The organism is uncultured Fibrobacter sp. (assembly GCF_900316465.1).
Lineage (GTDB): Bacteria > Fibrobacterota > Fibrobacteria > Fibrobacterales > Fibrobacteraceae > Fibrobacter.
Map to the genome: position 1 here is coordinate 57,672 of NZ_ONDD01000005.1, position 57,671 is coordinate 115,342.

Sequence of the window (57,671 nt, forward strand, 5' to 3'; positions counted from 1 at the left end):
ACAGTCGCTACAGGCATGGCGGAACACAACGCCTATGCCATTGACTTTATCCGCGCCGTCCGCTGGATTATGGACAACCTGCCTGGCGTCCGCATTTCGGGCGGTCTTTCGAACCTTTCCTTCGCTTTCCGTGGCAACAACTATCTGCGCGAAGCGATGCACACCACGTTCCTGCATTACGCGATTCCGAACGGCATGGGCATGGCCATCATGAACCCGAGCGCAATCATCGAATACAAGACGATTCCGCTGGAACTCCGCATGGCCATTACCGAAGTCATCTACAATACGGAACCGGATGCCAGCGAAGCGCTCATCGAAATTGCAAGCCGCATGACCGCAGCCGCTGCTGCCGCCAAAGAAGCGGGCACCAAGTACGACCCGAAGGCAATTTTCGCCATGAGCACAGGTGCCAGCAGCTCATCTGACGACGGCGCCAACGCCGCCGCAGACGCAAAGCCCACGACGCCCGAAGAACGCCTGCAAGAAGCTCTCCTTAAAGGAACTTCTACAACGCTTCAGCCCGACCTGATGGAACTCATCAACCGCGGCGATAGCCCGGTGGGAATTATTTCTGGCCCGCTAATGGACGGCATGAACGAAGTCGGTCGTCGCTTCGGTGAAGGCAAAATGTTCTTGCCGCAGGTGGTCAAAACCGCACGTACCATGAAGAAGGCCGTGGAAATTTTGCAGCCCTATATTGAAGCGGGCAAAGACGCCAACGCATCGAGCCGCGGCAAGATCGTGATCGCCACCGTGAAGGGCGACGTGCACGATATCGGCAAGAACATCGTCTCCGTGATTATGGCCTGTAACGGCTATGAAATGGTGGACCTCGGCGTGATGGTTCCCGAAGATGTCATCGTGAAGGCGGTCATCGAAAACAAGGCCGACATCTTGAGCCTCTCTGGACTGATTACGCCCTCGCTCGAAGAAATGTGCACGGTGGCAAAGGCCATGCAGGACGCTGGCCAGCGCATTCCGATTATCGTGGGTGGTGCTACAACCTCGCCCACGCACACCGCCGTAAAGATCGCCCCGTGCTACGACGGCCCCGTATTCCATGTGCGCGATGCCGCCAGCAACCCAGGCCTTGTGCAAAAGCTTTTGGATCCAGCGACTAGCGAACAAACCATTCAGGAAAACCGGGTCGAACAGCAGAGAATCCGCGACAAGCAAAACGGCATACAGACCGAAGCCGCAAGCGCCATGGCCGCAGCCGAAAAGACTCCCGAAGAACGCCGCTATCAATGCGACTGGAGCAAGTACCAGCCTGTGGAACCGCCGTTCATGGGCGAAAGCAAGCTCCCGCCGATTCCGCTCGAAAAAGTCATTCCGCTTATCAGCTGGGAATACTTCTTCTTCACTTGGAAAATCAAGCCCGAAGAGGAAGAAGCAAAAAAACTCAAGGCCGATGCCGAAGCACTCATCAAGTCGCTCACAAAGCCCGAGTATGCACTGCGTGCCGTGCAGGCGTTCTACCCTGCAGCCGGTACGGAAAAGTCGGTTATCTTTAACACGGGCCGTACCGGCACCGACTCCGACCTTGTCGAAGTCGCCACGGCACGCCAGCAAAATCCCGAAGGCACTTGCCTCGCGCTCTGTGACTACGTTGCTCCTGCGAATGCGAACACCGCAAGCGTCTTCGCCGCTCCCGCCGGTAAAGATGTATTCCGCGACATCGTGGGTGCCTTCGCCGTCACCGTAAGCGACGCCTTCGTCAAGCGCCTCGAAAAGCTGAAAGCCGAACAGGGCGGCAGCGACTACGACGTTCTTTTGATGCAGACTGTCGCCGACCGCCTGGCCGAAGCCGGCGCCGAATACTTGAGCAAGGAACTCGAACGCACCAACAACTGGAAGGGCATCCGCCCGGCCGTCGGCTACCCCGTGCTCCCGAACATCAAGGAAATCTTCAATGTCGCAAAACTCATCGACTTCAACAGTGTGGGCATCAGCCTCACCGAAAACGGTGCCATGTACCCGCAAGCATCCGTGAGCGGCCTTTACATCAGCCACCCTGAAATCGACTACTTCCACGTGAAGGTGTAAGAAAAATACGCATTTTACCTTATCCAATCCGCACTCGTTGCAGATTTCTCAAAATAAATGAGCTCAAACACCCCCGGCGACACAGCCGTTTTTTCTAAAAAGAGATTATTTTAAAAACAGGTTGTTTTTAAAAGGGTGTTTTATGAAAAGTATTCTGACCGCGTTCTCCACGAAGGCAAGTCTCGCCACCGTGCTCATCGCAAGTGCAGCGACATTGTCCTCCGCAGCAATCAACATTTCCGTCGACACGCAAAAAGGTATCAAGAAAATTTCACAGTACCTGTACGGGCGCAACATTGATAAAATCAGCGATGGCGACCCCGAAGTGAATGAAGAAGAAACCGCTTTCATCAACCAGATGCTCGAAGCGGGCGTGCATATGCTGCGTGCAAACAACGGCAACAACGCCACGCGCTACAACTGGCGTCACAAAATGACCGTTCACCCCGACTGGTACAACAACGTTTACTCTCACGACTGGGCGATTACCGCACAAAAAGTCCTTGACAAAATGCCGGGTATCGACGCCATGTACGCCTTCCAGCTCACCGGTTTCGCCGCAAGCTCCACCGACTACAACTTTGGCGACTGGAACTGGAAACAAGAGCACGGATTCTACGCGACCTCGACACTCGACCTTGCAGGTGGCGGCGAAGTAGATGAAGACGGCAAGACACTCGTAAAGGCTGGCGACTACAAACTCTACAATATGGAATGGCCCGCCGACTCCACCGTCGCCATCATCCCGTACTGGCGTGACGAACTCAAGTTCGACATGAGCCGCTTTAAATACTGGAGCATGGACAACGAAATGGAAATCTGGCGCGGCACGCATTCCGACCTCGATCTACCTGTCACCGGAGATTTTCTTGTAGAACACTATATCGATGTCGCCAAGAAAGCTCGCACGCAATGGAAAGATATCAAGCTCACCGGCCCCGTTGCCGCAAACGAATGGCAATGGTGTTCCGTCGCCTCGTATAACGAACAGGACCGTCCCAAAGGCCCCGATCGCAATTACTGCTGGCTCGAATACTTTATCATGAAGGTCGCCGAAGAGCAAAAGAAATCGAGCGTGCGTCTGCTCGATGTTCTAGATATTCACTGGTACCCGAGCGAAAAGGATTACGAATCGCGCATGAACTGGCACCGCGTACTGTTCGACACCACCTACAACTACTCCGGCGCAAACGGAATCAAGATGGTAAACGGCGGCTGGGACAACGACAACCAAAAGGAATACATCTTCAAGCGTATTAACGACTGGCTCGACAAATACTTCGGCAAGGATCACGGCATCACGCTCGGCATTACCGAAACAAGCCTCATCGACGAAGACGACCCCATGGTCACAGCCCTCACCTACGCCTCGTTCATCGGCACCATGCAGGACAACGGTGTCGAGATTTTCACCCCGTGGACATGGGGCGACGGCATGTACGAAACGGTGCACCTGTTCAGCCGCTACGGCCATCCGAACCGCGTGCAGTCCACCTCCAGCAATGACTCGCTGGTGTCCGCCTACAGTTCCATCAGCAACAAGGGCGATTCGCTCACAGTCATCTTCGTGAACCGCGCCGAAAAGGACGCACAAGAAATCAACCTCGATCTTGCGGACTTCGCCTCCGACGGAACAGTCAAAACACTCACCTTGCAGAACCTCCAGGGCGAAACATTCATTTCACACACAAGCAACGCGTTGAAAGAAAACGTGGTAGATGCAAATCCGCAGGGCGGAACCACCTCTGCGACTGGCTACAGCATTAACAGTTTCAAGATGACGCTCCCCGCAAAGTCAATCACCGCAGTGCTACTCACTTCCAACAGCCCGACCGTCGTTGACGCCATCAAGCCCAAGGCGAAGGCTCGCCCCACAACGCATTACGGGGCAACAAGCCGCTTCGATACAAAAGGACGTAACGTAACCCACACCCGCACAAACCCCGGCTACTACATTCTGCGATAATTTTTATATATCCCCTTTAAGTGCATACAACTTAAAGGGTTTTATATGGAAAACAAAGAAGAGATTCAGGTCGAAGAAAACCAAGCAGAAGTTTTCGCTCTTGGGTTATCGCGTCGCCACCGTGTGGGAATGTTCCATCAAGAGCGACTTTGACCGCACCATAGAAAGACTCGCCGCCTTTATTCAAAGCGACGAGGAATCTATAGAAATCTAAAGAGAGAATTACTTTTCAACAACAATCAATTCAGGCTCGCCACGATCCGGAAGCGGCTTGAAAATTTTCACGTTCGTCTGAACCGCGGGACCGCCAAAGGCCTTCATTTCGCAAACGAAAAGGTAATTCATGCCGGCCACCACCTGCGTCGATACGCTGAGTGGCTTGAGCCCGAGATAAGCATAATCCTTGGTCGCTGCGGTAAACACAGCAGAATCTTCAGCATTGAGCGGGCGCTGTTCCGAGAAACCACCCATCAGCATTTCTTCGGTCTTGCCGGCTTCCAAGTTGCCAAAGAAGGCTTCGACTTCGCTAGCAGCAACTTCGGCACCATTTTCAGCGGCAATACGCTTATTCGAAATTCCATAGGCAAGCGTCACGTTCGCATTCGGTTCAAGCGTCTTGAGTTCTTCGGCAGATGCCTTGCGGCCACCGCTGCCATATGTGCAGAACGGCACCACCACCTTGCCGCCCAAGTCGTTAGAATCGAGGAAGGTGTAAATGGGCGGAGCAAAAGTTCCAAACATAATCGGGTAGCCCAGGTAAACCGTGTCGTACTTGTCCAATTCCACCTTCGCATTTTCAAGGGCGGGCCACTGTTTGCTATCACGCTGCGCCTTCACCGCGGCAATGGTGCTGTCGTAAGTCGAAGGATAAGCAGTCACCAGCTTTAATTCCACGGCATCGGCGTTCTTTGCCTTCGTGAAGATTTCGGCAAGCTTTTTAGTCGCACCATTCTGCGAAAAGTACACCACCACCGACTTGGTAGCGGGCGCCACCACTTCGACAGGTTCCGCCTTGGGCTCCGGTTTGGATTCCTTCTCGTTGCAGGCAGTAAACACCATCGAGGCCGCCAATACAGACATGGCAGCAACAGTCAATTTGAAATGATGGAACATTGTGTTCTCCTATTTAGCTTTTAGCCTGTTCCGGCGCAACGCCGTTTGTGCCTTCTGCAGCCGTTTTCGTTGCAGCAGCATCCGCATTAGAGCTTTCTTCTGGCGGCGGTGCCAGCTTAGTTCTTGCGCCGTAAAGTCTTTCAGAAATATGCGTGAAGGTTTCCACGATATCCGGGTCAAAATGTTTACCCGCACCTTCCACAATAATCTGCATGGCCTTTTCATAAGTGAACGGTTTCTTGTACACGCGTTCAGCCACAAGAGCATCGAACACGTCGGCCACAGCCATGATTCTTGCTGACAGCGGAATATCTTCGCCCTTGATGCGCGTCGGGTAACCCGAGCCATCCCACTTTTCATGGTGGTAATGCGCCATATCGATCGATTCGTTCAAGTAATCCGCATCAATGGTATCGCCTGCATCTTCGACCATCTTCACCAAGATTTTCCAACCTTCGGTGGTATGGCTCTTCATGATGGTGAATTCTTCGTCAGTGAGCTTACCCGGCTTATTCAGAATCAAGTCAGACACGGCAATCTTACCGATGTCATGCAACGGAGCGGCACGCTTGAGTTTTTCGATGTAGGCATCCGTGAGCACATCGACAAACTTGCCTTCAGCCTTGAGCTGACGTGCAATCGCTTCCACGTATTCAGCCGTCTTCTTAATATGGTTACCCGTGCTCTTGTCGCGCGCTTCAACCACTTCAGCGAATTCCATAATAATGACTTCCTGCATGCGCTGAATTCGTTCGTTCTGCGCTTGCACTCGCTGGATAAAGTTGTAAGTGTCGCTCGCCATCGTGTAGATGGATTCGTACAGGTGCTCAATTTCGTCTCTCGTGCGTACCCCGATTTTTCCGAGGCGTTCCACGCTGTCGCGAATGCTTTCGAGGTCCACCTTTTCGGTTTCAAGCATGCTGGCACGAGTCGTGTTGGCAGCAATCTTCATGGCTGCCAAGGACATCTGGTTCATGGGAATCACTACGCCACGCTTCACGAGTTCAAGCACGATACTCATGATGATAATTGAAAGTCCGAAGAACAGCGAAAGCATCTTGATAAAGAAGATCGCTTCGTCGCGAATGATATTTTCCATCGAGATATCAGCCGCAATATAGGCAACCGTCTTATTCGACGAATTGCGGATCGGTCGATATACGGTCAACAACCATCCGTACTTGTCATCCGAGATAATCGGTTCAATCTCGCCGCCGGCCAAAAGAGTCGACAAATACGGTTCAAAACTCGGATCGAATTCCACAACATCGCCCGGAGAACCTCCCGGTTCGCCATCGGTATCCAAGTCAAACACGACATGGCACCCGTCCTGACGAATCTGGTACACGTACAGGTACTTGGTCTGCGGGAAGCTTTCGCGAATAGAACCAAGAACCGTCCGCACAAAACCGTAGTCATCCACTTCGTAGCCACGGTTGATGTAATCCTCGACCTTTTCAGGATTAATCACGGTCGACGCCGCCTTGGTCACACCTTGTGCAATACTGATAAAGCTATTGACGGAGTTTTCGCGGTACAAGAAAAAGCCAATCGTACAGGCGAGGCCGCCCAAAAGAACTTCAGCCGCAATCACCATGTAAACCACCTTGCGCAGCAAGGAAGTGCGGACCATCTTTTTCATGACATCGTTGCTGTTGACGCGCAGGAACACCCTATTCAAGTGGTTCTTGATAAAGCGGGGAATAAAGCGGAAAAGGAACACCGCAAAAACAACGACAACACCCTTGTCAAAGAAGTCGATAACGATGTCTGCCCAAAGCTGCGAAGTAAATTTGCTCCAGCCAAGGACTTCGTGGAATGCAATCGAGAACGGAGCCGAAATGCCTTCGCCAAAATTGAATCCGTACAGGAAATAGGTAAATACAGATCCGATTCCGCCGCCGATCAAGGCAAACGAAAGGATCACGACAAACAGGCGCGGAATGTTCTTGAAAAAGCGCTGGTGGTAAAAGAATGTTGCAAGGGCTGCAATAAAAATACTGATCACCCCGTAGAACATGGTCACGGGGTCCGAAATACCGTTAATCGCATTCGAGGTAAAACCGACTATAACCGCAGGAAGGTTGCCGCCTAGCATCGCGGTTAAAATTGTTCCCAAGCAATCCAAGAAAAGCGGCAAGTGCAAAGCAATCGCTATTTTCGCAGGAATGATATTCAGCAACAGGCCTGCTGCAATAAGCATCAAGACGCTTTTTAAGCTAGAGCCGTTTTCGAAATCAAAAAACTTTTTGAGAGCCGTTTTCATTTGACCCAATACATCCTTCTTAATACTCTTAAAATAAATAAAAAAAGGACTCTCACGAGTCCTACTTTATAATTTCCACTATTTTTTTGTTGTTTGTGGCCCCTGAAACCACCGAAACATCGCGTTTATGCACATGAAAATGTTCGGCTAGGAGTTCGCAGATGGCTTCGTTCGCCGCTCCATCTACCGGAGGAGCCTTGACTTCGACCTTGTAGCTTCCGTCCGGGAGCTCGGTCACGCTTTCGCGTTTGCTCCGGGCATGTACCTTGATGTTTATTCGCATAAAGTACTAAGCAAGCACGTTTCCCGGGGCAGCCGGGCGAGCCTTCAGCTCTTCCTGCATGCGCTGGTCATTTTCCATGGCCGTCAAAAGTTCTTCCTGGCCTCTGATCAAGGCGCGGCAGCGGATGAAATAGTTTGTACGTAACTGCTTGAGCTGTTCGATTTCCATGCGGAGCTCTTCGGCCTCTTTCTTGGTGGACTCCACCTCGCGGACCGCTCTTGCCTTTGCTTCGGCAACGATAATTTCGGCTTCCTTTTCGGCGGTGGCCTTAACTTCGTCAACCGTCTTCTGCATGGTGACTACGGCATCTTGAATCGTCTTTTCAATCTGGCGGTAGTAATTCACGCGCTCTTCGGCAACCTTCAGACGTTCCGTAAGGTCAGTCTTGTCTCTGGACATCTGTTCGAAAGCGTTGGCAGCTGTTTCCAAAAATGCCTTGACTTCTTCAGGATCGATTCCATTGAAATTCTTCTTGTGGAAGCTCTGATTTCGGATATCCAGTGGTGTAAGTTCCATACTAAAACCTGCAAAAAAATGAGTATTTGCCGTTTTGGGCGTCAACTGAAATATAATAACTTGCCGCCTGAGGTGGCAAAGACATTAAAAAATAAGCTATAAAATGCCGTTTTACGTATACTAATTTACACATAATGGAGTATATTTGAATTATAGCGTTTATGATCAAGTTTCTAAAGGACTTTTGGGGAGCGCAAGATACACTGGAACGAAAAATGTTCTGGTCGATCTTGGTGGTTGTTACCGTAGTGGCAACCTGCTCTGCCATCTTTACCATTTACGAGGGACTGAACTTCTCGGCGTCCCTCGCCAGTCTCGGCTGTGCCGTGCTTTGTTTCGTGATAGCCTTTGTCGCCGTAAAGACAGCGCTCTATAACCAGTGTTACCTGGTCATGTGCTGCGCGCTCAGCTGTTTTTTAATGCCCATGCTGTTCTTGTTCTGCGGCGGTATCACAAGCGGCATGCCGCTTTACTGCATTACCTCGCTTGCACTGATTGCCTTTGCGACTCGCGGAGCCGCCAAAAGAATCTCCTTTTTTATTTCACTGATAGTCCAAGCAGCAACCATCTATATATCGTGGAAAAACCCAAACGTCGTATTTGTAGAACTGGACCGCGACGGAGCCTACCTCGACATTCTGGTAACGCACATTCTCACGGGCATTACACTCTTTGCAGTCGGTTCGTTCTCACTGATATCGTATGTGCAGGAACGCGAGAAAAGAGAAAAGCTTGTCGCCCAGCTGGACTACCTGTCGGTCAGGGATTCCCTTACCGGCCTTTACAACCGCAGGTACTTGCTCAAGTTCCTCGAAGAAACTGTCTGGAAACACCGCAACGAATACTTTATCGCCATGTTCGACTTGGATAATTTCAAACAAGTTAACAGTAAGTACGGACACACCTTTGGTGACACCGCCATTTGCACCATAGGCAAGCTCATTCAAAAGAGCGAAGACGAAACATCCGGCGAAATCGTCACCCGTTTCGGCTGCGAAAAGTTTATCTACCTCATCAACGCCGGTTCCGAAGTCGAAGCCTATGCCAAGGTAGAATCCATACGCAAGGCCGTTCGTCAGGTTCGCTTCGAAGAACATCCGGAACTGCAGCTTACAATTAGCGGCGGACTCCTCCCCTGCAATTCAAAATCGGCATCCGATGTCAAGCAGTTGCTATTCCGGGTAGACGAGCTTGTCGTTTCGGCAAAGAATCAGGGCAAAAACCAGATTCGCAACATGGTGGAAAACTAGAGATTTTCTATCTTTACCTCTGAAAAAAATTTAAGAGGTCCATTATGACATTTGAAGAGATGTTCGCACTGGCTTGCCAGCGCAAAAAGGATATGCCCGAAGGTAAGGGCACTACGGAACTGTTCAAGAAAGGCCCGCACGGCATCGGCAAGAAACTTGTTGAAGAAGCCGCCGAAAGCTGGATGGCAGCACGCTTCGAAAGCCGCGACGCCCAGTGCCTCGAACTTTCCCAGGTGCTTTACTATGTGGCCGTAATGATGGCCGAAAAAGGTCTCACCCTCGAAGAAGTGTACGCTAAACTATGATTAAGGTAGCTCTCCCGAATAAGGGCATGCTCTTTGAGCCTACCCAGGAACTTTTGAAGGCTTGCGGTTACAAGGCCACCAAGCCCTACAAGACTTTGACCCAGCTCGACACCAAGAACGGAATCGAATTCTTCTTCTTGCGCCCGAGCGACATCCCGATGTACGTGGGCCGCGGCATTATCGACGCCGGCATCACGGGTATCGACTTTAACGCCGAAGCCAAGAGCCCGGCAGTCAAGGTTCTCGACCTGCCCTATGGCGCCTCCAAGATGTGCGCCGCAGTCCCGAACGAAAGCCCGGTGCAGTCTCTTGACGAACTCAAGAACGCAACGATCGCCACCAGCTTCCCGCACATTGTCGAAGGCTACTACAAGAAGGACATGAACTTCGTGGTGCTCGAAGGCGCCGTCGAAATCTCGGTGAGCCTCGGCGTGGCAGATGCCATTGTCGACGTGGTCGAAACCGGTACAACGCTCAAGCAGGCTGGACTTCGCATTGTGGGCGAACCGCTCTTCCGTAGCAACGCCGCCCTCTTCTGCAACCCGCAGAAGACCGAACTCGAAGAAGTCAACACGCTGATCCGCCGCATCCAGGGCAAGCTTGTCGCTCAGACATACATGATGATCGAGTACGACTGCCCGGCTGAAATCCTCCAGAAGGCATGCGAACTCACTCCGGGCCTCGACGCCCCGACGGTGACCAAGCTGCACGGCCGCGAATGGTATGCCGTGAAGGCCATGGTCCCGCAAGAAGAAGCAAACGCCATCATGGACAAGCTTTGGGACGTCGGTGCACGCAGCATCCTGCTATTCGGTATCAAGAGCGCCCGTATTTAAGACATGCAAACACTTGCTTACTTAGCACGCCAGCCTATCCTCGACCGCGAGGGTAAGATTTACGCGTATGAGCTCTTGTTTCGCGACTCGCCCGAAAGCGACATCGCAATCATTGCAAGCGACGTACTTGCCACCGCGCAAGTGCTTGAAAACGTGCTGAACAATATCGGCATCGAACGCCTGATCGGAAACAACAAGGCGTTCGTGAACTGCAGCCGCAACATGCTGCTCGACAACCTGTTCGGGCTTTTGAACCCCAAGTACTTCGTACTCGAGGTTCTCGAAGACGTCGAAGTCGACGAGGCGATCGTCAAGGCCGTCCAGCGCTACAGGGCACTGGGATTCGAACTGGCGCTCGACGATTTCATCTTTAACGACGAATTCATCACGCGCTTCAAGCCGCTATTCCCTTACGTCAGCTACGTCAAGATGGACGTGGTCGACAACTCGCAAGAGTCCATGAACGCAGCCGCCATCTTCTTCAAGACCATGGGCATCAAGCTCCTGGCCGAAAAGGTGGAAGACGAAGCCACGTTCAAGCGCTGCGAAGAAGTGGGCTACGACTACTTCCAAGGGTTCTTCTTTGCAAAACCCGAACTGGTGACCGGCCGTAAAATCGACGCGACCTCGGCAACGCTTCTGCAGCTGTTGCTCCGCATCAAGTCGAGACCCAGCCTCGAAGACATGGTTGAAAGCATTTCCAAGCACGAAGACATCGCCCAGAACCTGCTCCGGTTCGTGAACTCCGACTCGGAGACCAGGCACAGCCGTATCGACTCCGTCAAAGACGCTATCGTGTGGGTCGGCATGCGCCGCATTCAGGAATGGCTGATGCTCATGCTTTACGCCCGCCCGGAACTCGGCATGAGCCCGCAGGCATCGCCCTTGTTCCAGAACGCAAGCCACCGCGCGAAGTTCATGGAAAGCCTCGCCCGCTGTATCGACGAAAACAACGACGACTTCTGCGCAAAGGCATTCATGGTGGGCCTCATCAGCCGTATGGACGCTTTGGTGCGCGCCCCGCTCGAAACCATCTTGCCGGACGCCCCTGCCGACGACGAAATGCAGGACGCCCTCCTCAACCGTACGGGCCGCCTCGGTACACTACTCCGCCTGGCCGACGCCGTGGAACTCGACGACCGCGAATCCATTCAGGCATGCCTCAAGGAAGAAGGCCTCCATTTCGCACAACTGAAACTCTGCATCAACGAATCCTATAGTTTTGCCAATGAACATTGAACCGCAAAGTCTTGAAGCGTTAATCGGGGAATTTTCATCGCTCCCCGGAATCGGACAGAAAACTGCCCGTAGACTTGCGTATCATATTCTTTCTAAAAACGAAGGTGATGTAGAACGTTTCTCGGCAAACTTGCTGAACGCCAAAAAGAACGTTCACCCCTGCCCGCGCTGCTACGCCTTTACCGACGAGGACCTTTGCCCCGTTTGCAAGGCAAGGCCCGACTCCAAGTGCATTTGCGTGGTCGAAAAGAGCTCCGACATTGTTCCCTTTGAACGTTCGGGCATTTACAAGGGCACTTATTTTGTCCTTGGCGGCGTGATTTCACCCTTGGACGGCATTGGTCCCGAACACCTGCACCTGCCCGAACTGGTAAAGCGCATTAAGGACGAAGGCATCGAAGAACTTATATTTGCATTAGGTTCTAGCCCCGAAGCCGACAGTACAGCCCTCATGCTCGACCACATGCTGGCAGGCGTAAACGTCAAGCGCACGCGACTGGCTCGCGGAATCCCCATGGGTTCGGACCTTGAATTTGTTGACGAAGTCACCATGCTCCGCGCATTCGAAGGGAGAGTCAGCTTATGATCGAAAAAACACCGAAAGGGACAAAGGCGAATTTACCGCCTAAAACGGTTCACCATGGCCCTGTCATGGTGGGCGACTACAAGATTGTCTCTGCAGAATTTGTCAAAGGGTCAACAAGCATCAAGCACCTTCCCGAAGAACGCTTGCCGCAAATTGCCTTCCTCGGACGCTCCAATGTGGGCAAATCTTCGCTCATGAATGCCCTGATGGGCAGAAAAGACTTGGTAAAAGTGGGCAGAACCCCCGGAAAAACCCGCGAATTGAATTTTTTCAAAGTCAACGGACGATTTTTTCTAGTAGATTTACCAGGTGTAGGCTTTGCAAAAGTCAGCAACGCCAAACGCGACCAAATGGCAGACTTTATCCGCGATTATGTGGAAAAGTGTAAAGACCTGAAAGGTCTCGTATACTTGGTAGACGTGCGTCACGGAGGCCACGCCATCGATATCGAGACGGTCGAAGCCATTCGAGCCAGCGGTTGCCCCGTGCTGATTGTCGCAAGCAAACGCGACAAGGCGAACCAGTCGGAACTTGCAAAAGGACTCCGCAGCATCAAGGAAAAATTCGGGCTCGACCAGAATCCCTTGAGCGTGAGTTCCTTAAAGAAATTCGGACTCGGCGACTTGTGGCACCAAATTTTGGAAGCGATCGAGCAGAAAAATGAGAGTACGGAGCCCTAGAAACTGGCAACGATTCACACTCCCCGCAAAGGTATTTCATTTGCTGGGTCTGTTCTTGTTGCGCCGTCCTTTCGGACAACAGATTGCCTTGTTCTGCAGAGCCGTCTCTAGTATCTTCTCTAAAAACCGCAGTTTAAAAGCCGACTCCCGTAACATCATCATGCAGACGTTTTTTACGGCAGTCGAAATTTTCCCGATTCTTTTTGTCGTGGCAACCTTATTTGGTGCCGTTACCATTATCGAAGTGCTTTCGATGATGAGCAAGATGGGCTTTGCCGACTTTGTAGGAAACATGATTGTGGTGGTCGTCATCCGCGAACTCGGCCCTATTCTCACGGCATTCTTGATTGCAGGTCGAAGCGGCTCTTCGCTAACCGCCTACATCGGGAGTATGGTCATCAACTACGAAGTCGACGCGCTTGCCACCATGGGCGTCAACCCGATTCGTTTCTTGGTCATGCCGAGTTTGATCGGCGGCTGCATCGCCATGCTTATCATGAATGTCTTCTTTAGCGCAAGCGCCATTTGCGGCGGATTCATTCTTACCAAGTGCGCGATATTCATGAGCGGTATGAGCGGCGTCATGCAAAGCGAAATGTCCAACATTCAGCTGACCTGGTCTTACCTGAGTGACGAAATCCTGAAAGCCATTACGCTCGAAGACTTTATCTTCCTTATTCTGAAGCCCCTTGTCTTTGGCGCCATTATTACCACCAACGCCTGCTACCAAGCCTTGAACATTCCCCGCGATGTACGCCAGGTCCCCAAGGCTGTTTCGCGTTCCGTGATCAAATCTTTCCTGTACATTGTCGTTGCTGATGTGATTATTTCGATATTCTACTTAGTGGACTACATGAACAACCTTAACCAGCTGATCTAATGTTTGACGAAGCCTTAAGTCTAGATGATATCCATCTCGCCTATAGAGACCTTGCAGGAGCAATGTTCTCTAAGCCGAGAATTTTAGGGTATTTCAGAGGCATCGAAATGGACCCGCAAAAGGAACTGTTCTCGAACGTGTACCTTAAGGTTAAGCGCGGTGAAACCATTTGCATTGGAGGACCTTCAGGTCAGGGAAAGAGCGCACTTCTTAGAGTCATTGCCGGACTTACACGCCCTACCCGCGGAAACATCTACTATTTCGGCGAATACCTTCCGCCCGAAAAGTTGACCGCCCTGGAAGTCGCGAAGCGCCAAGTAGGCATGGTGTTCCAGAACGGAGCCTTGATTTCAAATTTGCGCGTACGCGACAACATTGCCATGCCGCTCCGCTACCACAAAATGGGCACCCCAGCAGAAATTGAAGAAAAGGTCAACATGGCCATGGACTTGATGCGTGTACGCGAAGAAGCCGACTTGTTCCCGCACATGCTCAGTATGGGCATGCAAAAGCGTGTGGCCATCGCGCGCAGCTGGGCTATGGACCCGAAGCTTTTGCTGATGGACGAACCCACAGCAGGTCTTGACAACTACAACCGCCGTAATTTGCTGCCGCTGATTGACAACATGCGTACCTTGTTCAAAACGACAATCATTATCGTGACGCATGACCTTATGATTTCGAAGGAACTGGACTGCAACATTTGTTTCTTGCACCGCAAGACACTCACGGAGCCCAAGCCCTTTGATTACTGGCTCAACACCGATAGCGAAATTTCTAGAGAGCTGTTCCGCGACCTGAGAAATAGCGGCTAGCAAAAAGATGTGAGATGTGAGATTAGAAATGAGTAATGAGAAATTGAACATCCCACATTAAGCATCACACATTGCACATATACAACCCATAGGCTTTTAAAATATGTTCCTTCCTTTACCTGACGACTTTCATGCGCACCTCCGCCAGGGCGAATTGATGCCCGGTTATGTGCGCGACTTGGTTCAACAATTTGGCCGCGCCATCATTATGCCGAACACGGTGCCCGCGATGACATCTGCCAAGGCGATTGCCGATTACAAGGCGCAGATCTTGGAAGCGGCAAAGGCCGTGCGCCCGGATTTTGTTCCGCTCATGACATTCAAGCTGAACCCGAATTACACCGAGCAAGATTTGAAGGACATGATGGCGGTCGGCGTTGTGGCGGGCAAGTATTACCCCGCCGGCGTGACCACCAACAGCGCCGACGGCATCAGCGATTTCGAAGGCATTTTCCCGGTGGTCGCCATGATGGAGCATCTTGGCCTTGTGCTGTGCGTGCACGGCGAAGAACCGGGTGAATTCTGCCTGGACCGCGAGCCCGCCTTTATCAAGCGCGTCGAAACCTTGGCCGAAAAATTCCCGAAGCTCAAAATCGTCTTCGAACACTTGAGCTCGGCGAAGTCGGTCGAGGCAGTCAAGCGACTCCCCGCGAACGTGGCCGCCACCTTCACGGTGCACCACTTGATGATGACGCTTGACGACATCGTGGGAGACGCCTTACGGCCGCACCATTTCTGCAAGCCGCTCCCGAAGCGGCCGGAAGACCGTGCCGCCATTCGCGAAGCCGCCTTCAGCGGCAACCCCAAGTTCTTTCTCGGCACGGACTCTGCGCCGCACCAGCTCGGCAAAAAGGAATGCCCCTGCGGCGCAGCAGGCGTCTACAGCGCCCCGGTCGCCATCCCGCTCTTGGTCCAAGAATTTGAACGGGCTGGCCACCTTGACAAGCTCCCTAATTTCATTGCCGGCTACGGCGCCGACTTTTACGGCCTTCCGCGCACGACCAAGCAGATCGAAGTCGTCCGCGAAAAGTGGACGGTGCCCGCCATCGTAAACGGCGTGGTCCCTCTCGCCGCCGGGCAGGAACTCGACTGGAAGCTCGTATAATTTTTATATTTGCGCCATGCCTTCCGATTCTCGCAAATACCTTGTTGGCCTTGTAGGCCCAGACGTTCTCGAAGCCGCCGAAAAGGACTTGTTCCACCCGGTGCGTCTCGACCTCGACAATTGCGACGCGATTGAAATCCGCTACGATTTCTTCGACGAATCGGAATGGCCCACGCTCTCCGAAAGAGTCCGCCACATCGTCGACAATAAAATCCAGATTGGCACCATCCGCTTACAGCGCGACGGCGGCAAATTTCCCGACGCCCGCGCCGTAGAACGCCTAGAACTCTGGAAGCGCATCCTTTCGGGCAAGCAAGTTCCCGAATGGCTCGACCTCGAACGCGACTGCCTAAGCGATTTCAAGGCCTTAAACGATATGGCCTACCCCATAGGTGTCAGCCTGCTCATCTCGGAGCACAACTTCGTGCGTATTCCGACCGACATGGAACTCGAAACCTTTGCTGCAGACATCAAGCGCGTAGGCGCCCAAGGGCTAAAGATTGCCGCAATGAGCAATTCCGACAGTGACTGCGACCGCCTGTATAAGTTCGCAAAAAAATACGGCAAGAAGTTCCAACTGTTCGCCGCCTTCGGCATGGGCGAAACAGGCCGGGTCAGCCGTCTTTGGTCATTGAACGAAGGCGCCAACCTCACCTACGGTTCTATCGGCCATTCCGAGGCTCCGGGCCAAATCGAAGTCTCCGTGATGCGCCGCGCCCTCGATCAAACCGAAAATTTGCACTCCCAGATGGAAATTTTGGCTTTTTTGGAGCAATTCTAGTCATTTTTGATATTTTTTCGTTTCAAAGGGCATATTTTTGTCCAAACGGCGCATTTTTTTGCTAAATATCCATATTGAAAATTATAAAAGGAAGTAACCATGCGCCTTTCCGAAAGGTTTGTCGACAATTGCATTCTGATTAACTCCAAGAGCACGTCCAAGGAACAAATCCTGAACGAACTCGTGGATACGCTTTGCAGTGCCTACAAATTGGATCACCGCAATGAAATCTTTGATGCCGTCTGGACTCGCGAACAGAGCCGTTCCACCGGTATCGGTTGTGGACTTGCCGTTCCGCACGCCAAGATTGACTGCGTAGACCGCATGTGCATGGCCGCAGCCACTATCGAAGGGGGCCTCGATTTCGCCTCGTTCGACGGCGAACCGGTTTACCTGATCATTTTGATCGTCAGCCCGGGCAACACCGTGGGCCCGCACCTCAAGGCTCTTTCCTCCGTCAGCCGTCTTTTGGCCGATGGCGGCGTCCGCAAGGACCTGATTGCCTCCAAGGATCCGGCCGAATTTCTGACCATTCTCCGCGCTGCCGAGGACAAATACCTCTAATCCCCTTGACAGGCCAGAAAAAGTTTTCTATAATTGCGCCTACCTTGGACGGTTAGCTCAGTTGGTTTAGAGCGCTGCTTTCACACGGCAGAGGTCACTGGTTCAAATCCAGTACCGTCCACTAGAAAGGCTTCCTACCCCGGAAGTCTTTTTTGTTTTATACACTTCGGGCAAGTAATTTTGTTATCTTGTCTCCACAACGCAACTTTTTAAAGCCTGTAGGCATCTAAAAGGCATGATTAACACCAAAGTCCTCATTAATGCATTCTTCGCTATGGCCGCCTTGACGACGGTTTTTGCCGAAGGCACCTGGACCTTAGAAGACTGCCTCAAGCAGGCCAAAAAATCTAGCTTAAAGCTTGAATCCGCAAAGCTCCGCGAGCAGTCCGCCGACATTTCCATTAAACAGGCCAAGTCTAGCGGCGGTCCTACCGTAAGCGCAAGCATCCAGAACACGCTTTACGACCACCCCTACGTTTATAACGAAGACCACTACCGCTTAAACCTCGGTATTTCCGGCTCCTATACTCTGTGGGACGGTGGTGCCACGAGCCTGAACGTAGAATCCAAGACGCTCACTAAAGAAGCGACTGTCCTTGCCACCCAGCAGACTGAACGCAGTGTCCAAGAAAGCGTGCTGAACGCCTACATGAGCCTCTTGGCCGCAAGCGAAAACCTGCGCACGGCAGACGCCTCGGTGGAACTTGCCCAGGCCGAATTCGAGCACTACAGCAAGCTTTACGAAGCAGGCTCCATTACCAAGAAAGATTTGACCCAGTCGCAGTCCAACGTACTGCAAAAGCAGACCTCGCAGCTCACGGCCCAGCTCTCTGTGAGCACCGCAAAGACGACTCTGCGCCAACTTCTGGAACTTGACGACAACACGGAATTCCAGATTTCCGCTCCCGAATCAAATATCGAAAGCCCCGATTCTCTCGAAGCGCTCCCGACATTCGAGCAACTGAAGGCCGACGCCCAAAACGCACACCCTGGACTCAAGTCCGATAGCGTGTCCGTACGCGCCGCCCAAAAGAACACGCAAGTCGCCGGAAAGGGCAACTCCATTACCGTGACCCTCGGCGCCAATTCCAGTACAGGCTTGCAGGCCTGGGAATCCAAGGCTTACAAAGACCAGCTCAAGTACGGCTGGCAGAATTCCATTACGCTCGGCATCAACATTCCGATTATCGATGGCGGCGCCACCGCAAGCAAAGTCTTGCAGGCCCAAGTCAACGAAACCGAATCGCAGGTCAGCCTCAAAGAAGACTTGAAGACTCTTGAAAACAATCTCGAAAAGCTCTACCTGAACGCCATGAGCGCCGACATGCAATGGAAGGCCGCAATCCTCCAGGTGCAAGCCGAATCCGAAGCGCTCACCGTAGCCGAAGAACAGCGCAACGCAGGCGCCCTCACCTACACGGATTTCTTGACCCAGAAGAACAATCTCGAAAAAGCCCAGATCACGCTCACCAACGCCAAGTACACGAGCCTGCTTTCGCGCAAGCTCCTGGAACTTTATCAGGGCAAGCTGGATAATTAATTGTTCCGGTCAAAACGGAACACGTGACGGTTGTAGTTAGAAGTCAGCAGATAGCATTTATCTTCTTGCACCGTCATGAACATATTGACAAAGTACATGCGCAAATCGGTCACGCGCTGTTCAAAGTCGGTCAAGTCCATCAAGACGCCATCATCTTTAATGACCAACGTCAAGTTATCGGGTTTCAAGTTCACGTCGATTTCGACAAAGACCTTCTTGCCCTTGTTCCGTTCGTAAACCACCATTCCCAATTCTTCTAGAATCAGCATGGCCTTGATTCTAATGTCCCCGCTCACGCCGCGGTGAGTCAAGAGCTTGCTGATACTGTTTCGGTAAAGAATCAGGTTCTTGGGCGTAAGTTCCATGTCATGCATGAACCAGTAATTTTCGATCGAGAATTCCTCGAGTTCAAGCGGAAAATGCCTCTTGCCATGAATCAGCAAATGGATGGCGACACTCGCGCCAAGCGCCACATAGGGCGCGACACCGAAGGCGCTCCACATGGCCTGTTCGCCCACGAAGGCATGTATGCCGAGAACACCCGCGAAGGGGCAAATGAACATCACCAAAGAAATAAAGAGGAACGAAAGCAGCGGCTGTTCATGCACATGATAACTGGCGTAAGTCTTGACCAAGGCGAGCGGGAAAAGCCCCACCGCACAAGCGCGAATTGCAAACACGGTTTCATCGGCAAGCGTCTCAGAATGAATGCCGAACAGCTGCGCCATGGCAGGTGCAAAAATCACCAGGAACGCCGTAAAGAACACTCCTTCCTTGAGAAGCGCCCAATTGACAAACTTCATGGTCTGCAAAATGCCCTTGCCGTTCCGTTCGCCGCGGTATATATTGATGAGCGGTTCTGCCGCAAGCCAGATTCCGTTGAATATGACACTCACCTCAACGATTTCGTACACAATAGAAAGTACAGTCAACTTTTCTACAGCGAAGTGTTCCACAAAGTAGAAGTTCAACAAGGCGGTCAACAAAGAAAAATAAAGATACTCGCAGGCCTCCGCCATGCTTAAGCGGAATGTGCGTCCCACGTCAGCAATCTTGAAATGCCATACAAAGCGAAGGCTGTTGTTCTTCCTGAAAAAATGCAGGCAAAGTACCGCGATACTGAGCACAATCGAAAGCAAGGTACCAAGCGCAATTCCCGACATGCCCATGCGTGTGCAGAACAAGCAAGAAAGCACTACGTTTCCTACAAGAAGCACGGCATACGATGCATTGCAAATTCTGGTATCGCCATCGGCAAAAATCATCTCTTGCAAAACGTTGCAGAGCGGCATGAAAAATGCGATTCCTAGGAACCAGACATAAAATTCGTCGACATACTGCAGCAGTTCCGGATCCACGTGCATAAAATGGAACATGAATCCCTTTCCAAAAGTAAAGAGAACCACCATCAATATTCCGACCGCAAACGCCAACAGAACGCTCTGTCCAAAGAACCTGTTTGCGCGATCCCGGTCCATACGGCCAAGTTCTATAGAATAGCAAGCGAGGCTCCCCACGGCCACAAGCGCATTCAAGAAAAAGATAAACGAAAACAGGGGCGAAAAAAACGAAATGGAGGCAAGCGCCTTTTCACCAAGAAACTGGGCCGCTATAATTTTATCAATAAAAACGTTCGCGATTTCGGCACATACCGAAATCGATGCCGTCAGGAGCATGGCGCGAAACCGCTGCCCGGAGAATGTCTTTTTGATAAGCATCCATCCCTAATTTAAAAAAAAATGGGCAAATTCCAAAAATAAACACGCGATGTTGCGCCCTTGAAACAACGGGCGTTTCTTTTTGCACCCAATGTCATGCCGGGCTCTCCTTTTCGTACCCAATAAGGCACTTTCCACCTCCACAGCAAAAACATCTGCGAAATTGGCACGCCTTTTGCTATTAGGTGGGTGTAAACAAAAAAAGGGTGCCAAGCCGAGGCAAACCGCCAAAGATTGGACCCACATCCAAAGAGGTTAAAATTATGACACAGTTTATTCCGAGCACTTTCTACGGTATCCAGAACTTCCTTGACAACTTGAACGCCTGCAACGCCCAGAACGAATGCAGCTACACGCCCAAGGCCGACTACTATGAAGTCGACAACGGCTTCATGCTTGAAGTGGAACTCCCGGGCGTTAAAAAGGAAGACTTGGACATCCAGGTCGAAAAGAACATCATCACCGTCAAGGCAACGCGTAACCGCAAGGAAAGCAAGTTCACTTACGAGCGCAGCTTCCGCCTGGCCGACGATATCGACACCGAAAACATCAAGGTATCCCTTGAAAACGGCGTCTTGTCGTTCGCCTTGTCAAAAAAGCAGACCGCAGCCGCCCGTAAATTGACGATTGACTAAGCCTAAAAATCCCTCAAAAATACGCGATTTTGCCCCCTAAAAAGGGCAAAAATCGTGTAAAAATTTCTCTTTTTCATCATGCTCCTTCCCCAAAAAGGCCCCGAAAGGGGTCTTTTTGTGTAAATTTTTAGTTATGGACAGTTTGTCAACGAGCCCCAGTAATTTTTCCGGAACAAATCACCCCAAGGAATATATTTTTGGGGTAGAGGGCTAAAGAGTGTTTTGGGCCCAAAAAGGAGTAAGTATGGGAAAGCATTTCTCAACGCTGTTATCGACAGCACTTGTTGCCGCATTGTGCGGCACCGCATCTGCATATACATTGAACGGAACTGTCACCGGTAAAGACGGCAAGGCAATCCAGGGAGCGGACGTAAAGCTCATCAAGAGAAACAAGTCCACCAAGACCGACGAACAAGGTAAATTCACCTTCCAGGAACAGACAATCGGTCTTGCCCAGGCTCGCAGCGCCGGCGGATTCAGCGTCACCAATGGCGTCTTGAACTTCACCCAGAACGGCAGCAATCCGGTTCAGGTCAAGATTTTTGACATGGTCGGCAACCAGGTCTTCGCACAGACCTTCCAGGGTTCCGGTTCCGTGGACCTGAATTCCGTCATTGAAGCCCAGGGCACCTATCTCGCCCGCGTCAAGCTCGGTTCTGCACAAGAAACGATCCGCTTCAACGCTTCGGGTAGCTTCTCGGGTTCTGCAATGCAGAAGCACCAGGCTCTCGCAAGACTTTCCAACGATCAAGACACCTTGATGGTCGCTTTCGAAGGCTATGACACCCTGAAGTCATTCCTCCCGAACCTCGATACGACCGTGAGCATCAAGCTTAATGAAGTCTCTTCTGAACCGACATTCAAGTTCGGTTACGCAATGAAGAACACCCCGACCCCGAGTAAGGGCTGCGGCACGACTTCCAAGCTGCAAAAGACCAAGAGTGTCGAAAACGGCGACCGTTTCGAAATGAGAGTCGGCAGCGACAACCGCGAATACTTCATCACGCTACCGAAGAACTACGACAACAAGAAACCTTACAAGTTGCTCTTTGCCATGCACTGCATGGGCTCTAACGCCGAAGACTTCGTCCACCACTATGCGGACCAGGACCATCCGTCTCCGTACTACGGCCAGCAGAAACTGGATACCGAAGGCAACTACATCTTCGTTTCTCCGCGTGGCGATACCGACGGTATGCCGTGGAGCGTATCTAGCGACAAGGACCACAAGTTCATCGACCAGTTGCTTACGACTCTCGAAGAAAACTACTGCATTGACACCAGCCGCGTGTTCATGACGGGCTTCAGCTTCGGCGCCATGGTCACGAACTCCATGGCCCAGGACATGCAAGACCGCCTGCGCGCAGTCGCTGTCTATGCAACCGCCGACTACAACATCTACTTGCCGAAGAACAAGGGCTTGCCCATCGCCTGGATGGCAGTCCACGGCAAGAATGACGGCACCTGCCAGTACAACCGCGCTCGTGACAGTGCTCTCAAGCGCATCCTCAAGAACAACGGTAAGGCCGATGCAGATGGCAACTTCACCGATGCCAGCGCTGAAAAGCCGAAGGAAGTCGGTGGCAGCGGACACCTCTGCTATGATTTCACAACCGTCGACGAACGCTTCCCGGTCAAGTTCTGCAGCTGGAATGGTCAGCACCAGTGGACCGCCTACGACAACGGCAACTGGCAGAACACCTGGGTGCCCGAAGAAGTCCACAAGTTCTTCGAACAGTTCTAAAATTTCCTACACACACACTCCAACCTCAAGGGCGTACCATCAACGGTACGCCCTTTTGTTGTAGTTTTCGGTAAAAAACATTTTGTAGATAAATCGTCCATAAGCACGGTACATTTCTATGTAACATTCACCCTTTTTCAGATTAATTTATAAGAAGGTCTGGTGAAAAAGGAGTCATGATGAAAACACCTAATCTTTTAACTGCCGCTTGTCTTTTTGCATTATGCGGCTATGCTTCTGCATACACTTTAAACGGCACTGTTACCACTAAAGACGGCAAGGCCATTCAAGGGGCCGACGTAAAGCTCGTCAAGAAGAACAAGGCCACCACCACCGACGAACAAGGCAAATTCACCTTCAAGGAAGAATCGGCCCATTTGAACGCGGTTCGTAGCGCCGGTAGCTTTAGCCTTACCAACGGCATCCTGAATTTCTCTCAAAACGGGAACTCCCCGGTACAGGTCAAGGTTTTTGACTTGGTCGGAAACCAGGTATTCGCACAGACCTTGCAGGGTTCCGGATCCATGGACCTGAATTCCGTCATTGAATCTCAAGGCACCTACCTCGCCCGCGTCAAACTCGGCTCTGCCCAAGAAACCATCCGCTTTAACGCCACGGGCAATTATTCGGGTTCTTTCAAGCAAAACAGAAACGCCCTCATGAAAACTGACGGCGTCGATAAGGACACTTTGAGCGTAGCTTTCGAAGGCTACGATACCGTAAAGGTTTACCTCCCGAATCTCGACACCACCGTCTCGATCAAGATGGAAGAAGCGTCGACTGAAGAAACATTCAAGTTCGGTTACGCACTCGGCAACGCGCCGACCCCGAGTAAGGGCTGCGGCAGCAACTCCAAGTTGCAAAAGGTCAAGAGCGTCGAAAACGGCGACCAGTTCCAGATTCGGGTCGGTAGCGATACCCGCGACTACTTTATCACACTCCCCAAGAATTACGACAATACAAAACCGCACAAGGTTCTCTTTGCACTCCACTGCTACGGCAGCCGCGGCGAAGACTTTGTGCATCACAAAGCAGACTACGACCATCCGACACCGTACTATGGCCAGCAGGTGCTCGACAAGAACGGCGACTACATTTTCGTTTCGCTCGACGCCATTGGCGGTGTCTGGACCAAGGGCCAGGGTGACCACGATTTCTTTGCCCAGACGCTCACCACTTTGAACGATAACTACTGCATTGATACTAGCCGCGTGTTCATTACGGGATTCAGTTTCGGCGCCATGTTCAGCTATTCGCTTATGCAGGACATGCAGAGCCGCGTGCGTGCAGCCGCCACTTACGCCGTAGCCGATTACAACATCTGGCTCCCCGAAGGCAACAACATGAAGAACCTGCCGATTGCCTGGATGAACGTCCACGGCGTGAACGATGGTCGCTGCGATTATAACCGCGCGAAGAACAGCGCCCTCCCGCGCATCCTAAAGCGTAACGGCAAGGCAGACGCGAATGGCGACTTCACTGACGCAAGTTCCGAAAAGCCCAAGGAAGTGAGCGGCAACACCGGCCACGTGTGCTACGACTTTACGACCGTCGACGAACGTTTCCCCGTCAAGTGGTGCAGCTGGCCGGGTGACCACCAGTGGACCGCTCACGATACCGGTAATATGGGCGTGGGTTGGAACTGGGAAAGCACCTGGGTTCCCGAAGAAGTCCACAAGTTTTTCGAACAGTTCTAGAATTTCCTATATACACCTCCTAAAACAAGAACCCGCCGAAATTGGCGGGTTCTTGTTTTAATACTCACAGAAAAAAACTTAAATCAGTTTTTCTACTCTGCTGCAGAGGTCTTCGGCTTCAGCCGCAGTCGGAGCTTCGGCGATCACGCGGATCACAGGCTCCGTGTTGCTGGCGCGCACATGCACCCAGGACTTTTCCTTGCCAAGCCACAGGCCATCGCGTTCATCCATGGTCCAGCCAGCAAATTCTGCCTTGACCTTCGGCAAGATGTCTGCGACCTTCTTGTCGCCAAGTTCAAACTTTTTCTTGGGCATGGCGTAAGACGGATTTTCGGCAACGAACTTTTCCGGGCCGCCGTTATGATGTGCCATCCAGCTAAGCACGAGTGCTGCAGCCACCAAGCTATCGCGGCCGTAGTGGAGTGCCGGCAGAATCACACCACCGTTACCTTCACCACCAATGACGCAGCCCTTTTCAATCATCTGCAGACTCACGTTGATTTCGCCGACCTTGGCGCGGCTGAATTCGCAGCCATACTTTTCGGCAACGTCTTCGTTCATGCGACTTGTAGACAAATTAACGCATACACTACCCTTCTTCTGGCTAAGCACTTCTTCAGTTGCAATAGCGAGCGTGTATTCTTCGCCAATGCTCTGGCCAAGGCCATCGACAAGAGCGCAACGGTCAGCATCGGGGTCCACGGCAAAGCCCACGGCGCAACCGTTATCCTTTACAGCCTTGCGCAAGTCGCCCAAGTTCTCGGGAATCGGTTCAGCACCACGCGGGAACGTGCCATCGGGTTCGCAGTGCACGCGCACCACTTCGCAACCGAGCTGTTCCAACAGGCGCGGCACAATGTAGCTGCCCGCACCGTTCACGGCATCCACAGCCACCTTAAAGTGCTTGGCCTTAATGGCTTCCACATCTACAAACGGAATCTTCAAGGTTCCGTCGACATGCACGCCGTCGGCATCCTTCATGAATTCATACTTGCCCATGCCGCGGTAATCCGGATACTGGAAGTTATCGGCATCGGCCAATTCGAACAACTTCTTCACGTCATCGGGACCCAGGAACAGGCCCTTGTTGTTCAAGAACTTGAGGGCGTTCCATTCCAGCGGATTGTGGCTTGCAGTAATGATAATACCCGCATCGGCCTTCAGTTCGGTCGTGAGGATTTCAACGGAAGGAGTCGTCGAAAGACCGACTTCTACAACATCTACACCCGACAGACGACAGATACCTGCGACAAACTGGCTAATGGCGTCGCCCGTCGGGCGGCTATCGCGGCCGATCACCACACGCTTGGCCTTGGTAATCTGCAAAAAGGCACTCACATGGCTCTTAAGAACTTGAGGGGTAAGGGTATCACCCACGATTCCGCGGATACCCGAAATAGAACGCATTAATTTAGACATGAGTTACTCCAATTTTACCAAAAAGATACAAAAATATTATCTATAATTAAAGAGCTATCGGGTTTAATACAATGAATCCTTTATTCAATCTAGAGAGCATCTACGTTGCAAACATCATCGGCATTATCTTGCTAGCCGTCATGATCGTCTGCAATCTCTGGCGTCTGCAAAGTAAGACTCATGCCAACATGAATCTACTGGCCATGATGTTCCTCACCTTGCTCAGTTGCGTTGCCGACCCGATCTCTTACACCATGAAAGGCCTGCCGGGGCTCCTCCCGAAAATCGCCGTCTACGCCACCAGCACCTGGCTCTTTGCAGCCAACATGCTTTCCGTGTTTTGCTGGAACCGGTTCCTCGCCTACTACCTGAACGGCAGCATGTCCAGAAAGAACCGCCGCATGCTGAACGTGACCGTATCCATCGGTTTGCTTCTTCTTGTCATCAACTTCTTCCATCCCATTGTCTTCTCGATCGACGCAGACAATCTTTACTCCCGCGAAAAGTTTTATTTCTTCTTCTTGATCATCGATTACCTTCTTGTCATCAACAGCCTTATCACTTACTACAAGAGCAAGAGAAACGGCGGCATCCTCAAGTTTTTCCCCATTTGGGTGTACATCGTTCCCATCCTTTTAGGCGGAGTCATCCAATCCCTCTTTTACGGCATCTCCGTCGTTCCAACAAGCATCGCCATTTCGATTGCAGGAATTCTCGCAAGCCTGCAAAACGAAATGATCTACCGCGATGCGCTCACAGGCATTTTCAACCGGGCCTATCTGGACTACAAGCTCAATAAATTCGCAAAGCGCCCGAACAAGCAAAGCATCACGGGCCTCATGCTCGACCTGAACGGCTTCAAGAAAATCAACGACGACCTGGGCCACTCCGTCGGTGACGAAGCCTTGATTGCCACGACAAGAATTCTACAAAGGGCCGTAGGCAGCCACGGAATCGTCATCCGCTACGCAGGCGACGAATTTATCGTCCTCATCAATACACAAGACGACTCCGAGACCCAGACCTATATCGACAGAATACAGAAGCTTTTTGAGAAATACAACCAAGATAGCGAAAAGCCTTACAAGCTAACCGCATCTATCGGTTCACACAAGCTAAACCTCAAAGAAGAAAGCGTCGATAGCTTCATCAATACCATCGACTCCCGCATGTACGAGAACAAGAAGGCCTTTTACGCCTCCCATAGGGTTCTAGACCGCAGAAAGCACTAAAAAACTCTCTTTGTATTACACGGTATCACAAGAACGCGGGTTCTTACATATTTATTACCTTTTTTGCGAAAAAGATATTATATTAAGGGTGGGGAATCGTATGGAACCGACTTTTGAACTTACAGCGGTTTACGCAACAAATATATTCGGGATTGTGTTACTTGCCGTTTTAATGGCAGGCAACGTTTGGCGCTTTCGTGAAAGAGGATCCGAGAACGCCTACCTTCAGCTGTTACTCTTCTTCACGTTCTGTACCTGCGTCCTAGACCCCATTGCCTACACTGCAGACGGTCGCCTTGGAACAATCGCCCGCATCGTCGTTTACGGCGGCAACGATCTTCTATACCTCACCAACATGTTCAGCTGCTTTTTCTGGCTTCTATTCCTTGCAGAGCACTTGAACTTCCGTTTTTCGATCGCGCACCGCAACATTCTCGGTTTCATCGTCGTACTCGGGGTAGTCCTTGTCATCATCAACAATTTCGTCCCGATTATTTTTGACATCTCTGCAAACAATGTCTATACCCGCAGATACTTCTGGATCTACACCATTATAGATTACGGGCTCATGCTGGACAGCCTTATCATCTATTTCATTTGCAAGCACAAGGGCGGTCCTCTTAAATCCTTCCCCATCTGGATTTTCTTCGCCCCGATAATTGCAGGCACTGTCGCCCAATCCCTCTTTTACGGGATCTCCGCCATCTCTTCGTGCACGGCCATCGCAATTGCGGGAGTGTTCTCGTCCATTCACGGCGAGCGCGTCTATAGGGACAAGCTCACCAACGTTTACAATTATGCTTACCTGGCAAACCTTGGCCGCGCCTACAAGAAAAAGAAAGAACTGCACGTCACGGGCATTCTCGTAAACATCAACGGATTCAAGAAAATCAACCACGACTACGGCAGAGTTATAGGCAACAAAGTGCTTGTGCAAATGACCAAGATCTTAAACCGCGCCGTCGGTGAACTCGGGCTCATCATCCGCTATTCCAGCGACGAATTTATCGCATTCATCAACACCACCAACGAAATGGCCGTGAGCATGTGCATTACGCGTATCCGTTCCAGCCTCAACGAGCTCAACTCCTTTAGCAAGTCCTACAAGCTCACCACCTGCATTTGCAGCCAGAGCTACGATCCTTCCAAGAGCATGGACGATTTCATCGACGAAATCACCAGATCCATGGAAGAAGAAAAGACCAGCTATTACACGCAGCTGCAATACAACCGCCGCAATGGCGAATAATCCGATTACTTTAAGGCAGCCTTGATATCGTCAACAGAGTTGGCGATTTTTTGTTTGTTGTTCCAGATACGCATGAAGGTCTTGCCATAGTGTTCGACCACCACGCGGTTATCGAGAATAAGCACCTTGCCAGAATCTTCTTCGGAGCGGATCAAGCGACCAAGGCCCTGACGCAATTCCATGAATGCTTCGGGGACAAAGAATTCCTTGAACGCATTCTTGCCTTCGGCCTTCATCTTGTTGGTGATTCCAGCCACCAGCGGATCCACCGGGTTCGGGAACGGGAGCTTCGGAATCACGAGCAGCTTTAAGGCATCGCCCGGGAAGTCCACGCCTTCCCACAGGCTCTGGCAGCCGAGCAGGCATGCCCCACGAGACTTACGGAACATCGCCACAAGGCCATCCAGGGCGCCGTCGACATGCTGGCACAAGAGCAGTTTGCCCTTTTCGGCAAAGAGCGGAGCGAGGGCCGCCTGCGCCTTCATCATGGCAGACACGCTGGTAAAGAGGACCATCGTATTTTCTTCGACTTCGGGCAGGATCTTTGCAAGCGTATCGTTCACGGCATCGTTATATTCAGGTGCCGAGGGCTTGGGCAAGAACTTTGCGACAACCACCGAGCGGTTTTCATCGTTCTTTGCAGATTCGTTATACACGCGCAAGAACGGAGATTTCTTTCCGCCCGGGGCGTCCATGCCCATCTTTTGCACAAAGTAAGTCAAGTCGCCCTGAACCGAAAGCGTCGCCGAGGTAAATGTGGCAGACTTGATCCACGGATAGAATTTTTCTTTCCAGGTGGAGCTTGCATCGAGCGGGCTTGCATGCAACTTGATGGTGTGCGGGTTGAAAGGTTCTTCCATATAGAAGGCCCAATCTTCGCGGCCCGCCTTGGTAATGAATTCAAAGTCCTGCAAGAAGCGAGAAAGTTCGGTCATGCGGCCGCCCACGTCGCTCAACAAGCCCGAAAGAGCCTGCTGTGCACGCACCGAGGCGGCCAACGTATCGGCAAGCTTGATTGCATTGAGGCCCTGTTCAATGAAGGCGCTCGGGTCGGCTTCGTATTCGGCCAAAATGCCCGAAGTGTAAGTAAAGCCGTTGCGGGTATTTTTCTGCTTTGCAAGTTTCTTGCCAATCTTCATGAAGAATCGGTGCAAAGCCTTTTCGGTTTCAGAAAGCGATTCCGAAAGGTTTACGCAGAGCGCGCGGATTTCCGTTTCTTCGACAGGAAGGCGGCGCTCGATTTCAGCCAACAAGCCATCGCGATTTTCGTTTTCATGTCCCTTCGACGGAACAAGGGTCTTGATGATGTTTCTGAGCGCAAAGAAAGAAATGGTGCGGCCAAATGCCTGGCGGCTCACCTGCGGAAGTCTATGGGCTTCGTCGAACACGATGTGTTCGTAAAGCGGGAGCAGGGCAAAATCGAGGCCCATGTCGGCAAGGAACAGCGAATGGTTTACCAGCACCAAGTTGGAATTCATGGCGCGGCGCTTGGCGGCCAATGCCGGGCACTTGCCGTAATGCGGGCACTTTTCGCCGAGGCAAGACTTAGCAGAGCTAGCAAGCTTTGACCAAAGCACGCGATTGCGGCCCTGGCTAAAGGAATTGCATTCGTTCACGTCGCCCGTTTCAGTCGTAAACACCCACGGCACAATCGCCATAAAGGAATCGCGTTCGTCGTGCAGCAACAGGCTCTGCGGGGCCTTCAAGATTTCTTCGAACTTGCGAAGGCAAAGGTAATTTTCGCGGCCCTTGAGTACGGCCGATTTGAGCTTGCCGTCAAACAGGCTTGCAACCAGCGGAATATCTTTACTCCAAAGCTGTTCCTGCAGTGCCCGGGTCGCGGTGCTTATCACCACGCGCTCGCCCGACACTGCCTTGCAGGCGGCAGACACCAGGTAGGCAAGCGACTTGCCCGAACCGGTCGGGGCTTCAAGCACGCAAAGGCCTCCCTTGTGCATGTTGCGTTCCACCACCGAGGCGTAATCTTGCTGGTTATGGCGGATCTGGAAATTTTCCACCTTCGTTGAAAGGAGGCCGCCTTCCTTAAAGAATTCACTGACACGCGGGGAGCGTTCTTTGGCCGGAGCGTCTTCGAGCGGAACATCCGGCAACTTGTACTGCGGAAGTTCAGTAGCCCCTTCCGATTCGTTCCAGACCAGCGCCCAGTCCGAACCCCTGGCAACCTTCGCCAAGGCATTCACAAGCCACGGGTCCGCACTTGCAATCTTTTCAAGCGCCATCACAAAGAGCTCGCCACACGCAATGGCATCCGGCAAGGCGCGGTGCGCGCGGCTCCGCTCAATGCCCAGTTCCTGCACCAAGGTATCCAGGCGATGATTCGGCACATTCTGGTAGGCAATGCGAGAAACCGTGAGAGAATCCCACACCGGGTGATTATCGAACGAAACACCCACCTTGGCAAAAGTCTGTTTCAGGAACTTGGAATCAAACATCGCATTGTGCGCCACAATCGGCAAGTCCCCAATGAACGAATAAATCTTCTGGGCTACGGCCGCAAAGGGTTCCGCATTTTCAAGGTCAGCGTTGCTGATACCCGTAAGGCTTTCGATAAAGGGGCGAAGCGTTACACTCGTCGGCTTAACCAAATAATCGACCGATTCTCCTTCTACTCCATTTTCAAAGCGAACCAGCGCCACCTCGATGATTTCGTCTTTTTCAAAATCGAGGCCCGTTGTTTCCAGGTCAATTGCAACGAATGATTTCATTTCCATTAGAATCCTCTTAAAAACTTTTTGCCGTCATCGCTACAGCGCAGGCACCACATCAGTCAAGCTGTCCAACACATTTTCACCATTCTTGACTTTCAGCGTATCGTTAATGGCTCGCCACGGAGAACCATAACGGAGCGGGTCCACCGAACCGCCATCCGGCAACATCTTGCCTTCTTCGGGCAAGTAATAATCCATCAGGTAAGCACCTTCAACCAAGTCGCCAAAGCTAAAGCTTCCATCGGCCTTGCAGTTTTCAAAATAGTAGTTCTTGGTTTCTGCAGAAAGCAAGCGCACCACCGTCTTCGCAGAACCGCCCGGAATCTTGCCGTTCAACTTGGCGAGCTTAAGCTTGCTCACCGTTTCAAACTTTTGCAAACGCTGGTACTTGAGTTCTATCACCGTATCGCGTTTTCCGTTGCTGTCGGCAGCGGCAAGGGTCGTATCCATATAGCCCATCAAGAAATTCACCGAAATATCGGTACCCCACGGCGCAGGCTTTTCAACCGCAAAACGCACCGGGTCCATCTGCTTCACCTGAACTTGAGTCGTGTCCTTATTGATTGCGATGTAGAACGTCTGTTCCAAGGAATCGAGCTTGGGTTTGTCAAAGTACACCACCAGCGAATCATCCGGGAACAAGGTCCTCGCCTTGGAATTCGCCCTTACGCCAGCCACCTTCGGCGGGAGCGTATCGCCTTCCATCTTCTTCCATTCCCACTCCACTTCGTTGCGGAGCGTATCGAGCGTGCGGAACAGGGAATCCTTCGCCGCCAAGCAAATGAACTTGTAAAGCACTTCCTTTTTCGGCGCGGGGTCAAAATAGAACTGCGGCCTGTTGGTACTTGAGCCCAGATAAACCAGTTTCGGATAAAGCTTCTTGTTTTCGGGAGATTCCAAGTAGCAATTTGAGGTATCCGTAAAAGCGGAATCGAAGTACACGTTACGCGTAAAGGTCGCCTCGAGAACGTTGGCGTACGGCTGCGTCACCGAAGAAAGTTCGAGCTTGGTCGTATCCATGTCGGCAATGGCAAGCCACAAGGTATCCTTCGTTTCAGCTGTCAATTCCAAGTCACCTGTCCAAAGGCCCACCTGCTCTGTCGAAAGCTCAATCTTTTGGTTACCGTTACCATCCATAAAGGCAACGACGCGGTAATGGCCCGCCTTAAGCCCTGTAAGCGTAAAATGGCCGGCACTGTCTGCGCGCGTCACGTACAGCGGAGGTTCCTTCAAGAGCATCGGTTCCTTGCTCAGTTCCTTCGTTGTCGTATCGCGGTACTTGTCCAGGTAATGCTTGGATTCACGTTCCGCGCCCATCAAAAACAAACCGATACTCGGGTATTCCTTTTTGCGGGCCATGGTCTGGTCCACAAGCACTCGGCCCGAAAGCGTCAGCGAATCGATAATCGAGCCCGTCGAGAAAACCACGTGGAAGGGCTTTGCCAAGGCATTGCCATGCAAGTCCTTGATGCCGCCTGCAAAGGTCACGGTGTAAGTCGTTCCGGTATCGAGCACCGCACGCGAAGTGAGTACGAGCGTCTTGCCGCTCACTTCAAAGCGCAATTTCTTATCGATCGGAGGCGAAATGGAGACAGCGCTACGCGGAACAGACGCGTTAATCCATTCATCAAACTCGAGCTTGATCATGAGCTCGTTAGGGTGATTCGTCGTATTCGGAGCCGGATAGACGCCTGCAATACGCGGAGGCAGTTTATCTTCGGGCCCACCGCTTGGCGCCACCTGCGTTGCGCACGACAGGAATACCGTCGTACACAAAGCCGCCAAAGCAGCACCATATTTTTTCAACAACGAACGCATTAGTCAATCATCTGGATAATCTTGCCGAGACGGCCCCAGCGGATTCTAAAGGGCAGGCGCCACCAGGTAAACGGATTCTTCAAGGCGAAAGCCTCGTCGTCGTTTTCGAACGAGAAGTAAATCACGAATGCCTTGGCGCGAATATTGCGGAGCGATACAAAGCCCCAGTAGCGGCTGTCGGCAGAATTGTCACGGTTGTCGCCCATCATAAAGAACTGCGGCGTCTTGACCACATAGCTTTCAATGGGCTTGCCGCCCACGAGCAGCTTGCGGCGGATTTCAAACTTCGCCTTTGCCGGAGCATCGAGCGTATCGCCAGCAACGCCTTCCACTGTCTTCGCGCCATCTTGCGGAGCATCGACATCGACCAATTCCACCGTTCCGGCGTTATCTTCTTCGGCCTGGTTCAACAGAGCCACATTGCCTTCAAGGTCACGTAAAAGGGAAGCTTCGAACGCCATATAGCTCACCGGGCGCGTGAATCCACCCTGGATATTCGGGTCAATCATGGGCAAATACGTCATGCGCGAAAGTTCCTTGAAGTATGCAAAGGACATCGCGCCCGAAATCGTATCACCCTGCGTCAGGCGCTGCTGCAGCACCGTATGGTTTCTGCGGAAAAGTTCGTTCAGTGCAAGGCCGCGATCGTTTTCCACCGGAATCTTGAATTCCTCGAAATCGTAATTATTGATTTCAACAGAATCCTTCCACAGCGAAATATCGAGTTCCACCGTTTCATCGGGATTTTCTTGAGCAACCAGAGAACGCAGCCACCACAACTTTTCGAGCGACATTGATTCAACCGTAAACGTATCGCCCACAGACGGCACCACGAATTCATCGCGTTCATCGCGCGGAGAGAACGTACGGGCAGAAGCAGTGTACTTGCCGCGACCGGGCAAAGTGTCCTGCATCTTGCCATTCACGAAAAGACGACCCTTATGAACAGCAACCGTATCGCCGCTTACTGCCACGCAACGCTTAATGTAGTCCTTCGGACCATCGGCGTAATGAATCAAGTGCGGCTGGCCAGCCTTCGGCTCGTGATCCCAATAAAAGTTTCCGAACATGAGCGCATTGAACAAGTGCGTATAGCGCTGCGGGTTGCCATCGGGGTATTCCGGCTCACCCGGGTAACGGAAGATTACCACATCGCCCTTGGCAGGGTACGTGTAGCCCGGGAATTTCTGGTTGCTAAACGGAATCGGAGAGCCGTAAGTAAACTTGAGGCCCAGCAAAAAGTCTCCCGTATGCAAAGTGTCTTCCATCGATCCACTGGGAATCTGGAAAGCCTGAATCACATACTGAATCACAATCAAGGCGAGCGCCACCGGGACAATGATTTCCCGGAGCAGGCCCTTCACAAACTTTTTCCACGAAAACGGTTCTTTATTATTTTCCATCGGAATAAACTATTAGAGGTTACGGATTTTCTTGACGAGCGAACGGCTCACCACCAGCTGGGTTGCAGCCTTGTCGCGAAGCACCATCACCATGCGACCGGCATCACCCTTACGGCATTCGGCAATGTAGTCGATTGCCACAATATGGGAGCGGTGCACGCGGGTAAAGTGCCTCGGGTCCAATTTCTTTTCGAGCTCCACCAGCGGCGTATCAATCACGTACTGACCATTCACGGTATAGACGGTCGTGTACTTTTCTTCGCTATGGAATCGAATCACTTCGTCAATGTTCACAAACACAATGCGGTCGCCCACCTTCACTTGCAAACGCTGCAGGTAGAGGCCGCTCATATCCACAAGGTTACGCAACTTTTCCCAGTTCAAGTCTGAGGGAATCGTCGTGTCGTCCACCTGCGGAATCGCCTTGCGCAATTTTTCAATTGCAGCAGCCAAGCGTTCGGGCACCACCGGCTTCAAAAGGTAATCCACCGTATTTTCTTCAAAAGCCTTCAGGGCAAAATTGTCGAATGCCGTCGTGAATATCACAAGCGGCACATCGTCTCCCTGCAAAGAATGCAGAACTTCGAATGCATCCATGTCGGGCATCTGGATATCCAGAAACACCACGTCAGGAATCATTTCGTGAATCATCTTGACGGCCTGCGCACCAGAGCCCGCTTCCCCCAGGATTTCAATCTCGGAAGCATAAGGTTCCAAAAGCGAAATCATGCGCTTGCGAGCAAGCGGTTCGTCGTCAATGACAAGTGCAGTACACTGCATATTACTCCTTGGGCTGTCCTTCCTTCTTAGCCGAATCGACAGCAGCAGAATCTGTCTTCTTTGCAGCCGTCTTCGGCGCCACCTTAAAAATGCGAATCAGTTCGGATTTCATTCCGTCTTTATCTTCGTAAACCGTGCCTGCCGCCGTCATGTACTGCAAATTGCCGAACTTGGCTCGCTTAAAGTTCCAATGGCCTTTATCGCCCTCAAGAGACACCTTGATTGTACTGTCGGTAATGGAGTAAGTTCCCTTCAGGGAATCCGTTTCCATCGTGTCGCGCAAAACAAGCTGAATTGCTTCGACAGAGCTGTCTTCACCAAGCGTCATACGCACCATACGGCTGGTGCAGTCATCGCACGGCAGGCTACCGGAATAAAGCCCCGGAACATCCTTCGGGATTTCAATCGGCGGAAGATCCGGCAGGGGCTCGGACTTTTCTTCTTCGCAAGCCATCAGTGCAAAGACAGCAAGCAACGGCATTGCCATTCTTGCGACAGGGAGAACCACGGTTTTCAATATCGTCATGGTTCACAATTTAGCAATTTAAGTTTTAAGCAAACTTTTAAAACGCCTAAAATCCGGCGGAATAAACAACCCTGAAGCCAATCGTCTGACTATGGTACATGGGGTCTTTCTTGTCGCGTTCAGCAGAGGCAAGTGCCGGAGCCTTGTCAGACCAGCCACCCCCACGAATTCCTTTGTACTTACCCTCGGCAGGGCCCGTATAGTTGTCTTGCGAGGCCGTCGGATACGAGGCGTACCAATCGTTCACCCATTCAGCCACATTGCCAGCCATGTCGTATAGGTCAAACGCATTCGGAATATATCCGGCAACCGCCACAGGCCCTTTACTTTGTGCGTAATACGCATACTTCGAGGCGGCATCGGTATCCCAGTAATAAGTCGTCAAGGTTCCCGCACGCGCAGCAACTTCCCATTCCATTTCTGTCGGAAGACGTACAGTTGTAGCACTGTAATTTATAGAAACGTCAATCAGTTCGCCGCCATCGCTGACCGACTTGTATACATAAGCTGTATCTAGCCCGGCCTTTTTAGAAAGCGCATTGCAAAAAAGGGCCGCATCGTACCAGCTCACGTTGAAAATCGGATAATCGTCGCCTAAGGCATCCTCTTTAGGCACACTTCCCATTACATCGCGATACAGGCCTTGAGTCACCTCGGTTTTACCCATCGCGAACGCATTTATATGATAGCTGACCGATCCGCGAGAAAACGTAACAGCAGGAATACTCTCCATTTCAACAAGATCTTGAATCGAGTATTCCGAAGAATCCGAACCAGTCGAAGAGCTAGAAACATCCTTGTTGTCGGAGTTTTTATCCGGGCTTACATTACCGCCCCGATGGGACGTTGGCGACGTATCAGCAGAATCCCCATTCGCCGTACAGGCGACTAGGGAAAACACAGCCATGCCGGCCAACAAGAGTCCCATTCTAGACATTACTTCACCACTCCTACGCGGTAGAGTTTCTGCTTGGTCTTGCCGCTTTCAAATTTCACCTTGAGACGTGCGGTATAGACATCAGAACCCAGGTCCTTCAAATCAAGGTTATCAAACTGGTTGCGGCCCTGCTTTGCGTCACTCATTTTGGCCTTGAACACGCAAAGACCCGTAATGTCGTAGAGTTCAAGCGTTGCATTCTTTGCGGCCGCACCGATTTCAAAACGGGCCTTCGCCTTGCCACCGCGAACCGGGTTCGGGAACATGAAGAAGTCCGAAATTTCATCCTTCGCAGAAACCTTCTTTACATCGGCAAGTTTGGAAGCGTCAAAATAGCCTGTACGTTCATTACCGCCAGCGGGGAGTGCCCATGCGGCATCCGATTCTGCGGCATCGCTAGAAGCCTTGCGCAGGCGGAAAGCGGTCACGCCGTCGCGATGCAGTGCGTAAAGTTCCGGGCCCTTCGATTTCTTGTCAGACACAGCATTTGTAGCAAAGATGCTCATCGGCTGAATCACGCTTGTCGAATCCATGTCTTCGTAGCTGCCAGCCGCAAGCGGGAAGCCATCTGTCACCTGCTTGCCCTTGCCTGTAAACGCATACACCAGGCCATCGCTGCTTGGCACCAAAATTTCAGGCGTATCGTCGCCATTGACGTCCACCAGAATCGGGTCGCTGAAGAATCCGTAAACAGGAGCGCCGCGACTAATCTTCACCGGGAAGCCCGCAATCGGAAGGCCCGAACGGTCAAGCGCATATACCAGGTTATCGCCCAGGAACACAATTTCAGGATAGCCGTCGCCGTTGATGTCACCGATAGCAATGCCGGAGGTTTCATGTTTCAGGCCACTCGTGCCTGCGGCGCCGCGCTTGTATGTTTGACGCAAAGAGAGGGATTTCTTTTTTCCGACAGCATTTTCCACTAGCACCAAGCCCTTGCTGCCCACCGCGACAACTTCATTCACGCCGTCACGGTCCAGATCGGTACAGGCAACACGGAACGATTCGCCCGTTTTAGAGGAACCGATTACTCCACGACCTTGCACATAAACCGTTCCTGCGCTAGTTCCATAGGCAAACAGTTTCTGACCATCAGACTCCCCGCAGTAGGCCACATCAACAACCTCTTCGGCAAGTTCATCTACGGTTTTCATCTTGTTGTCTTTGATGCTAAAGGCCATCTCGCCTTTCTCAGTTGCAAAAACAACTTCATCGTCGACAATCATCGGCCCTGCAGTCGCCGTGTTCACATCAAAGGTCTGCTGCACCGGAAGCCCACCAATAAAGGACGTCTTCACGAGTTTATTCTTGTGCAGGCTATAAACATCCTTGCCATCGCTTGCCATGCCCACCAGCGGTCCGTAGCTTGCGCCCACGCGGTAAAGCGGCACTTCTGTTTCGGAACTATTGCGGTTCAAGGTCTTCTGCACAACCGCGGTATCTGCCGGGAACAAGGTGTCGCCCATCGCATTGAATACCTGGAGCGTTCCATCCATGGCGCCTACGACCAAGAGTTTTTCGCCGTCTTTTTCAGGATCATCTACAAACACGGCGCCACGCACGGCAGAGGCAAGGCCGATCTTGCGCGGGAATTCAGCACCGTCGATGCTTCCGTCGTCAATGCTAATGGTCACGCTAATCTTTTGCGCGCCAAAGTTCACCACGCTATCGCCCATGAACGAATTAGAGGTCTTTTCAACACGGGCACCCTTCGGCACATTCACCGCAATCTTGATTCCGGTATAGCCGCCCTGGGTTGTCATGGTGTTCGCATAACCGGTAGAACCAATCGTCTTGACCGTATCGAACTTTTGCTTGGAATCCTTGCCCGGCTTGCGCAAGTGCGGCAACAAGTCCGTACCCGAGCCGTAGTCATAAGTATCTTCGCCAAGGGCATTCTTGAACGTCTTGCCAATGCTTAAAATGCCGTCGGCTTCCACCATCGCGATACCGAACTGGTGGTCACGCAGGGTATCGCCACCCCAGAAGTTTGCAATGCCGTATTCCAAAGTTTCGCGCAAGTACCAGTCATTCACGCGCCACACCACAATGCCGCTCGCCGGGAGGCCCGCATCGTAGCTGCTAATGTCAACGATAACGCCCTTCGCCTTTTTCTTGTTGGCCTTGCACTTTTTCGCACAATCCACGCTATCTTCAAAAACCAGATGCAAGCTGTCTACAGGCACGGTCTTGATTGTCGTATCGGAACTTTCGCCCGCACCGCTCAACGACACGCTGACTTCGCCTTCTTTATTCCAGCTACGCTGGCGGTTTTCAATCAGCAGGTATTCACTTGCAGAAAGCGGAACCTTCACGATTTCAGTTCCAGATCCCGTTCCGGCAGCCGAAATTTCGACTGTCACAGGCTTACCCGCCACCGGGCGCACTTCTTTTACCGGAGTCCAGCCCATGTAGGCACGTTCCCATGCCGCCGGCAGCGAAGGCAAGAACCCATTGCCCGCGTTGTAGCCCGCAAAGTCCATCACGTCGTAATAACCCAAGCGGCTAATGCCCTTCACCACATCGTAGGTATTCGGGAGCCCAAGTTCGCGCGCGATCTGGTTCACGATGATTCCGTTCACGCCCCAGTTCAGGCCGTCTTGCGACGCGGTTTCGCTCGTGACCATGATTGACTTCAGCGTATCGATGGCAGCGCCCTTCAAAATCAGACCCTCGGCCACCAGCGAATCCTTGCCATTCGCCTTCTTGCCTTCCTTATGGAATGCCGCATTCTTGATCGAATCCGGCAAGTACTGCCAGGCGGACTTGTCAATGTACACATCCATGAAGTCGCCCGGCGTATCGGCGCCGCGCGTTCCCATGCTACCGCCATCGACCAGGCGGCTTGCGCCCGCATGGATAATCATGTAGGCACGCTTGGTATTCGGGTTTTTCGAAAGCGGTTCCTTGAACGGAGAATCGCCCGATTCGTGCGCTGCCATTACGGCGTCATAAATAAACTGCAAGTAGTCGCGGCTGCGGGCATCGTCGAATTCCGCGGTCTTTTCGCCTTTCATCTTACTCGTGCGGTTATAATCGATAATCTGCTTTTTCAGCTTGTAGGCGCTCGATTCCTTCGGATAAATATGCGCATCGATCACCACATTGCCGTTACTCGCCTTGTTAAAGTAGGCGTTGGCAAATTCAAAATGCTTTCTCCAGTAAGGAGCGCTGTTTCGAACCCCCTGCGGGTCCAGGCTATAGGCATCTTTCTTCGCCTTGTCCGAATCAAAAAGCCCCGTTCCTGTCGTCAGGCTGTTATCTGTCTTTTCTTCGGCAAATTCCACACGAATGGCAAACACCTGCAGCGTATCTGCCGCAAACGTCGTCGCTAAAGAGAATAGCCCAAAAACCAATGCAAAAATCTTAGCATTCAACTTCATAACCATAATTTACAAAATAGACGAAAACCTAGACGCGACTCATTCTAGATTTTTGACACAACGGACTGGATTCGCCGAATTTTTCAGTCCGGAAGACATTGACAAACGCGTCGAATACGCATCAAAGTAGGCGATTTCCGCCATTTCATTTTCAAACGCGAGTCCGGCATACATATCCTCTCTAAACGACCAAAAACCGGTATAATATTTATTGGCTTGAAAACTATACTGGTAGGTAGAAACCGGCAATATCGAGAATCCGTACTCATCCGTACCGTTTCCGCGTCCGTCCCACCCCTTGTTCGATTTAAGGAGCGTCCCCGCCACGGACACCCCTCCTATCTCTCGGGCGAGATATTCCCATTCATACCTATCGGGCAAATGCCACCCTTCGGGGCATACCCCACGCACCACAGAACTCAGATATATCTTTTCGGAACAATAAACGTCATAACCGCAGCCTTTACCCATTTCACTAAACATGGCTACGCTATCCATCGCGGCACTCCACAGATACAGGCGCCCATACACGTCACAACTGTCAGTCTCGTTAAAAGGACAAAAACTCGACGAATCCAATTCAGCCGTTTTCTGCGTATAACGGTAATTCAAGTTTTCAGCCATCCAGGTAAAGCCAACTATCGTCACCGTCTTATAGACATGTCCATCGCGGGAATCTGTCATTGTCCCCATTTCAAATTCAACGGATTTGCGGCGCGCATTATCCTTATAATCAAAAGACGGTTCCATGGAATCGGGCATAAACCCTTCGGAATCCATAACGCAGCGAACAGAAGCTGCACCTTGGTCGTCACCGCATTCATAATCCCCGACGTCAAAACCATCTCCAATAATGACTTTCATCCCGCACCGATCCGCCTGCGAAGACGCCCAGAAATATCCAGCATCCCGATCATCCACATAGTTGGCATCCCAGCTTTTATATCCCCCGGCACGAGCTCCAAAGCCATAAGTATCAAGTCCCCCTTTAGGGCAAGCGTCATCAAAATCGCACCATTCTTCACTCTGCGATTTTAATTTATGCACAATATCCGTTCCAACAAAGGCAAAAAGAGTATCCCATTCCGCAAGCGATGGCAAATGCCACCCTTCAGGGCACACGCCACGCATTACTGGAGCCAAGTCGCAGGAATCTTTTTCGGCACAGTCAGGCCTACCTACGGCAACATACCACGGATACAGTTTTCCATACGTATCGCAATATTCAAACTTGTCATCAAAGCAAAAAGAATCACCCGCTTCCAGCCTTAAATTTTCCGCCATCCAAGTCTGGCTGCCTATCATCACCGTCCTGTATGATTTCCCATCGCGACGGTCAACCAAGTTCCCGTAGGCAACCGACAGATTCCATTTCATAGGATTCTTCTCGGTGACTTCCGATTCATCATCTTGCTTAGCAGAAGTTGTATTTGAGCCATCGCCACTACACGCAGCCAACAGCGCCATCAAGGCAAAAAGCCACAAGAATTTTTTCATACACCCCTCTCTTATTGCTTCTACTCACAATTTATAAAATAGAGCTTTCCCATCTATCGCGATTTCTCGTAGTACGGGGCTTCAGACGTAGATTTGTAGCTTCGATCGCCGGGTTCTTCCATAACACACCGAACAACCAGCTTATCCGACTTGCTGCGAGAGGCGTATGTGCTAAACGACACCGATGCTCCATCGCTATAAATTGCATTTTCAATAATCAAGGCATACGCATAACTGGAACTGGCCTCGGCATACCACATCCCCGTCACATGGCCTTCATCTTTACTTTTGAGTTTGCTGATGTCTCTAGGCAAAAATTCCATATTCAAGCAATCCGTGCCTTTAAAATAACGTATCGAATCAGCAGACCAACCCGTTTTTCCGACAAGGCATTCATCATACCCGCCATATGCAGAGAGTTCTTGTCTATCCCAGTAGGTAGGCAAATGCCATCCTTCCGGACACACGCCCCGAATCATGGCGCTTATTTCGCCATTATTACTGCCATTACCCGTCGCCGTATACCACGAATAAAGAGTATTCTCTTTATATTGCAAATCTTCTTGCATCCATAAATGGTCGCCGATACCGACAGTTCTGTATTCACGTCCGTCACGGCTATCGGTCATTGTACCGGTATGTTGACTTTTACGATTCCAGTAGCCGCCCTTACAAACATAAGTGACGTATTTTTTCTTCAGCTCCTCATTTTCTCTGGCGGCATTGCATTCCTTGGAAAAATACCTCTTGCTATTATCTTTGTAGAGTTCCCCATTTCTGCAAACATACAAATCCCTATACGGATTTAACGAATCTGTATGGAGATAGTTGTCCACATGGCCCCAAAGCGTGTCTCCATCAACCTTGCACTTTCTTCCGGAAACGTCATATTCTACATAAGTGGCTTCAACCCACCCCGTCGAGTCACACACATAATAAAATTTTTTATTTCCATCCGGATAGAATGTCGTATTGCCGATTTTAGAGGCGTCGCATTCTTCAGTCAGAATACTGCAGGGCCATTTTTGGCTGCACACAAACACGGACGAACTGGACTGTGGTACCGAACTGGAACTCGGCAATCCTGCGGAAGAACTGGACTGGACATTTTGAGAAGAACTCGAAGCAACCGTTTTGCCAGAAGAGCTGGAATTTGTTTTTGAGGAACTGGAGCTCTTCGAATTTTCTGAAGAACTCGATTTAGAGGACTTTTCCGAGGAACTGGACTGAGCCTTCTTTGCAGAAGAGCTTGACTTAACGAGCGAACTCAACGATTCCTCTACGCTGCTGGAGCTTTCGAGCTTTTCGCCAGAGCTATCGTCATTGCCCGAGACAGAATCTTCAGAGCACGCCACAAACAAGGCGGTCAACGCGCTTAATAAAAATATTCTGTTCATCACCCCCCCCTTCTTAATTGAGAAATTTAGTCCCCGACCCGCTTGAAACTCTTGGGGATATTCAAGCGCCAGGTTCCTGAACTGAACGATTTGTTGCGAGCAATCTTCTTGATTTTTATTTCAAGGAATTTCTCGCCGTCTAATTCAAATATAATATTTGACGGCGTTTCTACGCCCTCGAATTCCTTGAAATCATTAAAATGGATCGTTTCGGTCTTGCCGCCGCGACCCATGCGCGAAATCCAGGCGACATGTTCGCCCTCTTTTGCAAAACGGAAGGCCCTACCCATCTTTTCGCGGGCATAGATTACGCCTTCCACGCGCGTTGAATCTTCGGGCGGGGCAACTTCTTCGTAGCCTTCGGGCAATAAGCGCCCGTCAAAAATGTCGGCCACCTGGTGAATATGCACCATCGGGAGCGCATCATTGTTCAAGAGCCCCACCATATAGCCTACGCCCTTCATGTAAAGCTTTTCCGTCGGGAAGGTCATCTGCCAGCCTTCTTCTTGCCACAGGAGCGAGGCCACCCCGATTCCCAGCGGGCCCGTGAGTTCCATACGGTAACGCTTGCCCGGCACCGAGAATATCACGGCATCCAGTTCCTGCGTCGTGGCATTTCCTGTCGCCGTATCTTGTTGAACAATCGTGAGCAAGAATTTGGCTCGTAGGCTATCACGCGGAGCTTCTTGAACGCTGTCAGCCGTAGCGGCTGCAGGCTCTACCACAGGCTTTTTACCCGCGCACCCGACAAGAGCGCAAAGAGCGAGCAAGACAAATAATTTCAAAAGAAACAAGCGCATTTATTGTCACACGAATTCGATTTTGCTCACGCAAAATCCTTTCTACTTTTTCCCACTGTAATATTTTTTAACAGCAGGGTGATGCGGCTGCAACTTTTTCAGTTTCTTGTAAGCCGTCTTGGTTTCATTTTTCATGCCAAGAGCTTCATAAATCGCCGCCATGTGTTCCCAATAAACATAGTCGTCGTCAAAATGCGGGCTCTTGATGAGTTTCATCACCGTGAGTGCATCTTCGAATTTTCCCTTGCGGTAAAATCCCCAAGCTCTCGAATCGAGGTAGGCTTCAGAAGGTTCGCCACCCTGTTCCATCAACAGGGCCTTGTCAACCATGGCAATTCCCTTGTCCAGTTCTTCGGGGCTACGGTTCAAGTCAATCAGCGTGTAGCCATAGTAATTCAAGACTTCGGCGCGGTCAATCGAAGGGTTCTCAAAGCGAAGTACGTACTCGAATATGGCAAACGCCTCGTCGTAGCGTTCCATACGTTCCAGGTTCATGGCGCGCAGCACGCGGGTCTGCAAGTCCGAAGAATCCCTCGAGGCAAGATCCTTGTAGAATTCATCGGCGCGCTCACGCAAAGCCATCGATTTCTTGATCCTTGCAGAATCTCCGATATCCTTCTGCCAGATTTCCTGGGCTTCGGCGCTCAAAAGGCGGGCGTACACGTTACGGAACTGGCGCCTGTTGCGTTCGACGTCCATCTTCATGCGCATCATCGAGGCAGAGTCAGCGATTCCTTCCATCGGGGTCCACTTGTCCCACACGGCAATCACCGAGTCGAGCATCTTGTAAGCTTTGCTGTACATTCCGGCGGTACCGTAAGTCAACGCAAGCGAGGCCTTGTCGCCACCCATGGCCGCAGAATCTGCCTTTTCGGCATAGCGCACGGCATCTTTAGGCTTCTTCTCCTTAAAGGCAATGGCCGAAAGCGTGTGGTAGGCGCCCGTCACATAAATGCGCTGGTCCGCAATATTTTCGGCGGCATACTTTAAATGCACCTTGGCGCTGTCATAATCGCCGTACACGTTCTCGTACTGGCCCAAGAAATTTGCAAGAAGCGGGGTACGCACCATATCCACCGTATACTTTTTCTTGAGCAGGGCATAAGCGGAATCGCGCTTGTTGCTTTCGGCAAGCGAGCTCATCAAGAGCACGACCATCGACTCGTCATCTTCGGTCGATTCCGTCAGCGTATCTACAATCGCCTGCGCTTCTTTCATGCGCTTCTGGAACACAAGCCCTTGCACCATCTGCAAAAGCATTTTCTTGTCGCCGGTCGCCTCGTGGCCCTTTTCAAAGAGTTCCACGACGGCGGAGTCCTTGCCCAAGTCAAGCAAAAGCTTTAGCTGGCGCTGGAACAGCGAGGGCATGTAATTCACTTGCGGCAAAAGCAAGTCATAAACGCGAACCAATTCCTTGGCGTCTTGAACCGCTTCCAGGAACAAGCTGTAATCGTACAGGAGCGTCATGTCCTGGTAGCGTGAAGAATCTAGAGCCTCATTAAAATACTTGCGGGCCGAATCGGCGCGGCCGTCTTTCACGTACAGGTGGGCAAGAATTCCCAACTGCGAAGCCGTTGCGCGGCCTTTCAAAGTCTGCGCATGCTGGGCCTGTACCAAGGCGGCGGAATCGGCGCCGCGGGCCATCATGATTTCAGCAAGCTTGAATGCCAAAAAGCGGTTCTTGGTGTCCGATTCAGCAGCATGCTGCCAGAACACATTTGCCAAGGCCTTTTCGCCGCGGAGTTCCATTTCCTGGGCACGAATGAACGATTCGTGCGCGGCGTCTACGTTCGGCGCGTAAGCCTGCTCTTCGGCGAACTTGATAGAATCGAGTTTTGCATTGACTGCAGCCGCAATAGCCGCAGAATCAGCAGCGGTCAGGGCACTACCCTTCTTCGACGAAGCACACGCTCCGAGCGAAAGCGACATCATAAAGAGAGTCGCTATCAGAGAAAGTGAAAGTAATAATGCCCTCATGAACTTTTTAGTCCGCAATCACGAAGTTAATCTTGGTATCGGGCGGCAGGTAATCGCCATGCTTCGGCGAAGTTTCAATCACGGTTCCAGGTGCACGTCCTTCTTCGTCTTTCTTGCGCTTGATTTTTCCGACCCTAAAGCCGAGAGTTTCAAGTTTAACGTAAACGTTGTCAATCTGCTCGCCGCTAAAGTCCGGCAGAACAGTCTTACCCTGGGTAGCACCAGCCGAAATCACGACCTTCACCGTGTCGCCAATGCGAACCTTTTCGCCGGCTACAGGAATCGTGCGAATCACGACACCGCGCGGAATACTCTGGTGAGCGCCCTTCACGATAGCGCCTTGCACAAGGCCCGCACGAGCAAGCGAGATAGAGGCTTGCTTCTGGCTCTTGCCACGCAGATCAGGAATTTCCACTTCGCGAAGTCCCAAGCTCTTGGTCAGTTTGACCGTACGCCCGAGCTTTGCCGTACGTCCGGCAGCAGGCATCTGCACAAGCACCATTCCGGCCGGAATTTGAGCGTTGTAGCGGCCTTCTTCAAGCCATTCATACTTGAATCCAGCATCTTCCAAAGCTTTTTCCGCAGCTTCCTGCGACATTCCTTCCAAGTTCGGAACTTCACCTGTAGAAGCAAAATGACCCGAGAAAATCGGCATTACAAGCTTGTCCACAAAGAACGCCAACAGAATCAGCAGCACAATCCAGATGCCGACAGCCTTTACAATCGGCGCTGTCTTGGCCCACGCGAGCAATTTATTCGCAATATTCTTTACTTTATCCATAGTAGGTAAAACTACCCTTTAGTCGCTTTTTCCTGCAAAGCGGTTTCATCGAAAATGACAATGTCTTTTCCGGTCATGGCGATGGCGTTTGCCTTCACAAGCATCGAGCAAATGCGGCTCACCGTTTCGCGAGTGGTACCCGACATGTCGGCCAACTGCTGCTGGGTCGGGCGGTTGTGGATTACCGTCACCATCTGGCCATTGTCGGTATGAATGCGCATGCCGCGTTCTTCCATCAAGTTCAGGAGAGTGCCAGCCACGCGACCACTTACAGACATGGTCGACAAAGAACCGATCTGCTTGTTCGCCTTACGCAGTCTCTTGCTCATTTCAGACAACAGAGACATCGCAATTTCAGGCGTCTGGCGAATCAAGGTCAAGAACGGTTCGCGGTGAATAATCATCAACTGTGCGTCGGTTACGGTGCGCACCGAGGCGGACCTCGGTTCGCCGTCAATCAAGGACATTTCACCAAAGAAGTCACCTCGTTCCAAGAAACTGAGGATCGTTTCGCGGCCATCGACGCCGGTCATATAGACCTGCACCGTACCCGATGCAATCAGGTACAGAGCCTTCATCGAGCAGTCGCCTTCAAGCACCACAGTCTCGTCGCGGTTGAAGTCCTGGACAACAACCAAATTGGCAAGCAAGCCAAGTTGTTCTTCCGTCAATTCAGAGAAAAGGTCAACCCCTTTCAAGAGTCCACATACATTGCTGTCCATTTCTTCTTTCTCCTTCGGTTAGATTCTTAGTCCAGATCTACGATAATGCTCTGGTCGCGCTTTGCACCGATCGAGATCATGCCGATCTTCACGCCCACGAGTTCCGCCATGCGGTTCAGGTACTTGCGAGCATTTTCCGGCAGGTCTTCGAGCTTGCGGCACTTAGTGGTATCGCACTTCCAACCCGGCATTTCTTCGTAAACCGGCACGCAGCGGCCGACCTTGGAAAGCTGGTTCGGGAAGTTTTCGATCTTTTCACCATCGCATTCGTAGTGAGTACAAATCTTGATAGAATCAAAGGTGTCGAGCACGTCGAGCTTGGTAATGGCCAAGTGAGTGAGACCATTCACCACGGCAGCCTTGCGGACCACCGGAGCGTCGAACCAACCGCAGCGGCGGTTACGACCGGTCGTTGCACCGTATTCGTTACCAATCTTACGGAGCGTGTCGCCCGTTTCGTCCAAAAGTTCAGTCGGGAACGGACCGTTACCCACGCGGGTCGTGTAAGCCTTCACCACGCCCACCACCTGGTCAATGGCAGTCGGGCCAATGCCTGCACCGCAGCTGGCATAACCGGCAACAGTGTTGCTGGAGGTCACGAACGGGTAAGTACCCTGGTCCACGTCAAGAATAGTACCCTGGGCACCTTCGAAAACCAGGCGCTTGCCGGCCTTCACAGCGGCATAGAGCATGGCGCTCACGTCACGCACGAACGGCTTGATCTTCTGGCCGAGTTCCAGGTAGTCCTTGATGACCTGTTCCGGGTCAATTTCGGGAACATCGTACATCACCTTGAATTCTTCGTTGTGGACCTTGGCCATCGCTTCGACGCGGGGGCGCAGTTCACGTTCATCCATGAGGTCACCCACGCGGACACCAATACGGTTCACCTTGTCGCTATAGCAGGGGCCAATGCCGCGGCCAGTCGTACCGATAGCGCCCTTACCGGCCTTCTTTTCCTTGGCCTTGTCGAGGGTGGAGTGGTACGGAAGCACCACGTGTGCGTTGTCGGCAATGAACAGGCGACCTTCCGGGTTGATACCCTTGGTGTGCAAGTCGGCGATTTCAGCCAAAGTCTGCACCGGGTCGAGCACCACGCCGTTACCGATCACGCAAATCTTATCATCATGCATAATGCCCGAGGGAATCAAGTGGAACACGAACTTCTTATCGCCCACTTCCACGGTATGGCCTGCATTGGCGCCGCCCTGGAAACGCACAATATAATCTGCGTCCAGAGTCAGAAAATCAACAACCTTGGCCTTGCCTTCGTCACCCCACTGGGAACCGATTACAACACGATTTGCCATATATCCTTCGTTTTTTTAAGCTAGTTAAACACGAAAATAAGCTACCCAGGGAATTTCCCTGAGCCCTTTTTCGCCATAAAGATAAAAAAGTGAACCGCTAGTGACAGCCGTCACAACCCGACCATTGGCGAAAACAGCCCAAAAACGGCTATAGCATGTTACAAAAATCTTACAATATTTATACAAGCTACGTATTGAAAACTTTACACATATAAACTAAATTTGGCTTTACTCACTTATTGGAGAAAATATGAATAAACTAGTCACTAGAGTTGCTGTATTGTCAGCAATCCCCCTCTTTATGGCAATCACACTTACTGGTTGCGAAGACACCCTCAACGAAGTCCAAGACGAGCTGAGTTCCGGCGGTAACAACGGAAACAACGGAAAAGACGGCAAGGACGGTAAAGATGGTAAAGACGGCAAGGATGGTAAGGATGGAACCAGCTGCACCGTCGTCGACACAACCGGATTCAGCAACAGGACCGGTTACAAACTGATTTGCGCCGACACGCTCAAAGGAGTCGTGTGGGACGGCCTGGACGGCGAAGACGGCGTCGACGGTAAAGACGGTAAGGATGGAGAAGACGGTTCCTCTTGTACCGTCATCGAAAATCCGGACATCAACGGCTACGACATTCTTTGCAGCAGCAAAAAGGTCGGCGAACTCCGCAATGGTGAAAAAGGAGAAAAGGGAGAACAAGGTGAGGCTGGACAAAAAGGAGAAACCGGTGAAAAAGGCGCCAAGGGGGACAAGGGCGACAAAGGTGACACCGGTGACAAGGGAGCCGACGGCAAGGATGGCACTAACGGAACCAATGGTAAAGACGGTAAGGATGGTTCTTCCTGTACTGTTGAAGAAAATCTTGACATCAACGGCTACGACGTCATTTGCGACAACGTGAAAATCGGTGAACTCCGCAATGGCGAAAAGGGTGCCGACGGTAAAGATGGCAAGGATGGTAAAGATGGTAAGGACGGCAAGGATGGTTCTTCTTGCGTCGTTACCGTTAACAAGGAAATCAATGGATTCGACGTTTACTGCGGCGACGAAAAGGTCGGCGTGCTGATGAACGGCGAAAAAGGCGCTGACGGTAAGGACGGCAAGGATGGTGCCGACGGTAAAGATGGTGCCGACGGTAAAGATGGTAAAGATGGTAAAGACGGTATCGACGGCAAGGACGGCACTAACGGTAAAGATGGCAACGACGGTAAGGACGGAGCCTCTTGCAATGTAGCCGAAAACGACAACGGCTATGACATCATCTGCGGCGGCAAAAAGGTCGGCGAACTCCGCAACGGCGAAAAGGGCGCTGACGGTAAGGACGGCAAGGATGGTGCCGACGGTAAAGACGGCGAAGACGGTAAGGACGGCACTAACGGTAAAGATGGCAACAACGGTAAGGATGGAGCCTCTTGCACAGTTGTGGCTAACGATGAAATCAACGGCTACGACATCATTTGCGGCGGCGTAAAGGCCGGCGAACTCCGCAACGGCGAAAAGGGCGCAGATGGTAAGGACGGCAAGGATGGTGCCGACGGCAAGGATGGTGCCGACGGTAAAGACGGCGAAGACGGTAAGGATGGTAAAGATGGTAAAGATGGAACCTCTTGCTCCGTCGTAAAGAACGAAAAGATCAACGGATACGAAGTTTACTGCGGCACCGAAAAGATTGGCGAACTTTACAACGGTAAAGACGGCAAGGACGGTGCCGACGGTAAAGATGGTGAAGATGGCAAAGATGGCAACAACGGCATTGATGGTAAGGATGGTACATCTTGCCGCGTCGAAGCCAACGATGACATCAATGGCTACGATGTCTACTGCGGTAAAGAAAAGGTCGGCGAAATTCGCAATGGCGAAAAGGGCGCTGACGGCAAGGACGGTAAAGATGGTAAGGAAGGCAACGATGGTAAGGACGGAACTTCTTGCCGCGTCGAAGCCAACGAAAACATAAACGGTTTCGATGTCTACTGCGGTAGCATCAAGGTCGGCGAACTCCGCAACGGCGAAAAGGGTGCTGACGGCAAGGACGGTGCCAATGGTAAAGACGGCGAAGACGGCAAGGATGGAAACGACGGTAAGGACGGAACCTCCTGCCGCATCGAAGAAAACCTGACCAACAACGGCTACGACATCTTCTGCGGCAACATCAAGGTCGGTGAACTCAAGAACGGCGAAAAGGGTGCTGACGGCAAGGACGGTGCCAATGGTAAAGACGGCGAAGACGGTAAGGATGGTCAGGACGGAAAAGACGGCAAGGATGCTGTCGGCTTCGAACCTCTCAGCGCCGAATGCAAGGCACTCCGCTCCACCACCGACCAGTTCTCTTCGATCTACGACGTGTTCGGCTGCCTCCGCCCCACTGAAAAGGTGACCTTCATTCTCCGCCACGCCGAGCGCCCCAGCGACAAGTACGGACCGAACGATCCGCTGAACGAAACGGGTATGCAACAGTGCGCCACCGTCGGTAACAGACTTAAAGAAATGGGCCTCGACGACTTTTCCTACATGCACACCTATTATTTCCGCGCCAAGCAATCCGCTTGGATTATCGGCAACAACAAGGGTCAGTACATGGGAGATAGCATCACCTGGTTTGGCGAAACCGACAACAGCTTCCAGACCACAAACAACGACCTGTTAGAAAAGGTGTACGTCAAGAACGAAAGCAAGCGCAACTCCTGCCAGTCTGGCTGGGCGGGATACGCAAGAGCAGCCTACAGAGAATACGACAACACCAACCAGAAAAACAACTGCGAAGCCGCCTTCTTCGACATTGACAGCATCGTAGACGTCGTCGTTCAAAAATACTTCACTTACGACAAGATGAAACCGGGCGTTACCCTGGCCATCTCTCACGACCAGTTCCTCGCCCCGTTCGTCATCTCCATCAGCAAGCGCCAGATTCACGGCAGCAATGGACGTGACTTGCGTTACCACAAGAACTCCAATAACCAGCACTGGATCAACTACCTCTCCGGTGTCGCTATCATCACGGATCCGGATGACAATATCAGAATCATCCCGGTCACGGCACTCGACAAGGGATTCTTGCAGTAATCAACGCAAGCATATAACTAAAAAGACCAGCCTCAAAAAGGCTGGCCTTTTTTTGTCCGTTTATTTTTCCAGACTTCTTATGAGCGAATCCAAGCGAACCGACAAATGTTCTGCGCCCGCGGCACTCAAATGGTCATAATCGTTTGCCATCGCATCCGTATAGTCATGCGCTCCAAGCTTATTTTCGTCCATCATTATAAAATGCGGATACACACTTGCAAGCGAATCAAAATGAGCTGTCATCTTAATGGCGCGACTCCTGCTAATTCCATGTCGTCCAAAACTTCCTGTTTTGGCATACTCCGGAGATTGCGGATAAATAAGCCCGATAATTTTAAAGCCTTCGTCCTTCGTTCTATTGATAAAAGCAGTCAGACTATCGACTGTCAGGGCAACAACCCTATTGTTATCGTCTTTCAATGTATCACCCGAAATCGCCGGTTCATTTCCCCAGCCATTCGCGTCAACCTTATACAGCCCCCACGCGCTGACATAACTTAAGGAATCTTCATTCGTATAGCAAACATTGGCATCCACAACCCGCACAAAAGCATCGGGCAGCCCATCCTTCCAAAAAGAATGTTTTTTATCATAAGCGTACCCTGGCGCCAATCCAAATACATCGTTCCCTCGCGCCGGACTGTTTCTCATCAAGTCATACGATATTTCAAGAATCAAATATTTCAATTTACGGGCATGCGGAATAAAGTAGTTGTCAAGTAAATAGAGCGACGCCCACGGATTGCCACCGATAAAGCCAAAATTCAGAGCCGACTTCGAAATTTGGGCAGGGGAGAAACCTCGCTCCGTACGCGAACTTCCGACCGCAATCACCTCTAAGGAATCATACATATCCCAGAACATGCGCATTTTAAGAGCCGCCGATCTTACTCCGCTCTGGGACACTGGATCCCAATAGACTCCGGCGCTGTCCAAGTTCAAATTTTCATCCCCATAAGATTCTCTCGGCATCACCCACAAATTCGGGTGCCAAATTTCGTCACCCTCGGCAAGTTCAACAATGCTAGAATCCACAATATTCACAAGCACAAGCTTCGTGTGTTCGCCATTTGAATTGACAAGTGACGCGACCGCCCAATTTTCGCGGTCCGCCCATTCGGAATGGTCAAAAGTATACCCCTCTGGCGCAGGAATCGCACGAATCAAATTCCCGCTACTGTCGGCAACAAGCAACCGCTCATGCACTCCATACTTTTCTTTCGCAAACTTCCTTCCAGTAGCGCCGCCAAAATCCAAAAATAGGACTTGATTCAAGCTATCGCCCGAAAGCGACGCATTGCACGCCTGTTCTCCGTCATACCAAATTTCATCTTTCCCGTTTGCATGCACGCGAAGCTTGCGCGCCCCCGACACCGCCAAATTTCCACCTCTTTCAAAACCGCTATGGTAAGCGCCATTTAAAGCTTTTTTCGGTTTTCCGAATTTTCCTTTTGAAAACGGCACCGTCCATGTCGCACGCGCAAAAAAGTCCGCATCACCGCTATTGTCTCCAGCATTGTCTACATAGACAATCAAAGTATCGCCTTCGTCATTCACATACCAGCGGGGAATCGCCGCATTCTCGACATCCAGTTTTACAAGTCCGCCACCCGACGGGTCCAGGTTTCTGACATATACAGAGGACTCTCCGTCAACGCCCTCCAAGCCCGTGCAAAAAGCCACCTTCATGCCATCCGGCGAAATCTCCGGATGATACACAGGAATGCTATCTGCAAATTCAATCACGCGAGCCCCGTTGCTATAATCCACATACGCCAAGTTCCCGGTCTTGTCATTTCTAAACGCTAGTTTCGCGCGTCCCGTTCCAACGGCAGCAAGAATGTCCGAATAAAAAGACTTTACCTTTATAAAACTCGTCGCAACATCGCCGCGTTCGTCCATCCAGACGGCATCGGGAATTTTTCCAAAAGCCAATCGGAATCCCATATAAAGCAGAGTCGTCGATGCGGTCACCGGGTAGACATCTTTCCGGTTACTCCATTTGATATCATCGGGTTTCTGCGTCATCGCCCCGCCCTTGACTACTTTTTCGTACAAAGAATTACTTGTCGGCGGACCAACGAAATTTTCTACAACCGTATCCCTTAAATCGCCAAGCCAGTCATTCGTCAATTCAAGCGCGTTGCCCGCCAAATCGCAAAAGCCCAGCGTATCCGGCATACCACAAACCGCATGCAGCTCTAAATTCGAATTCAAGGCACTCCAGCCATAAAGTTCCGCATTCCATGACTGCACTGCAGCCAACACCCATTCCGCTTCTGTCGGCAAACGGAATCCTTCTACATCCATACGAACAACCAGTCCTTCCAGATTCTTGCAATATTCATTTCCGTCCAATTGCTGCCGCTGGTAAGAATAGACCGTATCATAACCATGGGCCTTGCTGTATGCATTCGCAAAAAGAACAGCATCGTAATACGATATATTTGTGGCGGGCAAATCGCCTTGCGCACACTCCAAACTATAATACTTCCCCTCATTTTCCAAGGTCTGCTCAAACTCGTCGCAGGTCACTTCGTGAATCCCGAGCGAATACTCGTAATTCAGATTCACGCGCATTTTGCCGTCACCCAACAAGACAGACGCCCCATTCGGCGAGACACGCATCATTCCCTCCCTAAGGGAATCTACCGTTATCACAGGAACTTTAACCGAATCAACTGCCGGGGCATCCGCATCGGCCACCGAACCATCTTGCTCTTCATAATGCGAATTCGAACACGCACCGAAAAAGGCCATGGCAAGCACGGCGCAATTCAGGGTCAATAGAGTCTGCCAAGTCTTCACGATTTCTAAAATAGAAAAAGAACGCCCCAGCAAGAGACGTTCTTTTTTCAAATGATTTCTGCGCGACAACAGCGAAGGTTACGGCACTTCAACACTGTCGAGGATCTTCTGCACGACGGTTTCGGCAGAAACTTCTTCCGCTTCGGCCTCGTAGCTCAGGATAATGCGGTGGCGGAGCACTTCCATGGCGACAGCCTTCACGTCTTCGGGCGTCACGTAGGCGCGGCCTTGAATGAATGCATGAGCCTTCGAAGCCTGGGCAAGACCGATAGAAGCACGCGGCGAGGCGCCCACTTCCACAAAGCCCACCAGGTCGCTACGCTTGATGCTGCCCGGATCGCGGGTCGCAAGCACCAAATTCACGATGTATTCGCGCACGCGTTCGTCCACATACACCTGCTTCACCAGCTGGCGGGCGGCCAGAATATCTTCCTTCGTGGCGACGGCCTGCGGCTGGCGCAGCCCCGCACCGGCGACGGCGTCGAGAATCTTCATTTCGTCGGCCTTGTTCGGGTAAGAGACCTTCACCTTCAGCAAGAAACGGTCCACCTGAGCTTCGGGCAGCGGATACGTACCTTCCTGCTCAATGGGGTTCTGGGTGGCCAGCACCAGGAACGGTTCGTCGAGCATGAACGTCTCGTCGCCGATGGTGATGTGGCGTTCCTGCATCGCTTCGAGCAAAGCACTCTGCACCTTCGACGGAGCACGGTTAATTTCATCGGCGAGCACCAGGTTCGTGAAAAGCGGGCCCTTGCGGGTCTCGAACTTCGCTTCCTTCGCGTTGTAAATCGTGGTACCCAGCAAGTCGGCCGGCAACAGGTCGGGAGTGAACTGGATACGCTTGAAGTCCAACGACACGGCATCGGCAAAAGCCTTCACCGCGGTCGTCTTTGCCAAGCCCGGCAGACCTTCCAGCAGCACGTGACCGTCCGCCAAAATGCCCGTCAGAATGCTTTCCACCAAAGCCTTCTGGCCAATAACCGTACCTTCCACTTCACGCAGCAAATTCATGCAAAAAGCACTCTGCTGTCTAACCTTTTCCGAAAGTTCCTGAATATCCATTTAGTTAACCTCTTCTGTTTTCGCGAATTAAGATACAAAATTCCACGAAAAAAGGCAAATGAATTATAATTCGTGAGCCAAAACGCCCCATGCGTTAAGCTGGGGCGGTGGCGAGAGCGAGGCGATTTCGTAGGTTCTTTTATGCAATAGAGCCGAGCGGTCTGTAAAGGGGGAAGCCTCCCCCTGGTTGCAGCCGCTACGCGTCTTCCTCCACCCCCTCGCCTAGGGGGCCACCCCCTAACACCCCCGCAAGCAATCACTCTTCTTCGTCTCTCTGCCTTTTCTCATATTCTTCTAAAGACTCCAAATCCCTTTCCTTTTGGCGTTCTTCCGCAGCCTTTGTTTCCCTTTGTAACTTTATGCGTTTTTCCCGTTCTTTTTCTTTGTCATAAATAAACTCTTTTGTTGCCACACCCCAAAAATCTATCATTACTGCAAACCGATTACATCTGTTATCTATATCTCTACCATAGCGGAATTCAAAGGCAAGGGTAGAAGATTCTCGCTTATACGAAACAAAAGCCCCTCCACCAACTTCACGATAAAAAGCAGGATGTGGCTCCGGAAAAGAAAAAGCCATAAAACCTTCTTTTGCATCCGACAAATACTTCTCTATCCCATTCCTAGAAAAATGTTCTGTAACACCTATTTTCACTTTATTTCCTACAGGAATTTGCTCAACAACCATCGCCCCCAAAGAAACATCCTTCCAGAAATTATCACTCATGTAATTAGCGATATTAAAAGGCGAATATATAGAGCTCCACGCCGTAACACCAAAATATGGAGAAACTATTCCCAACTGAGTAAAAGGCGTTACCGTCTGTGTACCAAATCCTAATGAAAAGAAACTCTTATTCCAAAAGACACTCCCCGTCGCATCAAAAACCCATTCTTCAGAGCGCGCGTTATCGTTATCCAAATCACCTCCATACAAAGCTCCATTCATATTTACAACAGGTTTATCTTGCTCATAACTATCCATGAATGCAGCTGCCGATGGTGGACGCATCACACTGCTACACCCCGCAACCAGCAAGGCACACACAGTTAATACAATCCATAAAATTCCGCGAGCCATTATCTACAAAATAGAATATCTAGGCAAAACCCGGATTCATTCCATCTGCCAATTCGCAGACTTCATCAAGAAAGGAGATGCCGCATCAAGTGCGGCATGACAAGTGTAATAAGGGGAAACAACAATTCGCCGTTTATTTTTTCTTCTTCGCGGGGGCAGGCAACTCCGGCAACATCGCATCAAGCAAACGAACCAGCAAGCCAGAGTCTTCGATCTGCTCGTTGGTCACGCGGAGCATAGGCTTTGCACCATCGTAAGGCAACTGTTTCTTTGCACCCGGCAACATTGCCAAAGCCGCAGCCACAGGCTTTACCAGCAAGCGATCATCGTAAATTCCACCGAAGATTTTCCCGTCAGCGTACAAGATGTACTCGCCCATCATTTTGCGGGTCGTCACGCGCAGTTCGCCCTTGAACTGCTCCAAAACATGGTCACGAAACTTTTCAGAACTCGGCATACATACCCCTTGACGTTTTTCACAATATAACAATTAATTTGTATATTACTCCTATGCTCAACTACGTATTCCTTATCCTTGCCATTGTCGCGGAGGCGACCGGCACCACGCTCCTCAAAATGTCGGAGCAGTTCACCAAACTCGTTCCGTCCATCGGCTCGCTCGTTTGCTACGTGGCATCGCTCTATCTGTTGAGCCTTTGCCTGCGCACCATTCCCATCGGCATTGCGTATGCCACCTGGTCGGCACTGGGCATCGCCCTCATTACAATAAGCGGCATCTTCTTTTTCAAGCAGATGCCGGATTTGGGAGCCATCGTGGGGCTCGTCCTGATTATTTCCGGCGTAGCCGTACTGAATCTATTTTCAAAGATGGATATTCACTAGGTTCAGAGAACCTTTTCCATAAACACGCACTCGAATGTGTCATGATGGGCTTTACCGCTTTCATTAAAGTGGTAGCCCATTTTTTTATAGAAGTCCGCGACATTCACGCGACTCGAAATTTCGACTTTCTTGACGCCAACTTCGCGCATCCACTTTTCGGCCTCGGCAACGACGGCCCGGCCTAAATGCTTGCCACGATATTCCGGTAGCACCACGACGCGTCCGATTTCGGCAACGCCCTCGCGAACTTCAAACCAGCGGCAAGTGGCAACCGGGTAAATATCA

Annotated in this window: 46 protein-coding genes and 1 tRNA gene (2 of these 47 cut by a window edge); 22 read left to right on the plus strand and 25 right to left on the minus strand. The window is 51.4% G+C overall.

Going from position 1 to position 57,671, the window contains the following annotated elements:
- Both metH and QZN53_RS03125 read left to right on the plus strand, forming a co-directional pair.
- Positions 1-2,049: the 3' portion of a methionine synthase gene (gene metH, locus QZN53_RS03120; protein WP_294651555.1), read on the plus strand. 1,608 nt of this gene lie to the left of the window's left edge; the window shows 2,049 of its 3,657 coding nt (coding positions 1,609-3,657); the start codon falls outside the window, past its left edge; the stop codon is at positions 2,047-2,049.
- Between the two features lie 142 nt (positions 2,050-2,191).
- On the plus strand, positions 2,192-4,015 hold the full coding sequence (locus QZN53_RS03125; protein ID WP_163437452.1) for a glycoside hydrolase family 44 protein: 1,824 nt from the start codon (positions 2,192-2,194) through the stop codon (positions 4,013-4,015).
- A gap of 222 nt (positions 4,016-4,237) precedes the next feature.
- Here QZN53_RS03125 and QZN53_RS03130 read toward each other — a convergent pair whose 3' ends face one another.
- The 4 genes from QZN53_RS03130 to QZN53_RS03145 all read right to left on the minus strand — a co-directional run bounded on the left by QZN53_RS03130 (position 4,238) and on the right by QZN53_RS03145 (position 8,193).
- Positions 4,238-5,128 (minus strand): flavodoxin, encoded by an 891-nt coding sequence (locus QZN53_RS03130; protein ID WP_163437453.1) that lies wholly within the window; start codon positions 5,126-5,128, stop codon positions 4,238-4,240.
- Between the two features lie 13 nt (positions 5,129-5,141).
- On the minus strand, positions 5,142-7,394 hold the full coding sequence (locus QZN53_RS03135; RefSeq protein ID WP_294651621.1) for an HD-GYP domain-containing protein: 2,253 nt from the start codon (positions 7,392-7,394) through the stop codon (positions 5,142-5,144).
- Between the two features lie 61 nt (positions 7,395-7,455).
- On the minus strand, positions 7,456-7,677 hold the full coding sequence (locus QZN53_RS03140; protein ID WP_073055335.1) for a DUF167 domain-containing protein: 222 nt from the start codon (positions 7,675-7,677) through the stop codon (positions 7,456-7,458).
- Positions 7,678-7,683: 6 nt separating this feature from the next.
- A complete protein-coding gene (locus QZN53_RS03145) occupies positions 7,684-8,193 on the minus strand; it encodes a DivIVA domain-containing protein (RefSeq protein ID WP_163437455.1) in 510 nt (169 codons plus the stop codon).
- 161 nt (positions 8,194-8,354) lie between these two features.
- On the opposite strand from QZN53_RS03145, the gene QZN53_RS03150 reads away from it, so the two are divergent.
- The 13 genes from QZN53_RS03150 (at position 8,355) to QZN53_RS03210 (ending at position 18,774) form a co-directional block, all read left to right on the plus strand.
- A complete protein-coding gene (locus QZN53_RS03150; RefSeq protein ID WP_163437456.1) occupies positions 8,355-9,443 on the plus strand; it encodes a GGDEF domain-containing protein in 1,089 nt (362 codons plus the stop codon).
- Positions 9,444-9,487: 44 nt separating this feature from the next.
- Entirely contained in the window at positions 9,488-9,748 is a 261-nt protein-coding gene (gene hisE / locus QZN53_RS03155; RefSeq protein WP_088628520.1) for a phosphoribosyl-ATP diphosphatase, read from the plus strand.
- The gene (gene hisG / locus QZN53_RS03160) at positions 9,745-10,584 is read left to right on the plus strand and encodes an ATP phosphoribosyltransferase (RefSeq protein ID WP_163437458.1); all 840 of its coding nucleotides are present in this window, start codon (positions 9,745-9,747) and stop codon (positions 10,582-10,584) included. The genes hisE and hisG overlap by 4 nt, the downstream gene beginning before the upstream one ends.
- A 3-nt stretch (positions 10,585-10,587) precedes the next feature.
- A complete protein-coding gene (locus QZN53_RS03165) occupies positions 10,588-11,823 on the plus strand; it encodes an EAL domain-containing protein (protein WP_163437460.1) in 1,236 nt (411 codons plus the stop codon).
- Entirely contained in the window at positions 11,813-12,409 is a 597-nt protein-coding gene (gene recR / locus QZN53_RS03170) for a recombination mediator RecR (protein ID WP_072801045.1), read from the plus strand. The genes QZN53_RS03165 and recR overlap by 11 nt, the downstream gene beginning before the upstream one ends.
- The gene (gene yihA / locus QZN53_RS03175; RefSeq protein WP_163437462.1) at positions 12,406-13,089 is read left to right on the plus strand and encodes a ribosome biogenesis GTP-binding protein YihA/YsxC; all 684 of its coding nucleotides are present in this window, start codon (positions 12,406-12,408) and stop codon (positions 13,087-13,089) included. The genes recR and yihA overlap by 4 nt, the downstream gene beginning before the upstream one ends.
- Entirely contained in the window at positions 13,070-13,969 is a 900-nt protein-coding gene (locus tag QZN53_RS03180) for an ABC transporter permease (RefSeq protein ID WP_163437463.1), read from the plus strand. Before yihA ends, QZN53_RS03180 begins: the two co-directional genes overlap by 20 nt.
- 62 nt (positions 13,970-14,031) lie before the next feature.
- Entirely contained in the window at positions 14,032-14,784 is a 753-nt protein-coding gene (locus tag QZN53_RS03185) for an ABC transporter ATP-binding protein (RefSeq protein WP_163437464.1), read from the plus strand.
- Between the two features lie 103 nt (positions 14,785-14,887).
- Positions 14,888-15,889: a dihydroorotase gene (gene pyrC / locus QZN53_RS03190; RefSeq protein ID WP_163437465.1), complete on the plus strand. Its 1,002-nt coding sequence runs from the start codon at positions 14,888-14,890 to the stop codon at positions 15,887-15,889.
- Positions 15,890-15,905: 16 nt separating this feature from the next.
- A complete protein-coding gene (locus tag QZN53_RS03195) occupies positions 15,906-16,670 on the plus strand; it encodes a type I 3-dehydroquinate dehydratase (RefSeq protein ID WP_163437466.1) in 765 nt (254 codons plus the stop codon).
- A gap of 99 nt (positions 16,671-16,769) precedes the next feature.
- Positions 16,770-17,234: a PTS sugar transporter subunit IIA gene (locus tag QZN53_RS03200; protein WP_163437467.1), complete on the plus strand. Its 465-nt coding sequence runs from the start codon at positions 16,770-16,772 to the stop codon at positions 17,232-17,234.
- A 46-nt stretch (positions 17,235-17,280) separates the two neighbouring features.
- Positions 17,281-17,355 (plus strand) — tRNA-Val (locus QZN53_RS03205).
- Between the two features lie 114 nt (positions 17,356-17,469).
- On the plus strand, positions 17,470-18,774 hold the full coding sequence (locus tag QZN53_RS03210) for a TolC family protein (protein ID WP_163437468.1): 1,305 nt from the start codon (positions 17,470-17,472) through the stop codon (positions 18,772-18,774).
- On the opposite strand, the gene QZN53_RS03215 is transcribed toward QZN53_RS03210, so the two are convergent.
- On the minus strand, positions 18,771-20,492 hold the full coding sequence (locus QZN53_RS03215; protein WP_163437469.1) for an MATE family efflux transporter: 1,722 nt from the start codon (positions 20,490-20,492) through the stop codon (positions 18,771-18,773). The two genes, QZN53_RS03210 and QZN53_RS03215, sit on opposite strands and share 4 nt — an antisense overlap.
- Positions 20,493-20,755: 263 nt before the next feature.
- On the opposite strand from QZN53_RS03215, the gene QZN53_RS03220 reads away from it, so the two are divergent.
- The 3 genes from QZN53_RS03220 to QZN53_RS03230 all read left to right on the plus strand — a co-directional run bounded on the left by QZN53_RS03220 (position 20,756) and on the right by QZN53_RS03230 (position 24,568).
- The gene (locus QZN53_RS03220) at positions 20,756-21,127 is read left to right on the plus strand and encodes an Hsp20/alpha crystallin family protein (RefSeq protein WP_072801051.1); all 372 of its coding nucleotides are present in this window, start codon (positions 20,756-20,758) and stop codon (positions 21,125-21,127) included.
- A gap of 244 nt (positions 21,128-21,371) precedes the next feature.
- Complete coding sequence (locus QZN53_RS03225; protein ID WP_163437471.1) at positions 21,372-22,871, plus strand: T9SS type A sorting domain-containing protein; 1,500 nt, start codon at positions 21,372-21,374, stop codon at positions 22,869-22,871.
- A 179-nt stretch (positions 22,872-23,050) separates the two neighbouring features.
- Positions 23,051-24,568: a T9SS type A sorting domain-containing protein gene (locus QZN53_RS03230; RefSeq protein WP_294651589.1), complete on the plus strand. Its 1,518-nt coding sequence runs from the start codon at positions 23,051-23,053 to the stop codon at positions 24,566-24,568.
- A gap of 78 nt (positions 24,569-24,646) precedes the next feature.
- Here the strand turns inward: QZN53_RS03230 and glmM are convergent, their stop codons facing one another.
- Positions 24,647-25,987, minus strand: coding sequence for a phosphoglucosamine mutase (glmM, locus tag QZN53_RS03235; protein ID WP_163437474.1), 1,341 nt, complete (start codon positions 25,985-25,987; stop codon positions 24,647-24,649).
- 71 nt (positions 25,988-26,058) lie between these two features.
- Here glmM and QZN53_RS03240 point away from each other — a divergent pair, with 71 nt between their 5' ends.
- Positions 26,059-27,219, plus strand: a complete 1,161-nt coding sequence (locus QZN53_RS03240) for a GGDEF domain-containing protein (protein WP_163437476.1) — start codon at positions 26,059-26,061, stop codon at positions 27,217-27,219.
- Positions 27,220-27,319: 100 nt separating this feature from the next.
- Complete coding sequence (locus QZN53_RS03245) at positions 27,320-28,468, plus strand: GGDEF domain-containing protein (protein WP_163437478.1); 1,149 nt, start codon at positions 27,320-27,322, stop codon at positions 28,466-28,468.
- A 5-nt stretch (positions 28,469-28,473) separates the two neighbouring features.
- Here QZN53_RS03245 and QZN53_RS03250 read toward each other — a convergent pair whose 3' ends face one another.
- The 14 genes from QZN53_RS03250 to QZN53_RS03315 form a co-directional block, all read right to left on the minus strand.
- Positions 28,474-31,200 (minus strand): helicase C-terminal domain-containing protein, encoded by a 2,727-nt coding sequence (locus tag QZN53_RS03250; protein ID WP_163437480.1) that lies wholly within the window; start codon positions 31,198-31,200, stop codon positions 28,474-28,476.
- Between the two features lie 33 nt (positions 31,201-31,233).
- Positions 31,234-33,015, minus strand: coding sequence for an Ig-like domain-containing domain (locus tag QZN53_RS03255; RefSeq protein ID WP_163437487.1), 1,782 nt, complete (start codon positions 33,013-33,015; stop codon positions 31,234-31,236).
- Positions 33,015-34,418, minus strand: a complete 1,404-nt coding sequence (lepB, locus tag QZN53_RS03260) for a signal peptidase I (protein WP_163437489.1) — start codon at positions 34,416-34,418, stop codon at positions 33,015-33,017. Before lepB ends, QZN53_RS03255 begins: the two co-directional genes overlap by 1 nt.
- A 12-nt stretch (positions 34,419-34,430) precedes the next feature.
- Complete coding sequence (locus tag QZN53_RS03265) at positions 34,431-35,198, minus strand: LytTR family DNA-binding domain-containing protein (protein ID WP_163437491.1); 768 nt, start codon at positions 35,196-35,198, stop codon at positions 34,431-34,433.
- Position 35,199: 1 nt separating this feature from the next.
- Positions 35,200-35,724 carry a copper resistance protein NlpE N-terminal domain-containing protein gene (locus QZN53_RS03270; RefSeq protein WP_294651596.1) on the minus strand — a complete coding sequence of 175 codons (525 nt, stop codon included), beginning with the start codon at positions 35,722-35,724 and terminating at the stop codon, positions 35,200-35,202.
- 46 nt (positions 35,725-35,770) lie between these two features.
- Positions 35,771-36,661: a formylglycine-generating enzyme family protein gene (locus QZN53_RS03275; RefSeq protein ID WP_163437493.1), complete on the minus strand. Its 891-nt coding sequence runs from the start codon at positions 36,659-36,661 to the stop codon at positions 35,771-35,773.
- Positions 36,661-40,044 (minus strand): FG-GAP-like repeat-containing protein, encoded by a 3,384-nt coding sequence (locus tag QZN53_RS03280; RefSeq protein WP_163437495.1) that lies wholly within the window; start codon positions 40,042-40,044, stop codon positions 36,661-36,663. The genes QZN53_RS03275 and QZN53_RS03280 overlap by 1 nt, the downstream gene beginning before the upstream one ends.
- Positions 40,045-40,083: 39 nt before the next feature.
- Entirely contained in the window at positions 40,084-41,541 is a 1,458-nt protein-coding gene (locus tag QZN53_RS03285) for an FISUMP domain-containing protein (RefSeq protein WP_163437496.1), read from the minus strand.
- Between the two features lie 53 nt (positions 41,542-41,594).
- Positions 41,595-42,938 carry an FISUMP domain-containing protein gene (locus QZN53_RS03290; protein ID WP_163437498.1) on the minus strand — a complete coding sequence of 448 codons (1,344 nt, stop codon included), beginning with the start codon at positions 42,936-42,938 and terminating at the stop codon, positions 41,595-41,597.
- A 26-nt stretch (positions 42,939-42,964) separates the two neighbouring features.
- Positions 42,965-43,708: a hypothetical protein gene (locus tag QZN53_RS03295; RefSeq protein ID WP_294651602.1), complete on the minus strand. Its 744-nt coding sequence runs from the start codon at positions 43,706-43,708 to the stop codon at positions 42,965-42,967.
- A 72-nt stretch (positions 43,709-43,780) separates the two neighbouring features.
- Complete coding sequence (locus QZN53_RS03300) at positions 43,781-45,670, minus strand: hypothetical protein (protein WP_163437502.1); 1,890 nt, start codon at positions 45,668-45,670, stop codon at positions 43,781-43,783.
- 52 nt (positions 45,671-45,722) lie between these two features.
- Positions 45,723-46,496 carry a PASTA domain-containing protein gene (locus QZN53_RS03305; protein WP_163437503.1) on the minus strand — a complete coding sequence of 258 codons (774 nt, stop codon included), beginning with the start codon at positions 46,494-46,496 and terminating at the stop codon, positions 45,723-45,725.
- Between the two features lie 11 nt (positions 46,497-46,507).
- Complete coding sequence (locus QZN53_RS03310) at positions 46,508-47,218, minus strand: Crp/Fnr family transcriptional regulator (protein ID WP_073319104.1); 711 nt, start codon at positions 47,216-47,218, stop codon at positions 46,508-46,510.
- 26 nt (positions 47,219-47,244) lie between these two features.
- Positions 47,245-48,528, minus strand: a complete 1,284-nt coding sequence (locus QZN53_RS03315; protein WP_163437505.1) for an adenylosuccinate synthase — start codon at positions 48,526-48,528, stop codon at positions 47,245-47,247.
- Positions 48,529-48,778: 250 nt separating this feature from the next.
- Here QZN53_RS03315 and QZN53_RS03320 point away from each other — a divergent pair, with 250 nt between their 5' ends.
- Complete coding sequence (locus QZN53_RS03320; RefSeq protein WP_163437507.1) at positions 48,779-51,592, plus strand: histidine phosphatase family protein; 2,814 nt, start codon at positions 48,779-48,781, stop codon at positions 51,590-51,592.
- A 60-nt stretch (positions 51,593-51,652) separates the two neighbouring features.
- On the opposite strand, the gene QZN53_RS03325 is transcribed toward QZN53_RS03320, so the two are convergent.
- From QZN53_RS03325 to QZN53_RS03340, 4 genes are all read right to left on the minus strand, one after another.
- Positions 51,653-54,400, minus strand: coding sequence for a TIGR02171 family protein (locus QZN53_RS03325; protein ID WP_294651608.1), 2,748 nt, complete (start codon positions 54,398-54,400; stop codon positions 51,653-51,655).
- A 78-nt stretch (positions 54,401-54,478) separates the two neighbouring features.
- The gene (locus tag QZN53_RS03330; RefSeq protein ID WP_163437509.1) at positions 54,479-55,462 is read right to left on the minus strand and encodes a MoxR family ATPase; all 984 of its coding nucleotides are present in this window, start codon (positions 55,460-55,462) and stop codon (positions 54,479-54,481) included.
- A gap of 256 nt (positions 55,463-55,718) precedes the next feature.
- Positions 55,719-56,543, minus strand: coding sequence for a hypothetical protein (locus QZN53_RS03335; RefSeq protein ID WP_163437510.1), 825 nt, complete (start codon positions 56,541-56,543; stop codon positions 55,719-55,721).
- A gap of 133 nt (positions 56,544-56,676) precedes the next feature.
- Positions 56,677-57,000, minus strand: a complete 324-nt coding sequence (locus QZN53_RS03340; RefSeq protein WP_163437511.1) for a TfoX/Sxy family protein — start codon at positions 56,998-57,000, stop codon at positions 56,677-56,679.
- A gap of 53 nt (positions 57,001-57,053) precedes the next feature.
- On the opposite strand from QZN53_RS03340, the gene QZN53_RS03345 reads away from it, so the two are divergent.
- Positions 57,054-57,386, plus strand: a complete 333-nt coding sequence (locus QZN53_RS03345) for a multidrug efflux SMR transporter (protein WP_163437524.1) — start codon at positions 57,054-57,056, stop codon at positions 57,384-57,386.
- Between the two features lie 2 nt (positions 57,387-57,388).
- Here QZN53_RS03345 and QZN53_RS03350 read toward each other — a convergent pair whose 3' ends face one another.
- Positions 57,389-57,671 carry the 3' portion of a GNAT family N-acetyltransferase gene (locus QZN53_RS03350; RefSeq protein ID WP_163437512.1) on the minus strand. The gene runs 149 nt beyond the window's last position, so the window shows 283 of its 432 coding nt (coding positions 150-432); the start codon falls outside the window, past its right edge; its stop codon occupies positions 57,389-57,391.

Bases quoted from the DNA above. Each gene is read 5' to 3' on its own strand.
- QZN53_RS03125 (WP_163437452.1), top strand. From the start codon at position 2,192: ATGAAAAGTATTCTGACCGCGTTCTCCACGAAGGCAAGTCTCGCCACC.
- QZN53_RS03130 (WP_163437453.1), bottom strand. From the start codon at position 5,128: ATGTTCCATCATTTCAAATTGACTGTTGCTGCCATGTCTGTATTGGCG.
- QZN53_RS03135 (WP_294651621.1), bottom strand. From the start codon at position 7,394: ATGAAAACGGCTCTCAAAAAGTTTTTTGATTTCGAAAACGGCTCTAGC.
- QZN53_RS03140 (WP_073055335.1), bottom strand. From the start codon at position 7,677: ATGCGAATAAACATCAAGGTACATGCCCGGAGCAAACGCGAAAGCGTG.
- QZN53_RS03145 (WP_163437455.1), bottom strand. From the start codon at position 8,193: ATGGAACTTACACCACTGGATATCCGAAATCAGAGCTTCCACAAGAAG.
- QZN53_RS03150 (WP_163437456.1), top strand. From the start codon at position 8,355: ATGATCAAGTTTCTAAAGGACTTTTGGGGAGCGCAAGATACACTGGAA.
- hisE (WP_088628520.1), top strand. From the start codon at position 9,488: ATGACATTTGAAGAGATGTTCGCACTGGCTTGCCAGCGCAAAAAGGAT.
- hisG (WP_163437458.1), top strand. From the start codon at position 9,745: ATGATTAAGGTAGCTCTCCCGAATAAGGGCATGCTCTTTGAGCCTACC.
- QZN53_RS03165 (WP_163437460.1), top strand. From the start codon at position 10,588: ATGCAAACACTTGCTTACTTAGCACGCCAGCCTATCCTCGACCGCGAG.
- recR (WP_072801045.1), top strand. From the start codon at position 11,813: ATGAACATTGAACCGCAAAGTCTTGAAGCGTTAATCGGGGAATTTTCA.
- yihA (WP_163437462.1), top strand. From the start codon at position 12,406: ATGATCGAAAAAACACCGAAAGGGACAAAGGCGAATTTACCGCCTAAA.
- QZN53_RS03180 (WP_163437463.1), top strand. From the start codon at position 13,070: ATGAGAGTACGGAGCCCTAGAAACTGGCAACGATTCACACTCCCCGCA.
- QZN53_RS03185 (WP_163437464.1), top strand. From the start codon at position 14,032: ATGTTCTCTAAGCCGAGAATTTTAGGGTATTTCAGAGGCATCGAAATG.
- pyrC (WP_163437465.1), top strand. From the start codon at position 14,888: ATGTTCCTTCCTTTACCTGACGACTTTCATGCGCACCTCCGCCAGGGC.
- QZN53_RS03195 (WP_163437466.1), top strand. From the start codon at position 15,906: ATGCCTTCCGATTCTCGCAAATACCTTGTTGGCCTTGTAGGCCCAGAC.
- QZN53_RS03200 (WP_163437467.1), top strand. From the start codon at position 16,770: ATGCGCCTTTCCGAAAGGTTTGTCGACAATTGCATTCTGATTAACTCC.
- QZN53_RS03210 (WP_163437468.1), top strand. From the start codon at position 17,470: ATGATTAACACCAAAGTCCTCATTAATGCATTCTTCGCTATGGCCGCC.
- QZN53_RS03215 (WP_163437469.1), bottom strand. From the start codon at position 20,492: ATGCTTATCAAAAAGACATTCTCCGGGCAGCGGTTTCGCGCCATGCTC.
- QZN53_RS03220 (WP_072801051.1), top strand. From the start codon at position 20,756: ATGACACAGTTTATTCCGAGCACTTTCTACGGTATCCAGAACTTCCTT.
- QZN53_RS03225 (WP_163437471.1), top strand. From the start codon at position 21,372: ATGGGAAAGCATTTCTCAACGCTGTTATCGACAGCACTTGTTGCCGCA.
- QZN53_RS03230 (WP_294651589.1), top strand. From the start codon at position 23,051: ATGAAAACACCTAATCTTTTAACTGCCGCTTGTCTTTTTGCATTATGC.
- glmM (WP_163437474.1), bottom strand. From the start codon at position 25,987: ATGTCTAAATTAATGCGTTCTATTTCGGGTATCCGCGGAATCGTGGGT.
- QZN53_RS03240 (WP_163437476.1), top strand. From the start codon at position 26,059: ATGAATCCTTTATTCAATCTAGAGAGCATCTACGTTGCAAACATCATC.
- QZN53_RS03245 (WP_163437478.1), top strand. From the start codon at position 27,320: ATGGAACCGACTTTTGAACTTACAGCGGTTTACGCAACAAATATATTC.
- QZN53_RS03250 (WP_163437480.1), bottom strand. From the start codon at position 31,200: ATGGAAATGAAATCATTCGTTGCAATTGACCTGGAAACAACGGGCCTC.
- QZN53_RS03255 (WP_163437487.1), bottom strand. From the start codon at position 33,015: ATGCGTTCGTTGTTGAAAAAATATGGTGCTGCTTTGGCGGCTTTGTGT.
- lepB (WP_163437489.1), bottom strand. From the start codon at position 34,418: ATGGAAAATAATAAAGAACCGTTTTCGTGGAAAAAGTTTGTGAAGGGC.
- QZN53_RS03265 (WP_163437491.1), bottom strand. From the start codon at position 35,198: ATGCAGTGTACTGCACTTGTCATTGACGACGAACCGCTTGCTCGCAAG.
- QZN53_RS03270 (WP_294651596.1), bottom strand. From the start codon at position 35,724: ATGACGATATTGAAAACCGTGGTTCTCCCTGTCGCAAGAATGGCAATG.
- QZN53_RS03275 (WP_163437493.1), bottom strand. From the start codon at position 36,661: ATGTCTAGAATGGGACTCTTGTTGGCCGGCATGGCTGTGTTTTCCCTA.
- QZN53_RS03280 (WP_163437495.1), bottom strand. From the start codon at position 40,044: ATGAAGTTGAATGCTAAGATTTTTGCATTGGTTTTTGGGCTATTCTCT.
- QZN53_RS03285 (WP_163437496.1), bottom strand. From the start codon at position 41,541: ATGAAAAAATTCTTGTGGCTTTTTGCCTTGATGGCGCTGTTGGCTGCG.
- QZN53_RS03290 (WP_163437498.1), bottom strand. From the start codon at position 42,938: ATGAACAGAATATTTTTATTAAGCGCGTTGACCGCCTTGTTTGTGGCG.
- QZN53_RS03300 (WP_163437502.1), bottom strand. From the start codon at position 45,670: ATGATGTCGCTTTCGCTCGGAGCGTGTGCTTCGTCGAAGAAGGGTAGT.
- QZN53_RS03305 (WP_163437503.1), bottom strand. From the start codon at position 46,496: ATGGATAAAGTAAAGAATATTGCGAATAAATTGCTCGCGTGGGCCAAG.
- QZN53_RS03310 (WP_073319104.1), bottom strand. From the start codon at position 47,218: ATGGACAGCAATGTATGTGGACTCTTGAAAGGGGTTGACCTTTTCTCT.
- QZN53_RS03315 (WP_163437505.1), bottom strand. From the start codon at position 48,528: ATGGCAAATCGTGTTGTAATCGGTTCCCAGTGGGGTGACGAAGGCAAG.
- QZN53_RS03320 (WP_163437507.1), top strand. From the start codon at position 48,779: ATGAATAAACTAGTCACTAGAGTTGCTGTATTGTCAGCAATCCCCCTC.
- QZN53_RS03330 (WP_163437509.1), bottom strand. From the start codon at position 55,462: ATGGATATTCAGGAACTTTCGGAAAAGGTTAGACAGCAGAGTGCTTTT.
- QZN53_RS03335 (WP_163437510.1), bottom strand. From the start codon at position 56,543: ATGGCTCGCGGAATTTTATGGATTGTATTAACTGTGTGTGCCTTGCTG.
- QZN53_RS03340 (WP_163437511.1), bottom strand. From the start codon at position 57,000: ATGCCGAGTTCTGAAAAGTTTCGTGACCATGTTTTGGAGCAGTTCAAG.
- QZN53_RS03345 (WP_163437524.1), top strand. From the start codon at position 57,054: ATGCTCAACTACGTATTCCTTATCCTTGCCATTGTCGCGGAGGCGACC.